The following is a 56,284-nucleotide window of genomic DNA, read 5'->3' as shown; positions in this document are numbered from 1 at the left end:
AGGAACGCGGACGCGCGGAGCTCACCGACTTCTGGCACGTGCTCACCCAGAACACCGCGCTGGCGCAGTTCTTCCACACCATCACGGCGGCCTTCCTGGTCGGTGGGGCGTTCATGGTCGGCATCGCCGCCTTCCACCTGGCCCGCAAGAAGCACATCCCGGTGATGCGGACCTCGCTCCGCCTGGGGCTGATCACCGTGGTGGTCGCCGGTCTGCTCACGGCCGTCAGCGGTGACCAGCTCGGCAAGGTGATGTTCAAGCAGCAGCCGATGAAGATGGCCGCGGCCGAGGCGCTGTGGGACGGGCAGCACTCCGCGCCCTTCTCGATCTTCGCGTACGGGGATGTCAGCAAGGGGCACAACTCCGTCGAGATCTCGATCCCCGGAATACTGTCCTTCCTCGCCGACGACAACTTCGACTCGTACGTCCCCGGCATCAACGACATCAACAAGGCCGAGCAGGAGAAGTACGGGCCCGGCGACTACCGGCCCAACATCCCGGTCGCCTTCTGGAGCTTCCGGTGGATGATCGGCTTCGGGATGGCGTCCTTCGCCCTCGGGATCCTGGGACTGTGGCTGACCCGGAAGAAGTTCATGCTCCCACCGGGGATGCGGACCGGTGAGGACGAAGTGCCGCACCTGGTCCTGTTCAAGAACAAGGCGCTGAGCCCGAAGCTCGCCAGGTGCTACTGGATCGTCGCCCTGTGGACCCTGCTCTTCCCGCTGATCGCCAACTCCTGGGGCTGGATCTTCACCGAGATGGGCCGTCAGCCCTGGGTCGTCTACGGGGTGCTCCAGACCCGCAACGCGGTCTCCCCCGGCGTCTCGCAGGGCGAGGTGCTCACCTCGCTGATCCTCTTCACGCTGCTCTACGCGGCGCTGGCCGTGGTCGAGGTCAAGCTGCTCGTGAAGTACATCAAGGCCGGGCCTCCGGAGCTCACGGACGACGACCTCAACCCGCCCACCAGGATCGGCGGCGACGATGACGACGCCGACCGGCCCATGGCCTTCTCCTACTGAGAGCGCAGGAGCCGAGAGATGGAACTCCACGACGTCTGGTTCGTGCTCATCGCCGTCCTCTGGATCGGCTACTTCTTCCTGGAGGGATTCGACTTCGGGATCGGTGTGCTCACCAAGCTGCTGGCCCGCGACCGCAAGGAACGACGGGTCCTGATCAATACGATCGGGCCCGTCTGGGACGGCAACGAGGTCTGGCTGCTCAGCGCCGGCGGAGCGACCTTCGCCGCGTTCCCCGAGTGGTACGCCACGCTGTTCTCCGGCTTCTACCTCCCGCTGCTGATCATCCTGCTCTGCCTGATCGTGCGCGGTGTCGCCTTCGAGTACCGGGCGAAGCGGCCCGAGGACAAGTGGCAGACCAACTGGGAGAACGCGATCTTCTGGACCTCGCTGATCCCGGCGCTGCTCTGGGGTGTGGCCTTCGGGAACATCGTGCGCGGCGTGAAGATCGACGCCGACATGGAGTACGTGGGCAACTTCTGGGACCTGCTCAATCCGTACTCGATCCTCGGCGGGCTGGTCACGCTCTCGCTCTTCACCTTCCACGGAACGGTGTTCGCGGGGCTCAAGACGGTCGGGGACATCCGGGCCAGGGCACGCCGACTGGCGCTGAAGCTGGGCGGGGTCACCGCGGTGCTGGCACTGGGCTTCCTGATCTGGACCCAGGCCGACAACGGTGACAGCTGGAGCCTGATCGCGATGATCATCGCTGTGGTGTCCCTGGTCGGGGCGATCGGCGCCGTCGCGGCGGGGCGCGAGGGCTGGTCCTTCGCCTTCTCCGGTGTGACCATCACGGCCGCGGTCGCGATGCTCTTCCTCACGCTCTTCCCGAACGTCATGCCGTCCTCGCTGAACGATGCCTGGAGCCTCACGGTCACCAACGCCTCGTCCACCCCGTACACGCTGAAGATCATGACCTGGTGCGCGGGGATCGCCACTCCCGTGGTGCTGCTGTACCAGGGCTGGACCTACTGGGTGTTCCGCAAGCGCATCGGTACCCACCACATCGCCGACGCGCACTGAACGCAGTGGCGACCTGGTGCGCGACAGAGCGGATCAGGTCGTACGTGCCCTGACCGAGCCGAGCCCCCTGGGGTGTTTCACGTGAAACCGATCGACCCGCGCCTGCTCCGCCACGCCCGCGCCACCCGCCTCTTCCTGGTCGCTGTGGTGGTACTCGGACTGGCCGGGGCGGCGCTGGTCATCGCCCAGGCCATGCTCGTCGCCGAAGTGGTGGTGGGCGGTTTCGAGGACGGGCTCACCGGATCGGGGCTGCGCACCCCGCTCATCCTTCTCGCCGCGGTCGCGCTCGGCCGGGCCCTGGTCTCCTGGCTCACCGAGCTGGCCGCCTACCGGGCGGGCGCGGCCGTCAAGTCGGAACTGCGCGGACGGCTGCTCGACCGGGCGGCGGCGCTGGGTCCGGAATGGCTGAGCGGGCAGCGCACCGGTTCGCTGGTGACCCTCGCCACCCGGGGGATCGACGCGCTCGACGACTACTTCGCGCGCTATCTGCCGCAGCTCGGGCTCGCGGTGGTGGTGCCGGTGGCGGTGCTCGCCAGGGTGGTTACGGAGGACTGGATCTCGGCGGCGATCATCGTCGTCACCCTGCCCCTCATCCCGCTCTTCATGATTCTGATCGGCTGGGCGACCCAGTCGCGGATGGACCGTCAGTGGCGGCTGCTCTCGCGCCTCTCCGGGCACTTCCTCGACGTGGTCGCCGGGCTGCCGACCCTGAAGGTCTTCGGCCGGGCCAAGGCCCAGGCCGAGTCCATCCGGACCATCACCTCGCAGTACCGGCTGGCGACCGTGCGCACGCTGCGGATCGCCTTCCTGTCGTCCTTCGCCCTGGAGCTGCTGGCGACGCTCTCGGTGGCCCTCGTCGCCGTCACCATCGGCATGCGGCTGGTGCACGGGGAGCTCGACCTCTACACCGGCCTGGTGGTGCTGATCCTCGCGCCGGAGGCCTATCTGCCGCTCCGGCAGGTGGGGGCGCAGTACCACGCCGCCGCCGAGGGCCTCTCGGCCGCGGAGGAGATCTTCTCGGTCCTGGAGACCGAGCCGCGGGCGGGCGGTACGCAGGACGTCCCGAAGTCGCTGCGGCTGGAGCTGGAGGGTGTGACCGTCCGGCACGCGGGGCGCACCGAACCCTCGCTCGCCGACGCCTCGCTGGTGGTGGACGAGGGGGAGACCGTCGCCCTGGTCGGCCCGAGTGGCGTCGGCAAGTCCACCCTGCTCAACGTGGTGCTGGGATTCGCCGCTCCCGACGAGGGACGGGTACGGGTCGGCGGCACCGATCTGGCGGACCTCTCCCCCGAACGCTGGCGCGAACGGATCGCCTGGGTCCCGCAGCGCCCGCATCTCTTCGCCGGCACGATCGCGGAGAACGTACGGCTGGCCCGGCCGGAGGCGGACGACAGCGCGGTGGAGGCCGCGCTGCGCGACGCCGGGGCGTACGACTTCGTGACGGACCTGCCGGACGGCGCCGCGACCCTCCTCGGCGAGGACGGGGCGGGCCTCTCCGCCGGACAGCGGCAGCGCCTCGCGCTCGCCCGCGCGTTTCTCGCCGACCGGCCGGTGCTGCTGCTCGACGAGCCGACCGCGAGCCTGGACGGCGAGACGGAAGCGGGCATCGTCGAGGCGGTACGCAGACTGGCGGCCGGCCGGACCGTGCTGCTGGTCGTGCACCGGCCGGCGCTCCTGTCGGTCGCGGACCGGGTGGTGCGGCTGGAGCCGGGCGCGACGGCCGGACCGGCCGATGCGGCGGGGACCCCCGTGCGGGCCGTGGTGCCGCGCCCGGCGGGCGCACCCGACGACCTCACCGGCAACGCGGCGGTGCGGGAACCCGAGGTGCTGCGGGACACCGCGGCCCGGACCGGGCACGTGCTGGCCCGGGTCAGGGAGGCCGCCGGGGCACAGCGCGGCCGGCTCGCGCTCGCCCTGCTGCTGGGCAGCCTCGCGCTGGGCTCCGCGGTCGGTCTCATGGCCGTCTCCGGCTGGCTGATCTCCCGCGCCTCCGAACAGCCCCCGGTGCTCTACCTGATGGTCGCGGTGACGGCGACCCGCGCCTTCGGCATCGGGCGGGCGGTCTTCCGCTACGCCGAACGCCTCGTCTCGCACGACGCGGTTCTCCGGATGCTCGCCGAGCTGCGCGTCGCCGTCTACCGGGGCCTGGAGCGCATCGCGCCCGCGGGTCTGCGCCGGACCCGGCGCGGGGATCTGCTCTCGCGGCTGGTCGCCGATGTGGACGCCCTGCAGGACTACTGGCTGCGGTGGTTGCTGCCCGCCGGGACAGCGGTCGTCGTGGGAGCGGCAGCCGCCGGATTCACCGGCTGGCTGCTGCCGGAAGCGGGTGCCGTACTCGCCGCCGGACTGCTGCTGGCCGGGGTCGGGGTCCCGCTCGTCAGCGGCGCCTGCGCCCGGCACGCCGAGCGGCGCCTCGCGCCCGCCCGCGCCGATCTGGCGACCCGCATCACCGACCTGCTCGGCGGGACCGCCGAACTGACCGTCGCCGGAGCCCTGCCGGGCCGCTCGGCCAGGACCCGGGAGGCCGACGGTGTCCTGACCCGGATCGCCTCCCGGGCCGCGACCGCCACCGCGCTCGGCGGCGGACTCACCGCCCTGATCGCCGGCCTCACCGTGGTCGCCGCCGCACTCGTCGCGCTTCCCGCGGTGGCCGACGGACGCCTGGCCGGCGTGGAACTCGCCGTCGTCGTCCTCACCCCGCTGGCCGCCTTCGAGGCCGTCACCGGCCTCCCGCTCGCCGTGCAGTACCGGCAGCGGGTCAGGCGGAGCGCGGAGCGGGTGTACGAGGTGCTGGACGCCCCGGTGCCGGTGCGCGAACCCGCCACCCCGGCCGAGGCTCCCGCGTCGCCCTTCCCGCTGGAGGTACGGGGGCTGTCGGCCCGGTACGCGGGGGCGCGGCACGACGCCCTGGACTCCGTGGACCTCACGCTGGAGGCCGGCCGGCGCATCGCGGTCGTGGGCCCGTCGGGTTCCGGGAAGACCACGCTCGCCCAGGTCCTGCTCCGCTTCCTGGACGCGCGGGCGGGGACGTACCGGATCGGCGGTGTGGAGGCGTCCGCGCTGGACGGGGACACGGTCCGGCGGTTCGTCGGGCTGTGCGCCCAGGACGCCCACATCTTCGACAGTTCCATCCGGGAGAACCTGCGTCTCGCCCGTACCGGCGCGACCGACGCGGAACTGCGCGACGCCCTCGCGCAGGCCCGGCTGCTCGACTGGGCCGAGGCACTGCCGGAGGGGCTGGACACCCTCGTCGGTGAACACGGCGCCCGCCTCTCCGGAGGCCAGCGCCAGCGGCTCGCACTGGCGCGGGCGCTGCTGGCGGACTTCCCCGTGCTCGTTCTGGACGAACCGGCCGAGCACCTCGATCTGCCGACCGCCGACGCCCTGACCGCGGACCTGCTCGCGGCCACCCGGGGACGTACGACGGTACTGATCACCCACCGGCTCGAAGGCCTGGACGCGGTCGACGAGGTGGTCGTCCTGGACGCGGGCGCGGTGGTGCAGCGGGGTCCGTACGCGGCACTCGTGGCGGTGGACGGTCCGCTGAGCCGGATGCTGGCGCGCGAGCGCGAGACCGTACGGGAGCCGGGCGAGTACCTGGACGCACGGGTCTGAGACACCACGGGCCCGAGGCGCGCCGGTCGGGGGTGCCCGGGTCCGAGGCGTCCAGGCCCGGGAGTGTCCGAACCGACTCTCGACTTTCCCCAACAAAAGGGACTAACTACTCTCTGGGTATGTCAGAGCAGGGCCCGAAGCACCCGCACCCGAAGCACTCGAAGGACTCGTCGCACCCGAAGGACTCGCTCGAAGCCGCGACGGAGGCCACCCGCAGCCTGCAGGGCCTGTCCACCGAACTCACCGCCCGCGTACCGCAGCTGCTCGAAGCCATGCGCTCCGTCGGCACCGGGCTCGAACTGCACACCACCCTCGACCGGATCTGCGAGACGGCGGCCGAACTGGCCCACGCCCGCTACGCGGCCATCGGCGTCGTGGACGAGGAGGGCAAAGGGCTCTCGGACTTCGTCACCTACGGGGTCCCTGAGTCGGTGGCGAACGAGATCGGCCACCGGCCCGACGGCCACCGGGGTCTGCTCGGCGCCCTGATTCACGACCCCCGGCCCGTACGGCTCACCGATCTGACGGCCGATCCGCGGTGCGCCGGATTCCCGCCGGGCCATCCCCCGATGCGGACCTTCCTCGGCGTACCGATCCGGGTGCAGGGCGAGATCTTCGGCAACCTCTATCTGGCCGAGAAGGACGGAGGGGGCGAGTTCACCGACTACGACCTGCACATGGTGCGGGTGCTGGCCACCGAGGCGGGCATCGCCATCGGCAATGCCCGGCTGTACGAGGCCGCCCGGCAGCGCGAGCGGTGGATCGACGGCTCGGTCGCCGTGACCACCGCCCTGCTCTCCGGCGGGGACGCCGACGACGCGCTCGCGGTCGTCGCCGAACAGGCCCGCCATCTCGCCGCCTCCGACGCCGGGATCGTGCTGCTGCCGGCCGAGGAAGGGGGCCTGGAGATCGTCGCCGTGTCCGCGGAGGAGCCGGTCGCGGCGCTCGGGGTGATCATCCCGGCGCAGAGCCCGATCGTGGCGACCCTGCTGAGCGGCGAGGCCGTCTTCGTGGACGACTCGGCCACCGACCCCCGCGTGACCACCAGGCTGGCGGACCGGTTCGGGCCGAGCATGCTGCTCCCGCTGCACAGCGGGGGCCGGGTGCTCGGCGCGCTCGCCACCCCGCGGGCCAGGGGCGGCCGGCCGTTCACCGAGACGGAGCGGACCCTCGCCGCCCAGTTCGCCTCGCAGGCCGCGCTCGCGCTGATGATGGCCGAGGCACAGCGGGACCGGGAACGGCTCGCGGTCTACGAAGACCGCGACCGGATCGCCCGGGACCTGCACGACCTGGTCATTCAGCGGCTGTTCGCCACCGGGATGATGCTGGAGAGCGCTCAGCGCCGGTCGGCCGTGCCGGAGGTGCAGACCGGCGTGGGCCGGGCGGTCGACGAGCTGGACGTGACCATCCAGGAGATCCGTACCGCGATCTTCGCGTTGCAGCAGGAGCCGGCCGAGGCGCCGTCCGGGCTGCGCACGCGGGTGCTGCGCGAGATCAACATGGCGGCGGTCCCACTGGGCTTCAAACCGTCACACCGCTTCCTCGGCCCGGTCGACTCCGGGGTCGGCGAGCTGACCGGCAAGAACCTGATCGCGGCGCTGCGTGAGGCGCTGTCGAACGCCTTCCGGCACGCCGTGGCGTCCCGGATCGACGTGGTCGTGGACGCGACCGCCACGCTTCCCGACGGGCGGGACGCGGTACGGCTCACGGTCGCCGACGACGGTGTGGGCATCCCGCCGGGCGGCAGGCGCAGCGGGCTCCGGAACCTGGCCCGCCGGGCGGAGTCGCTCGGCGGGGCCAGCTGGTTCGGACCCGGCCTCGGGGAGGACGGCGGCGGCACGACGGTGGTGTGGCAGGCACCGCTCTGACACCGCGCGGGTCACGCCGCCCGCAGCGGCTTCGCGAGGCGGCGTCGGTGTTCGGTCGGCCCGGCGCCGCTCAGCGCTGGGTGCGGGACAGGGCCTGCTCGGCGATGAGCCGCTCGATGACGACCGCGACGCCGTCCTCGTTGTTGGTGGCCGTACGGCCGGTGGCCGCCGCCACGGCGGCCGGGTGGGCGTTGCCCATCGCGTACGAGGCGCCGGCCCAGCTCAGCATCTCCACGTCGTTGGGCATGTCCCCGAACGCGACGACCTCGGCGGGGGAGATGCCGCGCTCGGCGCAGCAGAGTTCCAGTGTGCTGGCCTTGGAGACGCCCGGTCCGCTGACCTCCAGGAGGGCGGTCGGGCTGGACCGGGTGAAGGAGGCCCGGTCGCCCGCGGCGGTACGGGCCAGGGCGAGGAAGTCGTCCGGGGTCAGCTCGCCGTGGTGGGCGAGGAGCTTCAGCACGGGTGCGCCGGTGCCCGGTGTCTCCTCGTGGAGCAGCTTCTCGGCGGCGGCCACGGTGGCGCCGGGATCGAGGTGGAAGGGCGGGTAGTCCGACTCGTAGTGGATACCGGTGGCCAGTTCGACGGCGAAGGAGGTGCCGGGGGCGGCCGCGCGCAGGGTGTGCACGACGTCGAGGGCGGCCTCCCGTTCCAGGGCGCGGACCTTCAGCAGCCTGCCGCCGTCGTGCAGGTCGGCGACGGCGGCGCCGTTGGCGCAGATAGCCAGGCCGTGGCCGTGGACGTGGTCGCTGACGACATCCATCCATCGGGCGGGCCGGCCGGTGACGAAGAAGACCTCGATCCCGGCCTCCTCGGCGGCGGCGAGCGCCGCGACCGTGCGGTCCGAGACGGTCTTGTCGTCGCGCAGGAGGGTGCCGTCCAGGTCGGTGGCGATCAGCCGGGGAGCGGCAGGAAGAGGGGAATCGGTAGCTGAGGTCACCGCCCCATTCTCGCGTACCCGGGTGCACGGGCGTGCGTAGGGGCGCACATCTGAGTACGCACGCGTGCTGAGCAGGGGAACATCCCTCTGGCATATGCCAGAAGGTTGGAGTTCTGCCGAAGCCTTCCGCGTACCTGGCACTCCGCGCACCTGACGCCCCCGGATGGGCCGGTGACCCGCAGGAGCCGCCGACGCCGGAACTGATCGGCGCGGTCACCTGGTGTGGTGACCGCGCCGGCACCAGCACCCGGCGTCGGCCGTCACTGGCGGGCCACGACCTCAGCGGACTGACTGCCGGAGCCGCCCCGTGCCCTTACAGCGCGTCCGTCAGCGGTGTGTCAGCGGTGCGTCCGTCAACGGAGCTGGCCGAGCGCCTCGGTCGCGATCTTCTCGAAGGCCCCCTGGTCGGTCGCGAAGTCCGAGTCCGGGATGGGCCAGTGGAGCACGAGCTCGGTGAAGCCGAGGTCGCGGTGGCGGCCGGCGAAGTCGACGAACGCGTCGACCGACTCCAGCGGACGGTTGCGGTCCGGGGTGAAGCCCATGAGCAGGATCTTGTCCAGCGGCGTGGCGTCCCGGCCGATCGCGGCGCAGGCCGCACCGAGTCGCTCGATCTGGCCACGCAGCGCGGCCACCGACTGCTCCGGAGTCCCCTCCTCGAACAGCTTCGGGTCCCCGGTCGTCACCCAGGCCTGCCCGTACCGGGCGGCCAGCTTCAGCCCGCGCGGTCCGGTGGCTGCCACCGCGAAGGGCAGCCGAGGCCGCTGCACACAGCCCGGGATGTTCCGCGCCTCGACCGCCGAGTAGAAGGTCCCCTCCTGCGTCACCGCGTCCTCGGTGAGCAGCCGGTCGAGCAGCGGTACGAACTCGCCGAAGCGGTCCGCGCGCTCACGCGGCGTCCACGCCTCCTGCCCCAGCGCCGTCGCGTCGAAGCCGTTGCCGCCCGCCCCGATGCCCAGGGTGATCCGCCCGTCGGAGATGTCGTCGAGAGAGATCAGTTCCTTGGCGAGTGTCACGGGGTGGCGGAAGTTCGGGGAGGTGACGAGGGTGCCCAGGCGGAGGCGCTCAGTCACTGTGGCGGCGGCCGTGAGGGTGGGCAGGGCGCCGAACCAAGGGCCGTCGCGGAAGGTGCGCCAGGAGAGATGGTCGTAGGTGTACGCGGCGTGGAACCCGAGCTCCTCGGCTCGCTGCCACTTCGCGCGACCCCCCTCGTGCCATCGGTCTACGGGGAGGATCACGGTGCTCAGGCGCAGGCTCATGCCCCGAGCCTACGTGTCACCTTTCCGCCGACCGGGCAGGCCGCATGGGTGCCGTGGCCGACTGCACGGTGCGCGCCGGACAGGGGATGCGCTCCCTGGTCAGCCGGGCAGGCGCAGGAACTCCGGGGGCACCGCGGCCGTGAGCCAGACCCCGTTGGCGCTGACGCAGAAGGTGTGGCCGGCCAGGTGCATCGCGGCGGTGTCCACGGTCAGCACGACGGGCTTGCCGCGTCGGGCCCCGACACGGGTCGCCGTCTCACGGTCCGGCGAGAGGTGGACATGGGTGCGGTTCATCGGCCGCAGGCCCTCGCTCCGGATCGCGTCCAGGAACCGGCCGACCGTACCGTGATAGAGGTACGCGGGCGGCTCGGCCGGTGGCAGGTCCAGGTCCACTTCCACGGTGTGCCCCTGGCTGGCCCGGATGCGGCCGCCCTCGACGGCGAAGCGCTGCTTGTCGTTGGAGGCGACGACGTGGTCGAGCTCGGCGCGGGTGAGCGGGAAGCGGTGGTGTGCCGTGGCCCGGAGCAGCTCGTCGATGGCCACCCAGCCGTGTGCGTCGAGCTGCAGGCCGATCCGTTCGGGCTGATGCCGCAGGTGCTTCGAGAGGTACTTCGACACCTTGACGGTGCGTCTTTCATCCATCCGTCCAGAGTGCCCGCGGAGCGGTCTCCGGCGCATCCGGATTCTCTCGGGATGCACAGCAGCAATTCTTGTCCACAGGTTTGATCCACAGCCAACTAGGGTTATCCACAGGTAATTTGACGATTCTGTGGACAAGTGGCCTGCGATTTAGCCTATTTGGTCAATTTGCTGCATCTTGGCATGAGATGAGGCAAGAGTATCCAATGTTCTTGCTTGTACTTCACGTTCAGTGGCCGCAGTGACGAACGCGGCAGCGTGCTCCTGGCCAACCAGACGCTCCACGGCCGTGATTGTCGAGGGCGGCAGGGCCACCGGCACCGGCGTATGCGCCACGCGAGCCGAGGTGAAGGGCTCCTCAGCGGTGAGATGCTGCTCCAGATGACGCGTCGCGAACGTCCGCATCGCACGCGCCAGTTCGGCGTCCACCGTCTGCTGGGCGAGCGGACGGAGCCTGCGCACCATCGAGGCGGCCTCGGCCGCGTCCGCGTCCGTCGGCGGCCGATGGCCGAGATAGCGGGCGAAAACATGCTCCGTGGTGAACTCCAGGAAACGGGACGCTATCTGCTCGACCTGACCCCGAAGCTCCCTCAGATGCCCGGAGATCGCGCTGAGCGGCACACCCGCCGCATACAACTCCACCGCGACCGCCAGCTCTTGGGGACTCGGGACCAGGAACTCGTCTTCGCGTCCGGGGATTGGTTCGAGCACGCCGAGGTCCACCGCCTCGGCGACGGCCCGGTCGTCGGAGGTGCCGCCGAACCTCACCTCCAGCTCGGCCCGGGTGATCCGGTCCGCCCGCTCGTCGGTCCACGGCCCGTGCACCTCGGCGACGAGCCCGAGCACCCCGCCGAGCCCGCGGCCCGTGTCCCACGCCTCCAGCAACTCCTTGATGCTGGCCAGGGTGTAACCGCGGTCGAGCAGATCGGCGATCTGCCGCAGCCGGGTGAGATGGGTGTCCCGGTACACATTGGCCCGGCCCCGGCGCTCCGGGGTCGGCAGCAGCCCGCGGTCCTGGTAGGCGCGGATCGTGCGGACCGTGGCCCCGCTGGCATGCGCCAGGTCCTCGATCCGGTACTCCGCGCCCGTCCGCCCGGCAGGCGACGGCCCCGCCCCGCTCACAGCGGCGGCTTCAGCCGGGCGATGCCGCGCAGCGCCCCGGGGCTGACCCGGGACAGGAACCGGGCGGCATGGGACTCCGGCGTCACCGGGACGACGGCCTGGTTGCGGACCACCGCTCGCAGGATCGCCTCTGCGACCTTCTCCGGCGGGTAGTTGCGCACCCCGTACAGCTTGCTCGTCCGTTTCCGCAGCCGCCGCTCCTCCGCCGCGTCGGTCCCGGCGAAATGCGTGGTCGCGGTGATGTTCGTGTTGACGATGCCGGGACAGACCGCGCTGACCCCGATCGACTTCTCCGCGAGCTCGGCGCGCAGGCATTCGCTGAGCATCAGCACGGCGGCCTTCGACGTGCTGTACGCCGGAAGCGCCCGCGACGGCTGATACGCCGCAGCGGAGGCGGTGTTGACGATGTGGCCGCCCTGCCCCCGCTCGGCCATCTGCTTGCCGAAGAGCCGGCAGCCGTGGATGACACCCCAGAGGTTGACGTCGAGGACGTGCTTCCAGTCCTCTGTGGTCGTCTCCAGGAACGAGCCGGACAGCCCGATCCCCGCGTTGTTCACCAGCACGTCGACGATCCCGTACTCGGCGGCGACCTTCTCGGCGAGCTTCTCCATGGCCTGCTCGTCGCTGACGTCGACCGTCTCCGCCCAGGCGGCCGGGGCGCCTATCAGCCGGGCCAGCTCCGCCGTTCGGGCCGCACCGTCCGCATCCCGGTCCACGGCCACCACCCGGGCGCCCGCCTCCGCGAAGGCGAAGGCGGTGGCCCGGCCGATACCGCCGGCCGCGCCCGTCACCAGGACGAGCTGTCCGCCGAACCGGTCCGCGTACGCACCCTTCGGCGCGGTGTCCCGCACCGGGACGCCGCCCCGTAGAGCCTCCTCGTTGACGGCGGCGAACTCATTGATCCAGGAGGCCAGCTGGTCGGGCCTGGTGCGCGGTACCCAGTGCTTGGCCGGCAGCGAGCGGCGGGTCAACTGCGGCACCCATGACTCGAGGTCGTCGTAGAGCTGCTGCGACAGGAAGACGTCGCCGGTCGGCGTGATCAGCTGGACCGGCACATGCGCGTAGGCATCGGTGCGGGGCCTGCGCAGCCGGGACCGGACGTTGTCGCGGTAGAGCCAGGCCCCGTGCGCCGCGTCGTCGGGCAGGGACGCCGTCGGGTAGTCGCCCGGCGGCACCTTCTCCAGCCGCTCCAGGATGCCGGGCCACCGCTTGCCGAGCGGACCGCGCCATGCCAGCTCCGGCAGGACCGGCGTATGCAACATGTACACGTACCAGGACTTGGCGCCCTGGCCCAGCAGCTGGCCCACCCGGCGCGGAGTGGGCCGGGCCATCCGCTGCTTGATCCAGTGCCCGAAGTGGTCCAGAGAGGGGCCGGACATCGAGGTGAAGGAGGCGATCCGGCCCTCCGTGCGGCTGACCGTCGCGAACTCCCAGGCCTGGACCGAGCCCCAGTCGTGCCCGACCACATGGACCGGCCGGTCCGGGCTCACCGTGTCGACGACGGCCAGGAAGTCGTCGGTCAGCTTCTCCAGGGTGAAGCCGCCGCGCAGCGGGACGGGCGCCGTCGAACCGCCGTGACCGCGTACGTCGTACAGCACGACGTGCCACTGTTCGGCCAGCTGCCGGGCGACCTGCGTCCAGACCTCCTTGCTGTCCGGGTAGCCGTGCACGAGCACGATCGTCGGACGCGTCTCCTCGCCCAGCTCGACGACGCACAGCTCGATACCGCCCGTGGCCACCCGGCGCTCGCGCGCCCCCGGCAGATCCCGCAGACTCATGCCGCCACCCTCTCCTCGGCCCAGCGCCGCACATGCGGCAGATCCTCGTCCAGCCAGAAGGCGCTCTGCTCGGGGTCCCGTGAGTCGGTGACGACCAGGATCTCCTCGAACTTCGCGCCGGTACCCCGGAATCCGAGATGGGGTTCGACCGCCCACAGGCCCGGCTGCGGAGGATGGTCGGAGAAGCGGTACGGACTCCAGAGCGGCGACCAGCCGTCCCGGTGCCCGTGCACCGCGTCACTCAGCAGCCCCTTGAGCGACTGGGTGCCGAACCCGAACACGTGCGGCGACCAACGGCGTTCGGCCACGCGGTCGACCTTGTGGGCGATGACGCCGAAGGGATACGCGCGGTGCCGGTTGGCGTAGCCCTGCCTGATCATCAGGCGCTCCACGTCCTCGTATATCTCGCGCAGCGGGCGCCGCTCGCGCACCTCGCGCAGGATCAGCTCGCGGTGGACCTCCAGATCGGCGAGCAGCCTGTCGTGCAGGGGGTTCAGCCCCAGGCAGCCCGAGTAGCCGATGTCCGCGGTGAATCCCCTGTACACCGGGGCCATGTCGAGGATGAACGGCATCCCCGGCTCCAGCTTCCGGTCGGTCGGGAAGAACTGCAGCGGCACCTTGAAACCGGCGAACGCCGTGCGGTCCCCGAACCAGGCGAAGGGAAGGTGGAACCAGTCCCGCACCCCGCGCCGACGCAGCCACTCGCGCTGCATCCGGGCCGCGTCCCGCTCGGTCACCCCCGGCCTCAGACGGGCGGCGACCGCTTCCGCGCAGGCGTACGCGAGACGCTGCACGTCTCTGAACCCCCGCAGATCCGAGGCCCGTTCGTCGTTCACTCGCGAGGCCATGCCACCGTCCGTTCCCTGCCGTGTGCGGTACGTGCCCGTAACGTGACACTGATGAATGTGACAATGTCCGGCGGCTACGTCAAGAGGTGCGCCGGACCTGTGGACAACTCCGCGCGAGCACCCGGCACGACGACCGGAACCAGGGGCGGACCAGGGGACCGGCCTCCTCCTTGACGGGGTCCCCCTACGGGTCCGTACATCTGGAGTCTGACGAGAAACCAGCCGTCAGGTCTGACGACCGGTGTGGCCCGCGCCACTACCGTCAATGACGTGACTGTCATTGCGACCGAAAGCCTGAGCAAGCGGTTCCCCCGGGTAACCGCACTTGACCGGCTCTCCTTGGACATCGGCCCCGGTGTGACCGGGCTGGTGGGCGCCAACGGAGCCGGCAAGTCCACGTTGATCAAGATCCTGCTGGGTCTGTCTCCCGCCACCGAGGGCCGGGCCGCGGTGCTCGGGCTCGATGTCTCGACCAGCGGCGCCGCCATCCGGGAACGGGTCGGCTACATGCCCGAGCACGACTGCCTGCCGCCCGACGTCTCGGCCACCGAGTTCGTCGTCCACATGGCCCGGATGTCCGGACTGCCGCCCACCGCGGCACGCGAACGCACCGCGGACACCCTGCGCCACGTCGGCCTGTACGAGGAGCGCTACCGCCCCATCGGCGGCTATTCGACCGGCATGAAACAGCGGGTGAAGCTGGCCCAGGCCCTGGTCCACGACCCGCAGCTGGTCCTCCTGGACGAGCCGACCAACGGCCTCGACCCGGTCGGCCGCGACGAGATGCTCAGCCTGATCCGGCGGGTGCACACCGACTTCGGCATCTCGGTCCTGGTCACCTCGCACCTCCTGGGCGAACTGGAACGCACCTGCGACCACGTCGTCGTCATCGACGGCGGAGCGCTCCTGCGCTCCAGCTCCACCAGCGACTTCACCCAGACCACCACGACCCTCGCGGTCGAGGTCACCGACAGCGACACCCACCCCAACGGGACCGACGCGCTGCGCCGCGCCCTCACGGACACCGGGATCAAGCTGGTGGGTCTCGACGGCCTGGACACGGAGGGGCTGCCGGGGGCGGGCCACATCCTGCTGATCGAGGCGACCGGCGAGGAGACGTACGACGTCGTCCGCGACAGCGTCGCCGGCCTGGGCCTCGGTCTCGTCCGGATGGAACAGCGACGCCACCACATCGCCGAGGTCTTCCGTACCGAAGAGGCACCGGCGGCGCAGGTCGTGGCGCAGACCGCGCCCGTGGCCGCCGGGGCCGTACAGCAGAAGGGGAGCGGTAGCGATGAGCACTGAGACCGGCGCCGCGACCGGGAGCGAGACCTCCCGGATCCACAACATCGGCTACCGCGCCTACGACGGCCCGCGCCTCGGCCGTGCGTACGCACGCCGCTCCCTCTACTCGCAGTCCCTGCGGGGTTCCTTCGGGCTCGGCCGTTCGGTCAAGTCCAAGGTGCTGCCCATGCTGCTGTTCGGCGTGATGTGCCTGGTCGCCGCGATCATCGTGGCCGTGGCCATCAACATCCCCGACTCGACGAAGCTGCCGGTCAAGTACACCTCCTACGCGATCTTCCTCCAGGCGGTCATCGGGCTGTTCCTCGCCTCGCAGGCACCGCAGTCGGTCTCCAGGGACCTCCGCTTCAAGAGCGTGCCGCTGTACTTCTCCCGGCCGATCGAGCGCGGCGACTACGTCATCGCCAAGTTCGCCGCCATGGCCTCCGCGCTCTTCGTGCTCACCGGCGCGCCGCTCGTCATCCTCTACGCCGGCGCACTGCTGGCGAAGTTCGACTTCGGCAACCAGACCAAGTGGTTCGCCCAGGGAATGGTGTCGGTGGCGCTGCTCTCCGTGCTCTTCGCCGGTCTCGGCCTGGTGATGGCCGCGCTCACCCCGCGCCGGGGCTTCGGCGTCGCCGCGGTGATCGCCGTGCTCACCATCTCCTACGGTGCCGTCTCCACCGTCCAGGGCATCGCCTGGTCGACGGGGTCCACCGGAGCCGTCCCGTGGCTGGGGCTGTTCTCCCCGATCACGCTGATCGACGGTGTGCAGACCGCGTTCCTCGGGGCCACCTCCGCCTTCCCCGGAGGGGAAGGCCCGGGGGCCGGCGCCGGTGTGGTCTATCTGATCGTTGTTCTCGCGCTCGTCGCCGGCTCGTACGCCGTACTGATGCGCCGCTACCGGAGGGTCGGGCTGTGACCACCATCGAGATCGACCACACCTCCCGCTGGTTCGGCAATGTGGTCGCCGTCAACGACGTGAGCATGACCGTGGGACCGGGCGTCACCGGTCTGCTGGGTCCCAACGGCGCGGGCAAGTCCACGCTGATCAACATGATGGCCGGATTCCTCGCCCCGTCGACGGGCACGGTCACGCTCGACGGCAAGGCGATCTGGCGCAACGAAGCCGTGTACCGCGCGATCGGCATCGTGCCCGAGCGGGAGGGCATGTACGACTTCCTGACCGGCCGCGAATTCGTGGTCGCCAACGCGGAACTGCACGGTCTCGGCGCCGCCGAGGCGGCTGCCTCGCTGGCCACGGTCCAGATGGAGTACGCGCAGGACCGCAAGATCTCGACGTACAGCAAGGGCATGCGCCAGCGCGTGAAGATGGCCTCGGCCCTGGTCCACGACCCGTCCGTGCTGCTGCTCGACGAGCCGTTCAACGGGATGGACCCGCGCCAGCGGATGCAGCTGATGGAACTGCTGCGACGGATGGGAGAAGAGGGCCGCACGGTGCTCTTCTCCTCGCACATCCTCGAAGAGGTCGAGCAACTCGCCTCGCACATCGAGGTGATCGTGGCCGGACGGCACGCGGCGTCCGGTGACTTCCGGAAGATCCGCCGGCTGATGACCGACCGCCCGCACCGCTATCTCGTACGGTCCAGCGACGACCGCGCGCTCGCCGCCGCGCTCATCGCCGACCCCTCGACGGCCGGGATCGAAGTGGACCTGAGTGAACAGGCCCTGCGCATCCAGGCGGTCGACTTCGTACGCTTCACCACGCTGCTGCCGAAGGTGGCACGCGAACAGGGCATCCGGCTGCTGACCGTTTCGCCGTCCGACGAATCCCTCGAATCGGTCTTTTCCTATCTCGTAGCGGCCTGAGTAGTGGCCGATAAGGAGCTGTGAAGCGTCATGTACGACCCCACAGTCGCCCGGCTCACCTACCGGGCCCTGCTCGGCCGGCGCCGGGCCGCCATCCTCTTCATCCTGCCCGCGCTGCTGGTGGTCATCGCCGTCGCGGTACGCGTGTTCGCCGGGGCCGATGACCAGGTCGCCTCGGACGTGCTGGGCGGTTTCGCCATCGCCACCATGGTTCCGCTGATCGGCGTGATCGCCGGAACGGGCGCCATCGGTCCGGAGATCGACGACGGCTCGATCGTCTATCTGCTGGCCAAGCCGGTGACCCGGCCGACGATCATCTTCACCAAGCTGATCGTGGCCATCGCCGTGACGATGGTGTTCTCGGCGGTGCCGACCCTGATCGCCGGCCTGATCCTCAACGGCAACGGCCAGCAGATCGCGGTGGCCTACACGATCGCCGCCCTGGTCGCCTCGATCGCCTACAGCGCGCTGTTCCTGCTCCTGGGCACGATCAGCCGGCACGCGGTGGTCCTCGGACTCGTCTACGCGCTGGTGTGGGAGGCCCTCTTCGGCAGCCTGGTCTCCGGTGCGCGCACGCTCAGCGTCCAGCAGTGGTCGCTCGCGGTGGCCGAGAAGATCGGCGGGGGCGGCGCCATCACCTCCGACGTCGGACTGCCGCTCGCGACGGTCCTGTTGATCGTGGTCACCGTGGCGGCGACCTGGTACGCGGGCCAGAAGCTGCGCACCCTCAAGCTCGCCGGCGAGGAGTGAGCACAGAGAGCCTGCGATACGACAGCCCCCGTCCGACGGACGGGGGCTGTCGCATGTCGGACAGTATTACGCGTAACTGTACGGATATCGGTTCGTTGTTCCGGATGCGTGGAGGCAACTGGAATCCGTGACGTCGAGCTTTCGTGAATTCGGGGAATGCCGATGCCGTGGGACACGCCTACGGGCGACACCCATCGGGTCGGCCATTGAGCAAGTGGCACCTGTGAGCGTCCTCCGCCCCCTGGGCCCGGGGAGAGGGCTGTCCCCCGTCGCTTTCACGATCGGAAGGCATGCTCATGCCCACGGAAGTCGCCCTGCTCGAATCGCGCGCGCTGCGCGTCGAGCAGATGGAGCGCGTCGACGCTCTCGACAAGGTGAAGAGCCTTGTCATGCTCCCGGACGGAATCCATGTCCGCACCGAGGACGTGGCCCGGTACTTCGAAGTATCCACAGCCTCTGTCAGGAGGCTCACCGACCGCCATCAGAGCGAGCTCATCGAGAATGGGATGCGGGTGCTGCGCGGCTCTGAGCTGCGCTCTTTCCATAGCGACATGGTGTCGCTATGGGGAGACGGGCAGGCGGAAAGTTATCCACAGGCGGCCACGCAGCTCCGTATCTACACCCGCAGGACCGTCCTCAACGTCGCGATGCTGCTCCGCGACAGCGACATCGCACGCTGCGTCCGTACGTATCTTCTCGACGCCGAGCAGGACCTGCGGGCGGGATACGCCTCGCTCGAACACCGCGTCACCCGGGTCGAAAGCTGCCTGGCCGGAGTCGGTACCGCTCTCCAGGAGCTGGGGCCCGTCCTCAGCCGGATGTCGTTCCGGCTCGACAGCCTCGACCGGAGGCTCGAGGTCACCCAGCAGGTGGTCGGTGCCATGAGCGTGCGGCTGGGCGGGGTGTCCGAGGACATCGTCCGGCTCGACGGGCGGATGGACGAGCTCGCGCGCGGGCTGAAGGATCTGAGCCGCCGCAACAGGAGCCGCTGAGAACCCTGATGTCCGGTGCCACGCGGCACCCGCCGCCCGTAAATGAGTGGCACCGGACATCGGGTGCGCGGCACAGTAGGCGGTACGGCACCCGCCGGGTACGGCACCACAGACCGGGAGAGGAGCGCGGCGATGACCGAGAGTCCGAGTCCGTCGAGCTCCCAGCAGGGCGTGCCCGAGCGGGCCGCGAAGTAGTCATCAGGGACTGCTCCGCCGAGCCGCTTCGCGCAACACGCCGGGGCGGCCGTTTCCCGCGCATCGCGCGCGGCCGCCCTCCCCCGGAGGATTGGCCGAGTGGTAAGGCAGCGGCTTGCTAAGCCGTCGTCGGGGGAAACCCCGCGCGCGTTCGATCCGCGCATCCTCCGCCTCGGGCAGCCGGCCCCTAGGACTGCTGGAGCAGCTGCTCCAGCACCACGGCGATCCCGTCGTCCTCGTTCGACGCGGTGACCTCGTGGGCCACGGCCTTGAGATCCTCGTGCGCGTTGGCCATGGCCACACCGTGTCGTGACCAGGCGAACATCGGGATGTCGTTCGGCATGTCACCAAAGGCGATCGTGTCCGCCGCCTTCACGCCCAGCCGGCGCGCGGCCAGCGAGAGACCGGTGGCCTTGCTGAGCCCGAGCGGCAGGATCTCCACGACCCCGGGGCCGGCCATGACCACGTCGACCAGATTGCCGACCGCCGCTCGCGCGGCCTTCGCCAGTGCGTCGTCGTCCAGATCCGGGTGCTGGACGTACACCTTGTTGAGCGGGGCCGCCCACATCTCGGCCGGGTCCTGCACGAAGAGGGCCGGCAGCGGACCCTCCTGCACGCGGTAGCCCGGACCGACCAGCACCTCGCCGTCCAGCCCGTCGCGGCTGGCCGCCAGCGCCAGCGGGCCGACCTCCGCCTCGATCTTGGACAGCGCGAGACCGGCGAGCTGCCGGTCCAGCGTCAGCGAGGTCAGCAGCTTGTGCTCGCCCGCGTGGTAGACCTGCGCGCCCTGGCCGCAGACCGCGAGGCCCTCGTAGCCCAGGTCGTCCAGGATGTGCCGGGTCCACGGGACCGCGCGGCCGGTGACGATGATGTGCGCGGCACCGGCCGCGGTGACCGCGGCCAGTGCCTCACGCGTGCGCCCGGAGACCGTGTGGTCCTCGCGCAGCAGGGTGCCGTCGAGGTCGGTCGCGACGAGCTTGTAGGGGAAGGTCACTTGGCGACCGGCTCCAGGACCTCACGCCCGCCCAGGTACGGACGGAGCACCTCGGGCACCCGTACCGAACCGTCGGCGAGCTGGTGGTTCTCCAGGATCGCCACGATGGTGCGCGGTACGGCGCAGAGCGTGCCGTTCAGCGTGGACAGGGGCTGGAGCACCTTCTTGCCGTCGCGGGTGTCACGCATCCGGACGGAGAGCCGGCGGGCCTGGAAACCGTCGCAGTTGGACGCGGAGGTCAGCTCGCGGTACTTGCCCTGGGTCGGGATCCACGCCTCGCAGTCGAACTTCCTGGAGGCCGAGGCCCCCAGGTCGCCGGTGGCGACATCGATCACCTGGAAGGGCAGCTCGAGAGCGGTGAGCCACTGCTTCTCCCAGTCCAGCAGGCGCTGGTGCTCGGCCTGGGCGTCCGCCGGGTCGACGTACGAGAACATCTCGACCTTGTCGAACTGGTGGACCCGGAAGATGCCACGGGTGTCCTTGCCGTACGTACCGGCTTCGCGGCGGAAGCACGGCGAGAAGCCGGCGTAGCGCAGCGGCAGCTTGTCCGCGTCGATGATCTCGTCCATGTGGTACGCCGCGAGCGGTACCTCGGAGGTGCCGACCAGGTAGAAGTCGTCCTTCTCCAGGTGGTACACGTTCTCCGAGGCCTGGCCGAGGAAACCGGTGCCCTCCATGGCGCGCGGGCGGACCAGCGCCGGGGTGAGCATCGGGATGAAGCCGGCCTCGGTGGCCTGGGCGATCGCCGCGTTGACGAGGGCGAGCTCCAGCAGCGCGCCGACGCCCGTCAGGTAGTAGAAGCGCGAGCCGGACACCTTGGCGCCGCGCTCCATGTCGATGGCGCCGAGCGCCTCGCCGAGCTCCAGGTGGTCCTTGGGCTCGAAGCCCTCGGCGCCGAAGTCGCGGATGGTGCCGTGCGTCTCCAGGACGACGAAGTCCTCCTCGCCGCCGACCGGCACGTCCTCGTGGACGATGTTGCCGAGCCGCAGCAGCAGGGACTTGGTCTCCTCGTCGGCCTCGCCCTGCGTCGCGTCGGCCGCCTTGACGTCGGCCTTGAGCTGCTCGGCCTTCTTCAGGAGCTCGGCGCGCTCCTCCGGAGAGGCCTTGGGGATGAGCTTGCCGAGCGATTTCTGCTCGGAACGGAGTTCGTCGAACCGAACCCCGGACGACCTGCGCCGCTCGTCGGCGGAGAGAAGGGCGTCGACGAGTGCGACGTCCTCTCCACGGGCGCGCTGGGAGGCGCGAACACGGTCGGGGTCCTCACGAAGCAGGCGAAGGTCAATCACCCCTCCAGGCTACCGGTGTCGGCTTCCGTAGCTCGAACCGATATGGACAAGCGTGTCACTTTGCCCGAATTGCCGGTATTGGTAATGCTGGGGAGGAATCCATGGCGCGCGTTTGGATGTCGGCGTCAATAAAGAGGCCCTATTCCCCTAAATGGGGCGGAAGGGTTCATGGGTCTTGACGTATCAGCCTTGCCCGGAAGGGGAGTTGGTCGTCACTTGTCCACAGGGAGGGCTAGTTCTCAAAAGTTATCCACAGGCTGTGAGGAAGATCTGTGGACATGGAGGAGATCATTCCGAAAGTGGCGTGAAGGCTCATGGAATCCCGCTTCAAACCCGCCCTGCAGGCTCGTTCGGGTGGGAATTGCTCGCTCTAAAGAGTTGATCAATGGAATTGGGGTGACAGGGGGCGTCCTGCTGGTCTGTGGATGGATCTGAGCGGACTGGGGCGATTTGTCGACCATGTCGCGTTGCGGTGTCGACTTGTCCCCAGGTCGAGACTCGCGCCTGTGGATAACTTTTCCCATGATGACAATCCGCTGATCGCACCGGAAGGGCGGGCGCGCGGAAGAGCGCGGAAGGGCAGGGGAGTGAGGGCGTACGGGTGTGACGGGACGAGGGCCGTCAGGCACGCCCGTCCTGGTTACGGGCCAGCCAGTCAGAGGCCACCGTGAACTCCGCGTCCGACGTACCCGGACGCAACGGGCGTACCTCCGCCGGCGTCACTCCGGCCCGCGGGTACGAGCCGAGGAAGCGGACGTTCGGGCAGATCCGCTTGAGCCCCATCAGCGCCTCGCCCACCCGGCGGTCGGAGATATGACCCTCGGCGTCCACCGCGAAGCAGTAGTTCCCGATGCCCGCGCCCGTCGGCCGGGACTGGATCAGCATCAGGTTCACCCCGCGCACCGCGAACTCCTGGAGCAGTTCGAGCAGTGCGCCGGGATGGTCGTCGCCCAGCCAGATGACCACCGACGTCTTGTCCGCACCGGTCGGCGCCGCCGGCCGGGCCGGGCGTCCCACGAGCACGAAACGGGTCTGGGCGTTCTCCGCGTCGTGGATCTCGGTCACCAGCGGTTCGAGCCCGTACGTCGCCGCGGCGAACTCACCCGCGAAGGCGGCGTCGTACCGCCCCTCCTGCACGAGCCGCGCACCGTCCGCGTTGGACGCCGCCGACTCCCATACGGCCTGCGGGAGATGGGCGGCCATCCAGTTGCGCACCTGCGGCTGTGCGGCCGGGTGAGCGGTGACCGTCTTGACGTCGGACAGCTTGGTACCGGGGCGTACGAGCAGCGCGAAGGTGATGGAGAGCAGCACCTCGCGGTAGATCATCAGCGGTTCACCGCTGGTCAGCTGGTCGAGGGTGGTGGTGATGCCGCCCTCGACGGAGTTCTCGATCGGTACGAGCGCCGCGGCGGCCGTGCCGTTCCGCACCGCGTCCAGGGCCGCCGGCACGGAGACCATCGGGACGAGCTCACGGGTGGCGGCTTCCGGGAGCGTACGGAGGGCGACCTCGGTGAAGGTGCCCTCTGGGCCGAGATAGGCGTAGCGCGTGGCGGACATACCGTCACCCTAATGCGCCGGGGTGGCTTGGGACTCCAGGACCAACGCGCCGTACTGGCTCAGGACTCCAGCAACCGCTGGCCCACGTACTCCCCGGCCGCCGCACCGCCCGGCACCGCGAAGAGGCCGCTCGCCTCGTGCCGGAGGAACGGCGACAGGGCGTCTCCCCGGTCGAGTTTGCGCTGTACCGGCACGAAGCCCCGCAGCGGATCCGCCTGCCAGCAGATGAACAGCAGTCCGGCGTCCGGGGTGCCGTCCGCGGCGATGCCGTCGTGGTACGAGAACGGGCGGCGGAGCATGGCCGCCCCGCTGTTGCGCTCGGGGGAGGAGATCCGGGCGTGGGCGTTGTCGGGGATCAGGAGTTTACCGTCGGGGCCCGCCTTGTTGAGATCCATGTCGGTGGTCTCGGTGCCGCCGCTCAGGGGGGCGCCGTCGGCCTTGCGCCTGCCGATGACCCGTTCCTGACGCTCGACCGGGAGCTTCTCCCAGTCGTCCAGCAGCATCCTGATCCGCCGGACGACCGCGTACGAGCCGCCGGCCAGCCATGCGTACGTCGCGTCACCGGCGCCGGACGGGACGAAGACACGGCGGTCGAAGTCGCTGTCGGCCGGTTTCGGATTACCGGTGCCGTCGATCTGGCCCATCAGATTGCGGGCGGTCATCGGCTTGGCGGTGGCTCCGGGGGTGCGGTTGAAGCCGTTCATCTGCCAGCGCACGGTGGCCGTCGAACCGGCCTCCTTCTGTACGGCCCGCAGCGCGTGGAACGCGACGAGTGCGTCGTCGGCGCCGATCTGCACCCAGAGATCGCCGTTGGAGCGGGCGCTGTCGAGGTGGTCGGCGGAGAACGGCGGCAGCGGGTCGAGTCCCGGTGGCCGGCGGCCGACCAGGCCCGTGCGTTCGAAGAAGGTGGCCCCGAAGCCGAAGGTGACGGTCAGCGAGGACGGCCCGGCATCCAGCGCGATGCCGGTGTCGTGCCCCGTGCCGTCCGCCGCGCCACCGGCGGTCGGCTCGCCGGCCATCAGCCGCTGCGCGGCCGTGGACCAGCGGCGCATCAGGGCGGCCGCCTCCTTCCGGCCCGCGCCGGGGGCCAGGTCGAAGGCGATGAGATGGCCGCTCGCCTGGAGCGGGGTGGTGATCCCCGGCTGATGTTTCCCGTGAAACATCACCTCGGAGGAGCCGACGGAGGTCAGCGCGGTCGGCGCCTCGTCCCGCGTCGCGGCGTAGCCGGCCGCACCGCCCGCCGCCCCGAGCACCAGCCCGGTGGCCCCGGCCACACCCGCGGTGCCGAGCAGCCGCCGCCGGGAGAGGCCGCCGGCGGGTGAGCCGGTTCCGTTGAGTGCGCTGCTCGAACCCTTCGAGCTGTTGGAACCTTTCGAGCTGCTGGAAGTGTGCGAGCTGCTTGAGGCGTTCGAGGCCTTCGAGGCGTTCGAAGTGTTTGCAGTGTTTCCGTTCACGATCCTGCTCAGCCGATCTTCACGTTCTTGTCGACCGTCGTCTGGTCGATGTCCGACGTCCGCACGGTGGCCGAGACGTTCCAGTCGCCCGCTATCGGGATCTGGACGCCGGTGGATGTCCAGTGCCCCTCGGTCAGCCGGACCGGGACCACCGGAAGGGGGCCGATGTCCTTGGACTTCAGGGTGAGGGCGAGCTTCACCTCGGGGACGTCCATGGCCTTCCCGTTGGCGTCGTCGATCCAGAGGTGGAGCACGTTGGTCCCGGTACGGCCGGGGTCGATGTCCATCCGGACCGTGCCCTTGCCGTTCTTGCCGCCGGTGTCGAAGGGCAGCGTGAGGTTGACGGGACCGCTCGCCGCGGGGGCGGCGGCCGCGTTCGACGTACGGGCCGCCTCCTCCTCGGTACGGCCGGGCTCGGTCGAGGTCAGGATGGTGGTCACCGCCAGCAGAGCCACCGCGACGCCGACTTCGGCCAGCACCGAGCGGCGGAGGCCGGAGCGGTCGGGGTCGGCATCACGCACCCTCTTCTTCTCGGCGGTTGCCACGGCGGCCTTCTGGCGGGCGAGCTGGACGGCCCGCGCCGGGTCCTGCGACTTCGGCTCCGGCTCCGGCTCCGGCTCGGGCGTGGGCGTGGGCGTGGACAGGGCCTCGGCGGTGGCTTCGGTTTCGGCCTCTGCGTCTGCGTCCGCCTCCGCCTCTGTCACCGGCGCCGTAGCTGTCACAGTCGTCTCATCCGTCGCAGCCGCCCCCGTGCCGGTGGCCAGCCTTCCCGTCCACCGGCGTGAGAACGATGCGACCCCGACGAGGACCGCGACGAGCCCCACCTTCACCAGCAGCAGCTGCCCGTACCCGGTATCGGTCAGCGCGGACCAGGAGCCGAGCTGGCGCCAGGACTGGTAGATCCCGGTGGCGGCCACCACGAGGACACTGCCGAACGCGATCCGGGAGAAGCGCCGTACGGCGTCGGCGGTGACGTCGGGGGTGCGGTACAGCGCGACCAGCAGGGCCGCGAGCCCGCCCAGCCAGGTCGCCACGGCCAGCAGGTGGAGCACGTCGACCGGCATGGCGATCCCCGGCTGGATGCCGGTCGACGCGTGCTCGGCGAGGGCCCACGTCCCGGCGATCCCGGCGGCGATGACCGCGCCGCCGATGGCCAGGCCGAAGGTGAGGTCCTTCTTCTCGCGTTCGTCCTCGCGCTTGGCGTACGCCCCGAACAGCACGGCGACGAACAGCGCACTGGCGCCGAGCAGCAGCAGCCGGGAGACGAGTGCGGCGCCGGGCTTCGTGTCGAGGACCGCCTTCAGCCCGTCGAGGTCGAAGGCGTCCGCGAGCTTCCCGGAACCGGTGTACGGGTTGCGCAGCAGCAGCATGGCGAGCGTGGCCGCGGTGATCGTCATCCAGCCGCGCACCACGAGGCGCTGGAGCGGGCGCGCGCCCGCCCCGCGCTGCCAGCAGGCCAGGACGAAGGCGGCGCCGCCCGCGAGCACGATGAAGCCGGCGTACGCGGCGTAGCGCGCGATCCCGTAGAGGGTCCCGACGAGGCCGCCCCCGGCCTCGCTGTCCGGGAGGGCGACGCTGGTCTCCGAGGGGGCGCCGATGGAGAAGGTGAAGGCGCCGGAGACCGGATGGCTGTCGGCGGAGACGGCCTGCCAGGCGACGGTGTACGTGCCGTCGGGGAGGCCGGTGTGCAGGGCGACGCCGTATTTCACGGTGGAGCCGCTGTGCAGATCGAGCGGGGCCGCCTCGGTGTCGGCGCGCTTGCCGTTGGGGTCCAGGATCCGGATGGAGCCCTCGCCCACGGCGACCTGCTCGGAGAAGGTCAGCGTGACCTGCTTGGGTGCGGTGTCGACCACCGCCCCGTCCTGTGGATCGCTCCCGGTGAGCGCGGCGTGAGCCGACGCGGGACCCGCGAACGCCAGCAGCAGACCGAACACCACGCCGACGAGAGCGGCGAGGAGTCCGGCCGCGGCGAGCGGCCGGCGTATGGCGGATACGGACGGGGGCGGCCCGAAGTGCGGGGCGGTGGCTGTCATGGTCTGTCAGTCCCTCACTGCTTCTTCGGGTTGTGGGTGGTCTCCTTCACGGGAAGGTCGATCCTGATGGGATCGGCCTTCTCGAAGTGCAGCTCCATGGACACCTTCTCGCCCTGCTTGGGCTGCTGCTTGAGCTTCATGAACATGATGTGGTTTCCACCGCGTTCCAGGTCCAGCTCGCCGCCCGCGGGTACCGCGAAGGACGTCACCATGCGCATCGCCTGGTTCTTCGTCTCGTGGATCGTGACGTCGTCAGAGAGCGGGCTGGTGACAGAGGTGAGCCGGTCGGAACTGCCGCCGCTGTTCTGCACGACGAGGAAGGCGGCCGCCATGTCGTTGACGGGCTGCGGCATGAACGCGCCGACGACCTTCAGTTCCGGCTCGCTGCCCGGGGAGGAGCACCCCGCCAGCGTCAGACCCGTGGAGAGGGCCAGGACGCCGGCGAGGGTGGTGCGGCGGTTCACGGCTTCTCCCCCTTGATGATCTTGGGGAGGTCCTTGGTGTAGTCGTCGGGCGTGGTGTCCTCGCTGTACAGCACGTACCCCTTGTCGGTCTTCGGGGAGAACGCCATGACCTGCGAGCCGTGCATCGAGACGATGGTGCCGTCCTTCTCCTTCTTCGGCGCGTCGATACCGATGCCCATCTGCCGGGCGCCCGCCTGGATGGTGGGGAAGTCGCCGGTGAGACCGGTGAAGGACGGGTCCTGGGACTTGAGCCAGCTGCCCAGCGAGGACGGGGTGTCCCGCTCGGGGTCCGTCGTGACGAAGACGACCTGCAGCTTGTCCCGGTCGGCCTCGGGCAGGGACTTCTTGGCGATCGCGATGTTGCTCATGATGAGCGGGCAGACGTCGGGGCAGTTGGTGTAGCCGAAGTAGACGAGCGTCGGCTTGCCCTTGGTCTTCTCACGCAGGTCGTACTTCTTTCCGTGGGTGTCGGTCAGGACGAGGTTCGGCTTGGTGAACGGATCGTCGAGCACCGTCGCGGCCTTGGTCTTCGTCTGCATCGAGACGTCGGTGATCGGCTTCTTGCTGTCGTTGTCACTGCCGCCGCAGGCGGACAGGGTGAGCGCGGCCGCGGCGACGAGCGCCGCGGCCAGCACAGACTTCTTAACCATGGAGCACTGATTCCTGATGGGTCGGTGGGGCGGGTGGGGCTTTAGGGCTCGTTGAGCTTTTGGTTCTTGTGGGGCTTGTGGAGGGTCAGACGGTGCGCCGACGCCCGGCCAGGACGCCGAAGGCGACACCGGCGACGCCGATGACGATGCCGACGATGCCGAGGACGCGGGCCGTGGTGTCGCTGGAGGACGCCGAAGCCGTCGTCGTCTCGTCCTTCGCCTGGTCCGCGGCAGCGTTCTTGTCGTCGGACCCGGCAGCCGCGGCGCCGTGCGCGTCGTCGGTGGCAGCCGTCAGCTTGAGGACCGGAGCGGGGCTCTCGGGCTCTTCCGCCCCGTCCTTCTGCTCCTCGATCCAGCGGACGACTTCCTTGTCGTCGTACGTCTGGATGGCCTTGAACACCAGCTGGTCGGCGTTCTCGGGGAGCTGGCCGACCGAGAGCGGGAACTGCTGGAAGCGGCCGGGCTCGATCTTGCCGCCGTCGGCGGTCCAGGTGACCTTGGAGACGGCCTCGTTGATCTTCTTGCCGTGCATGTCGAGCGGCTTGGCCAGCTTGCTCGTGGTGACGTCGATCTTCCAGCCGGGGATCGCCTGCGGCTGGACGGAGGCCAGCGGGTGGTCGGTCGGGAAATTGACCTCGAGCTTGGTCGTCGCGGCATCGTCGCGCTCGTTGGGGACCTTGAAGTTGATGACGGCGTAACCGCCCTTGGCGGCCTCGCCCTGCGGCTGGACGCTGACGTGGGCGGAGGCCGTACCGGCGAGGATCAGCACGGTGGACGCGGCGACGCCGCCGGCGAGGGCGATGCGGGAAACGTTCATGTCAGGGATCACTCCACAAAGCACGAAGGAAAGGTGCTCCGCCGCGCGGGTGCGCGACGGCATCGCGACACCTCTTCCCTCACGAGCGGCATGTCTGCGCCGCCCGCACCGGCACCGGAGAGGTGCCCGCGAGGGGGCGCGTGCATCGAGGAGGAGGGCGTCGCGTCAGGCTGCGAGAGCGAATACGGGCGGAGGCCCGCGCCTGATCACCATGTGCTGCAAGGGGTCCCCGGTGGCCGGGGCCGGTGCGTCCACGGCCGTACGCGGGATGCGCGGCCCGTTCGTCGGCCCGCCCGGAAGACCGGCGCGCAGGGCGGACACGAGGACGAGTGCCGCGCGCAGCGCCCGCAGCCGGGCTCCGGCCGCGATCTGCTGGGCGCCGTGCGCCGACAGCCGGGCGAGCCGGAACAGGGCGACCTCGCCGCGCCGCAGCAACCACCCGGTGGCCAGCGCCGCCAGCAGGTGACCGAGCAGCATGGGCAGGCTGGGGAACATTCCGGCGAGGCCGGCCGCTCCGGTGCCGAGCATGGCGTCGGACGGGGCGGCGGCCATGTGCTGATGGGCCTGCTCGGTCACCGACGCCGGGTCGATGCCCGCCGTGGTGACGATGCGATGGGCGTCGGCGGCGTTCAACTGCGCCGGGCCCGCGCCGCAGACGAGGCCGGCCGCGAACCGGATCAGCGAGTCGTCGCCGGCCGCGGGCTGTGGCGTCGCGGTGTGCGTACCGACACCGAAGAGCGTGTGCAGTGCGATCTGTCCGCCGGCCAGAGCCGCGGCGATCGACGGCAGCGAGCGTTCGCGTCCGGCCAGTGCCACCGCCACCGCGAGAATCCCGAGGAAGCCGGCGAGCAGGGTCCACCCGGGCACCGCCGCGCAGGCGGCCAGTGCGTGTCCGGCCGCGGACAACGCGACGCAGACCGCGGCGAACACCGCGGCCCTCAACAGCCGCAGACCGGCTCCGGCGCGTCCCACAGACCTAGACATGGCCGGGTCATCATCGCACTGCGCCCCCGGCAGCCGTACGGCAGGTCCGGAAGGTCACCTTCCGCCCGATTGGCTGCGGGCCGGGCTGTTGGGGATGGTTGCGGACGGGGTAGGAGCTGCTTTGTGGGCCGGGCATGCACAGGTGTGACGAGCCCGGGTATCCGCCGAATGAGCGGTCTCACATCCCGTCCGTGCTTACGAACGGCATCGGGCGGCAATACGTATCGGTATGTCGAGCCGCAGCCAGGAGGCTGGAGCATGAGCATTTGGTGGTCACTCCATCTGCGGCGCGAAGCTGCGAGCGTTCCGCTCGCCCGTCGTTTCCTGCTCGGCACCATGGAATCCGCGGGCGTGGACCCGGACGTCTCCTTCGACCTTTCGGTCGCGCTCAGCGAGGCCTGCGCGAACGCCGTCGAGCACGGCGGGGCCCGGGGCGGCCCGGACGATGCCGGGGAGAACTGGGACGCGTGGGACGCCTGGGAAGAGCCGTCCGGTACGGCCCGCGGGCAGTACCGGGTCACCGCATACCTGGACGGCGAGAAATGCCGTATCGAAGTCGCCGATTCAGGTCCCGGCTTCCCCGCCCGCCGCACACTTCGCGATGCCGCACAGCAACAGCAACCGCAGCACCAACAGCATGAACCGCAGCAGTACGAGCCACAGCCGTGCGAACTTCGGCAGTTCCAGCCGAAGCAGACCGGGCAGCAGGCCGGTCATCCGCCGCTCGCCGCCGAGAGCGGGCGTGGTCTCTGCCTGATCGAGCAGCTCGCCGACCACGTCCACTTCGGCAACCGGCCGGGGCGCGGCGGTGCGGTGGTCAGCTTCGACAAGATCCTGAAATGGCGGGAGGGCGCCCTGCTCATGGTGTCCTGAGCAGGGCGCCCTCCCGCGCGCGTCGACGGCCCTCGACGGGCCGGCGGCAGGTCAGCCCTTGAGCCGGGCCATCCAGGCCTCGACCTCGTCGGCCTGACGCGGCAGCTTGTCCGAGAGGTTCCGGTTGCCGTCCTCGGTGACGAGGATGTCGTCCTCGATCCGGACGCCGATGCCGCGGTACTCCTCGGGGACGGTCAGGTCGTCGGCCTGGAAGTAGAGACCGGGCTCGACGGTGAGGCACACCCCGGGCTCCAGCGTTCCGTTGACGTACGACTCCGTCCGCGCGGCGGCGCAGTCGTGGACGTCCATGCCGAGCATGTGACCGGTGCCGTGCAGGGTCCAGCGGCGCTGCAGACCCAGCTCCAGGACCTCGTCCACGGACCGGTCGCCGAGCAGACCCCACTCGACGAGCTTCTCGGTCAGGACGCGCTGCGCGGCGTCGTGGAAGTCACGGAAACCGGCGCCCGGCTTCACCGCCGCGATGCCGGCCTCCTGCGCCTCGTACACCGCGTCGTAGATCTTCCGCTGCAGCGGCGTGAACGTGCCGTTGATCGGAAGGGTGCGGGTCACATCGGCGGTGTAGAGGTCGTTGGTCTCCACGCCCGCGTCGAGCAGCAGCAGCTCGCCGGAGCGCACCGCGCCGTCGTTGCGCACCCAGTGCAGGGTGGTGGCGTGCGGGCCCGCGGCGCAGATCGAGCCGTAGCCGATGTCGTTGCCCTCGATGCGGGCGCGAAGGAAGAACGTTCCCTCGATGTAGCGCTCGCTCGTCGCCTCGGCCTTGTCGAGGACCTTCACGACGTCCTCGAAACCGCGCGCCGTGATGTCGCAGGCCTTCGCCAGCTCGGCGATCTCGAAGGCGTCCTTGACCACGCGCGCCTCGGAGAGGAAGACCCGCAGCTCCTCGTCGCGCTCCGCCGTGACCTTGTCGGTCAGCGCGGCCTCGATGCCGGCGTCGTGACCGCGGACGTTGCGGACCGGGCCGGTGGCCTCCGTCAGTGCGGCGGGCAGCTCCCGTACGTCCTTGGCCGGGATGCCGAGCAGCTGCTCGGCCTCGGTGAGGGAGTGACGGCGGCCGACCCACAGCTCGCCCTGGCCGTCGAGCCAGAACTCGCCGTTCTCACGGTTCGAGCGCGGCAGCAGATAGACGGTCGCCTCGTGGCCGCCGTCCTTCGGCTCCAGGACGAGGACGCCGTCCTGGGTCTGGTCGCCGGTGAGGTACGCGTACTCGGTGGAGGCGCGGAAGGCGTACTCGGTGTCATTGGAACGGGTCTTCAGCCGGCCCGCGGGAACGACCAGCCGCTCGCCGGGGAAGCGCGCGGAGAGCGCGGCGCGGCGGTCGGCGGTGTGCCCGGCCTGAGCGATCGGCTCGATTCCGTGCAGCTCGGTGTCGGCCCAACCGGACTTCATGCTCGCGGCGAGCTCGTCGGAGACGCCCGGGTACAGGCCGTTCTTCCGCTGCTTGACCGGCTCTGCCTCTTCGGTCTCCGGGTTCTCCGGGGTGAGCTCCTCAGACACGTTCTGTCTCTCCTTGATACGACACTGGGCCCCCTCCATCGTACGGGCGTACGGAAGGGGGCCCAGGGCCGGAAGACCTCTTACCCGGAGTGCCCGGGCCCGGCCGGGACGGCGCGGCGGCAGCGGGGCGGTGCGGCGGTGGGTGCGGCGGGGCGGCTCAGTCGAACCGCGCGGCCAGCAGGACCACGTCCTCCGTGTCGTCACCCTGCTCGGGGCCGTCGGGGAGCACGGTGCGCAGCACGTGGTCGGCGACCGACGCGGCGTCGTGGCGCAGCGCCCTGGGGACGCTCGCCGCCGCCGAGTGCAGCCGGGTGAACGCCCGGTCCATCGAGTCCCCGGCCCGGCGCAGCAGGCCGTCGGTGTACAGCAGTACGGTCTCGCCGGGCGCCGGGGCGATCTCCACGCTCGGCGCCTCCCAGCAGGCGAGCATGCCCAGCGGCGCGGACAGGGTCGTCTCGACGTACTCGGTGCGCCGGTCGCCGATGATCAGCGGCGGGGCGTGCCCGGCCCCGGCCAGCAGGATCTTGCGGCGGGCCGGTTCGCAGTAGGCGAACAGCGCGGTCGCGGAACGGGCGGGTTCGGTCAGCCGCAGCAGCAGTTCGAGATCGGAGAGTACGGCGACGGGGTCCTCGCCCTCCATCACCGCGTACGCCCGCAGACCGGCCCGCAGCCTGCCCATCGCGGCCAGGGCGCTCGGCCCGGAGCCGCTCACCGAGCCGACGGCGAGCCCGAGCGCACCCTCCGGGAGGGCCAGCGCGTCGAACCAGTCGTTGCCGCCCTGCGGTGCGGCGTGATGGCGTACGGCCAGCTCCACGCCGGGGATCCGGGGCATCCGGCTCGGCAGGAGCTCCTCGGTGACGGTGGCGACATCGGTTCTGGCCCGTTCCAGTTCCAGCAGCCGGGCCAGGTGTTCGGCGGCGTACCCGGTGTACAGGCCCACCAGGTGGCGCTGACGTTCCAGCGGCTCGGCGGGTTCGTCGTAGAGCCAGACGGCGGCGGCGAGCCGGCCGGTCCGGTCGGTGGCGATCGGCAGGGCGTAGCTGGCGGCGTAGCCGAGCCGGGCGGCGACCTCACGCCTGCGGGGGTCCAGGCCGGTGTCGCCGAGCAGATCGGGGGTGGTCAGCGGGCCTTCGGGGGTGGGCAGACCTTCCAGGATGCGTCCGTAGGACGTGGCGCTGCGCGGCACCGTCTCGATCTGGCCGAGTTCCGCGTGGGCCAGTCCGAGGCCGATGGTGCTGACGGGGCCGCGGCGGTCGGACGGTTCGAACGCGATCAGCCCGCGGCGGGCTCCCACCAGAGCGGCTCCGGCGTCGAGCAGCTCGTGAAGTGCGTCGTCCAGGCTGTTGGTTCTGGCCAGCCGCTCGGTGAGCTCGTGCAGCGTGGTGAGGTCGGAGACCCAGCCCGCCAGACGGTCCTGGATGAAGGCACTGGGGGCGGCGGGCACCTCGGAGAGAGGCCCGTCAGTGTGCGTCGAAACCGGAACTGTGGGGTCGATTCCAGCCACTTTCGGCAGGTGCGGGGCGCTCATGGTCGCCAGCTTTCCGACTGGTGTGTTTCGTCGAATAGCATCGCAAACCCCCATGTCATTCTGCGCCGCTATCAATGCATCCACATGTACACGCACAAGTAAGGCGATGTCCAGCATTGTCCCCACGGGATTTGTGGTGTCCAAGTGATAACCAACTTGGCCAAAAAACGCACCCTGTGGCAGCTATTTGCGGTCGACTGGGTCTGCTTGGCAGGGGGTCTCCTCGGGGTGAAGCCTCGAGGGGGAGCGTCATTCCGGGCATGCTGGGTACGTAATCGGTAGATGACCAGGGGCGGTTCCGACCGCCTCCGGAACCTGGCAGCGAGCCCGGACGTCCTCATCTGTGACGGCCACGCCCCACCCCCGAGTGGCGAGGCTGTACGCACGGACGGCAGGCGCGACACACGCCCTGCACCTCGCCACGATTTCGACTGGAACCGGCTCGATTCGGCTCAGCACAGCTCACGCTCGGTAGCGACGACCAACCCGTACCGCAGGCTCGACGAGCATATACACACAGTGAAGTTCCGCACACGCGATGTGACGCACGCGTGGTGTGATGTGGACCCTCGGCGTTCAACGGAAAGGAACGAGCGCTCATGCGCGAGATCCTCGGAAGGCGACGCAGGCTCCGGCTCCGGGACAGGCCCGCCCAGCTCGACGCGGCACTGACCTGTGCCACCGAGTGGCAGTGGCCGGTACTCCCGGGAGTGGGACTGCAGGCGGCCGACGGCCGCGGCGAGCGCGGCTGCGCCTGCCCCGACCCCGAGTGCGCCGTACCAGGCGCGCACCCCTTCGATCCCGGACTGCTCGCGGCAACCACCGACCCGCGGATGGTGCGCTGGTGGTGGACGAACCGGCCCACCGCGCCGGTCGTGCTGGCCACCGGCGGGCCGGCGCCGTGCGCACTGAGCCTGCCGGCGGCCGTCGGCGCGGGCGCACTGGCCGAACTCGACCGGATGGGGGTGCGGCTGGGCCCCGTGGTGGCGACGCCGACCCGGTGGTCGCTGCTGGTCGCCCCGTACACCCTCGAACGGCTCGGTGAGCTGCTGCACGCCCAGGACTGGGTGCCCAGTTCGCTGCGGTTCCACGGCGAGGGCGGCTATCTCCTCCTTCCGCCGTCCGAGACGGGCACGGGGCAGGTGCGCTGGGAGCGGGCGCCGGCCCGCGTCTCCCGGCTGCGGCTGACCGGTGGAGCGCCCGTCGCGGCGGCCGCCTCGCCGTGGTTGCCGGATGTGGGAGCGGTTCTGGACGCGCTGGTCGAAGCGAGCAACAGTGCGCCGGACGGTGGAAGCCGGCTCGCCTACTGACGGCCGGGCGGCCGCAGTGCAAAGTGCGATGGTGCAATAGCGTTCGGCGGTCGGCTTTCTGATGCCCCTTCCGAAATGTGTGCGAAGAATGTTCGGGCTTCTCTTTCGGGAATCGCTCGGGGCGTTGTCCCGGGCGCAGTCCGGGCTTGATTCGGGCTTGATTCGAGCTTGATTCGGGCGCCGTTCGAGGGCAGTTCGGGCGCCGCCGCGGTTGCTTTGCGGCCGTATTCCGGCAGGAGTCGCATTCCTGCGGGTGTTCGGAGGTTCGGATGACGACTCCGGCCACCGTTCGCCGACGCCACCGTTCTCCGTCCGACGCCGGGGGTCCTGCGGCTGCCCCCGGGCCCCGGGGCCGTGCGGCGTCGCTGCGGGGCCGGGATCCTGTGGGGCCGGAGCCAATCCGGTTCCGTCCGGGTCGGGTTGGCGCAGGCCCGTGGCCGATGCTGCCCGCTCGGCCGGGCGTCGTCCGGAGATGTGGGGAGCCGTCTGGAGCCGTCGGCGGGCCGGGTGGGCCGATGGCGAGGCTTGCTTCACTGGGGGGCTCGTCCGGGGACCTGCGTCAGGTCTGTGCGCGGTTCATGCGCCGTGCGGTGCGCCATGGGCGCCGTACCCGGAAATGAGGATGCCCGATCGCTGGCGACGGGGGATGCACCAGCGACCGGGCTTCTAGAACGGTAACAAGAGATCTGCCGTTCGCAAATTCGATCTCACGTATTCGGACAGCGATTTACCTGTCAGTACGGCGAGTTGTGACGCGAGTCACCGTACGGTCCGGGTAGTGGTCACTGTCAGCTGAGCGTCACCTGGCGGTTGGTGAGCCCGCCGCGTGCCCGGCGCTCCTCGGGAGTGAGAGGCGCGTCCGAAGCGAGCGCCGTGGCCAGCCGCTCCGCGAACACCGCGGCGGGCTTCTCGCACTCCTCGGCGCCCATCTCGCTCGGCAGGTCCCAGACCGGGACCATCAGGCCGTGCGCGCGGAAGGAACCGACCAGCCGGGTCCCCTCGCCGAGGGACGAGACTCCGGCGGCGTGCAGCCGGGCGAGAGCGTCGAGGAGCTGCTCCTCGGGGTGCGGCATGACCCACCGGAGGTGGTTCTTCTCCGGTGTCTCGCACCAGTACGCGGCGTCCACCCCGGTGAGCAGGACGGTCGGGATCGCGGCGTCGTTCGCACGCTCCAGGGAGGCGGACACCTCGGCCGTGGCGTTCTCCGCGTCCGGCACCCAGAACTCGAAGCCTGAGTGCACGACGGGCGCGAACGGCGCGTCCGGGTCCAGGACATCCTGCAGCCGGGGCCCGTCGGCCGGAACGCGCCGGGCGGCCACGGGCGAACCGGGCTCGGTCTCCAGCGCTCGCTGCAGGGTGTCCGCGAGGTCCCGGCTGAGGTCACCGGAAGAGGTGTCGTTCTGCAGGGCGAGCAGAACCGATCCGTCGTCGCGGCGCAGCGCGGGCCAGGCCATCGGGAGCACGGTCGCGAGCGTCACGGACGGCACGCCCTCGGGCAGCCCGCCCTTCAGCGTCAGCTCGACCGTGGCGGCGGGGACCAGCTCGCGCAGCGCGACCCAGTCGCATTCGCCGGTCAGTCCCTCGAAGGGACGCTGGACCAGCTCGGTGACGGCCTGGGCGGCGGCGCGGCCGTGGCAGGCCTTGTAACGGCGGCCCGAACCGCACGGGCAGGGCTCGCGAGCCCCGACCACCGGGATCTCGCCGTCCTTGAGTTGCTGCTTCCCGGCCTTGGTCTGAGGGCGCTTCTTGGCCATGGTGGGCTTTCTCCCGGTTGCGACGGTTGAGACAGTGCGGTCTGGGCCGCGAGCCTAGCCGCCCGTGCGGTGTCCGGGGTGCAGCTGCCCCAGCTGCCTGCGGGTACGGGCGCGGGAACGCCGCTCTCCCGGTGCGACTTCCCGGCTGCGGGACCGCTGCGCTGCCTCGGCCGCAGCGACACGTCGGCCCGTATGGCTTCGCCCGGGTCAGCCCACGTCGTCGAAGGCGCCGGCGAGATCCAGCCCGTCGAGCTCCGGTACGCCGGATACCACGGTCGAGCTCGGCAGTGCGGTCGCGCTCGGTACCGCGGTCGCGCCGGGTGCCTGTCCGTTGACCCGTCCGTTGCCTCGTGCGCCAGGTCGGCCGTCGGGGCGGCCTGGTCCCTCGTTGACCAGCACCCAGACCGTGACCTCGCCGGACGAGTCGTCGCGTACGCCCCACTTCTCGGCGAGCGCGCTGATGATGTTGAGCCCTCGGCCGCCGCGAGCGGTGACCGAGGGAGTGGCCGGAACCGGCCGGGTCGGACCGCCTCCGTCCGTCACCTCGACGGTCAGCCCGCCCGTTCTGTCGACGCACCACGCGGCGCGTACGTCGCCCTCTCCCACATCGCTCTGCCGGCCCAGCGGCCTGCCGTGCCGACAGGCATTGCTGAGCAGTTCGGAAAGGATCAACACAGCATCGTCGACGACCGAATCCGACACCCCGTGACTGCGCAACTGCTCACGCATCCGGTGTCGTGCCTGACCCACGCCCGCAGGGCCATGGGGAACGGCCATGCTCGACGACGTGGGCACTTCCTGTGCCACCACCAACGCCACCCCCGAGACCTCCTTTGCCCCACGCCACGGAGTGGATGCCCCCCTGGGCTGGGCCGGAAACCGGCCAATGGTCTGCCAGTGACGCACTCGTAACGATCGAGTACACCCCGAGTGCGCCGGTGCACTCCCTGTCACAGATATGAAGACCGACCAGCATATGTACCGGTCGGTCTAGGAGCGTCCCAGTTGCGCCAGGACCTGTTTCGGGCGGTTTGTGATGATCGCCTCCACTCCGAGCCGGATGCAGAGGTCGACGTCCTCCGGTTCGTTGACCGTCCAGACGTGGGCCCGGTGTCCCGCGCGGTGCAGGCGGTCGATGTAGCCCGGGTGGCTGCGCACGATCCGCATCCCGGGGCCGGCGATCCGGGCGCCCGCCGGCAGGCGCCCGTCGCGCAGTCGCGGCGAGACGAACTGCATCAGGTAGACGGTGGGCAGATCCGGCGCGGCGTCCTGGATGCGGTGCAGGGAGCGGGCCGAGAAGCTCATGATGCGGACCGGTGAGGGGCCGTCGGCCGGCGGTGCGTCGAGCTCGAACCGCTTCAGCAGATGCAGCAGCCGCTCCTCGACCTGGCCCGCCCAGCGGGTCGGGTGCTTGGTCTCGATGGCCAGCTGGAGCGGACGCCCGGCGGCTCTCGTCTCGACGAGCAGTTCGAGCAGCCGTTCCAGGGTCAGTACGGAGGTGAGCTCGCCCGGCACCGGGTCCCAGTCCGGGGACTCCGACCCCTCGCGGTCCTTCCACGAGCCGAAGTCGAGCGCGGCGAGCTCGGAGAGCTCCAGGGCGGAGACCGCGCCGCGACCGTTGGACGTACGGTTCACCCGGCGGTCGTGCACGCATACGAGATGGCCGTCGGCGGTGAGCCGTACGTCGCACTCCAGGGCGTCGGCGCCGTCCTCGATCGCCTTTCGGTACGCGGCCAGGGTGTGCTCGGGGGCGTCGTCGGACGCGCCTCGGTGCGCGATGACCTGGATGGGATGCTGCGTGGTGTGCTGCTGCCGTGCTTGGGTCACCGCGTCATGGTGTCACCGGCGGGACCGCGGGCGCGAACCCTGCGAGGTGGGACCGTTTTGTCCGATGTAAAGACCCGTGCGCGGATGCACAGGTCCTGCTTACAGTGGTCTGACGTGCTGTGGGAAAAGCTGACTCCAGACACGTACACAGCGGATCTCTTGCCGAATCATGATGTGGAACCGAGGAGTATAGAGCTGTGAGCACAGAGAACGAGGACAACAAGGGCACCGCGGCCGAGGCCGCCCCGTCCGTTCCGTCCGCACCTCCAGTGCCGGCCGATGCTCCCCAGGGGTCTCCTGGAAGCACGTACCCGGCCCCTCCGCAGACGGATGTGACGGCCGAGCAGCCGCAGGCCCTCCCGGCCCATGACCCGGCGACCACGCCCATGGCCCAGGTCCCGCCGGCGCCGCAGCCCCACACGCCCCCTCCCGTACCGCAGTCGGCAGCGGACGCCGGCTGGCCCCCGCCCCCGCCCGCGGTCCCCGCCTACGCCCACGGCGCACAGGGCGGCGGCCCCGTGTGGGGTCCGCCCGGCCAGGTGCAGGCACCCGACGCCCCCCGCAAGCGGGGCGCCGGCGGCCTGGTGGCCGCGGTGGTCGTGGCGGCGCTCGTGGCGGGCGGGGTCGGCGGGTCCCTCGGCTACTGGGCCGCGGACAGCAATGACGGCTCCGGCGGCTCCGGTTCGACCACCGTCGCGGCGTCGGCCAACCCGCAGGACCTCAAGCGCGACCCGGGCACGGTCGCGGGCGTGGCGGCCAAGGCGCTGCCCAGCGTGGTCACCATCGACGCGCAGGGCGGCGACGGCGAGGGCGGCACCGGCACCGGCTTCGTGTACGACAAGGAGGGCCACATCCTCACGAACAACCACGTGGTGGCCTCCGCGGCGGACAACGGCCAGCTCACGGCGACGTTCTCGAACGGCAAGAAGTACGGCGCCGAGGTCGTCGGCCGGGCCCAGGGCTACGACGTCGCGGTCCTGAAACTGAAGAACCCGCCGCAGGGGCTCTCCCCGCTGGACCTGGGCAACTCGGACAAGGTGGCGGTGGGCGATTCGACGATCGCGATCGGCGCCCCGTTCGGCCTGTCCAACACGGTCACCACGGGCATCATCAGCGCGAAGAACCGCCCGGTCGCCTCCGGTGACGGCGCCGGCGGCAGCAACTCGTACATGAGCGCCCTGCAGACCGACGCCTCGATCAACCCGGGCAACTCCGGCGGCCCGCTGCTGAGCGCCGGCGGCGCGGTCATCGGGATCAACTCGGCGATCCAGTCGACCGGCAGCAGCACCGGCCAGAGCCAGGCGGGCTCCATCGGCCTCGGCTTCGCGATCCCGATCAACCAGGCGACGAACGTCGCCCAGCAGCTGATCAAGACGGGTCAGCCGGTCTACCCGGTCATCGGCGCCACGGTGACGATGGACGAGAAGACGGGCGGCGCGGTCATCTCCGACCAGGGCTCGGGCGGCACGGAGGCGGTCCCGAAGGACAGCCCGGCGGGCCGCGCCGGTCTCAAGCCGGGGGACGTCATCACGAAGTTCAACGACACCGTGGTCGACAGCGGCCCGACCCTGATCGGCGAGATCTGGACCCACAAGCCGGGCGACAAGGTCACGCTGACCTACAAGCGCGGCGGCAAGACGTCGACCGCCGAAGTCACCCTGGGGGAGCGCAAGGGCGACAGCTGACCGGCTAGGCTGTCCTGGTGTCGAAAGCGGTCTGTTGACCGCTGGCGCGGGGTGGGTTGCCCGAGCGGCCTAAGGGAACGGTCTTGAAAACCGTCGTGGCAGCGATGTCACCGTGGGTTCAAATCCCACACCCACCGCAGATGAACGGCCTCTGACCAGTACGTATGGTCGGGGGCCGTTGTCATGCCCGTTCCCTGCCGGGCACCGCTGTTCCCCCTGGTTTCCCGGTCTATCGGGCACGGAAGGGGCACGCGGGGGGCACGGTTGGGCCACGGCTTTGGAGCTGCCGGGGTCGGCTCGTCAGCGGTTGATCGGGATCTCGTAGACGATCTCGCAGTGCGCTGCGGGCACCACGATGTCGGCTGTCTCCACGGGTCGGCCGTCGTCGCTGTAGTACGTCCGCCGGATGTGCGTCACGAGCGCGGCTTTCTGGATGCCGAGTAGCGATGCCTCCTCGGCGGTCGCGTGCCGCGGCTCGGGCTGTTCCACCGCGTGGCTGATGGTGACTCCGATCGTGGCCATGCGGTTCACGACCCCGGCCCCCGCGTGGGGTCCACCCTCGGGGAGGACGACGAGAGTGCCGCCAGTGACGGCGTACGGCTCCCAACTCGTCGACAGCTGGACCGGCTTCCCGTCCGCGAGGAACTCGTACGCAGTCCGCACGCACGGCTCGCCCTCGTCGATCCCGAGCCGCGTCGCGATCTCCGCCGGGGCCGGCACCTTCGCGTCGGTCCGGCTCTCCCAGTCGCTCTGTAGGCGAAGGGCCTTCATGTCCTGGCGGAACGGGGATCCATCGGACTGCTCACGCGCCGACGACCGGACGACTCTCACCCGCTGCCGGGGCTCGGCGACGTAGGTGCCCGAACCGGCCCGGCCTTCCAGCACTCCTTGGGAGATCAGCAACTCCTGCGCCCTACGCACCACGTTCTCGCCCACGCCGCACTCCTGGCCGATCTGGGCGCGGGATGGGAGGCGGTCACCCGGTTCCCATACGCGCTCCGCGATACGCCGCCGGAGTTCATCGGCGATGCGGAGGTACGGCGGTTGCTCAGACATATGGAAAATCTAGTCCACTAGCTCTAATCTAGTTAACTAGCTTCACTGAAAGTGATCGCTAGCAACGGAGGGTGCGCTGTGTCCGCTTCGGGAGTGACCGCGGCGGCTATCGCCGCCCGCTTGTCTGCCGCTGGCCTCCGCCCGCGCGTGGAGGAGGACACCCGGTTCACGACGGTCGAGGCAGAGGTGCCGGACACGCTCTCCTCCGATTCATGGCAGGAGGTCCTGGACGCGGTGGCCGATGCCGATCGATTCGGGCTCGTGGCCACCAGCTTGAACGGCCGCACTTTATGGGCGGTCGTACGTAAAACGGTCCCCACGACAGGCGACGTCGGGGGACCGGGCTATCAGCGATAGGAGCTGAACAGCATGCTCAACCGTATCCGCCGAGCCATCGCGCGCACCAGAGCGCGGTGCTTCCCCAACGGTCGGCACCGCCGCGTGTTAACGCCCTCCCGGCCGCCGGCCTCTCTTACCTGCCCCGTGCCCGCTGACGCTTCGACCGTCCCCCTGGAGCGGGCTCCGGCCGAGACGGTCCACCGTTACCCGCTGAGGGGAGAGGACGTCGCGCTTGTCCGTCCGTACCTGCTGGCCTGGGAAGAGCAGCGTGCACGGACGCGCACAGTGCTCGTCGCCCCGCATCTGCCAACCGACGCATGGTCGGCCCTCGCAGGGGCCCACTGATGCCTCCTCGCCGACAACCGCACCCGACGGGCACGACTTCCGTCCCCTACCGCTCGATCGCCTGCTGGATCGGGACGCACCACTCCTGCACCGACCCGGCCCCGCCTGCGGCAACGGACGACGTACCGGTGATCTACGAGGAGTGCATCTGCCCGTGCCACTCGACCCCCGACCCGTCCGTGCCCGTGGGGGCGGTGGCATGAGGACCCCAGCCCCCGGCGGCGCGCTGGTCTCCACCGTCGAGGTCACTGCGGCCACCGTGCAGCGCGGCGACATCATCGAACTCGGCGGTCAGGCCTGCCGGGTGAGTGACCTCTTCCAGCTCCCTCAAGGAGCCAAGCAACTGGTCTTCGAGTCGGGCGAACTGCTGGCCATACACGCTCGCACCCGGCTCATCGCCTTGCGACTGCTGAGAAGGCGGTGACCCGCTCCGTGCCCCGACGCCATCACGACATCGCAGACGATCTGCGCCACCAGATCACGACGGGCAGCATCAAGCCTGGCGAACGCCTCCCGTCCGAAGCCGGCCTAGCCGCCCGGTACAGGGTCAGCACGGTGACCCTGCGACGCGCTCTCGCCGTGCTCCAGGGCGAAGGACTCGTCGAGAAGATCCACGGCAAGGGCAACTACGTCCGTCACCCACGCCGCAAGATCATGTACGTCGGCGGCTGGGGCACGCTGGACCCCTGGACCGCGGCTGAGCCAACGTTGCGCATCACGGTTCGCAGCACCACGGTTCCGGCCTCCGTGCAACTGACGACGTTGCTGAAGGTGCCGACGGGCAGCCCCCTCGCGGAGTACACCTGCCTCAGCCTCGAACAAGGGTCGCCGCACGGGCTGGCCCGCATCTACATACCGCGCGACCTGGCCCCGGCCGGGGTCCTCGACGACGACTCAGTATGCCGGGAGGCAGCCACCCGATTCGCCGTCCTCGGCCCGTCGCCGGCCACCATCCGAGAGACGGTCTCCGCCCGCTCCCCCACCCCAGACGAAGCGTCGGCCCTCCGCATCGGAAACAACATGGCCGTGCTCGCGATCACGCGCATCGCCACCGACACCAACGGCCGCGTCGTAGAAGCCGCGCTCCTGGCCTTTCCGGGAGACCGAGTCGACGCCGTCTTCACCGCCCACCACGTGCTCAACGAGAGGCCAACCCAAGGATGACAACACCGAGCGAACTTCGGCTTCTCCCGTGGTCAGGCCCAGGGGACAAGCCCTGCTACCTGAGCACCGACGACCCGGCCGGCTACATGTCCCGCCTCGCGGACGGCATCGAAGCAGTCCAACTCAGCACGGCAAGCGAACTGGTGGAGGAGGCCTCAGAAGCTCTCGACAACCAGGACACGTCAATCGACGAGATGCGGTGCCTGATCACAGAGCTGACCGGGGCTCTGCGAGACGTCTTCCGCATCGCAACGAGTCGCGGTCGCCTCCTGGCAACGAGCGATCCGCGTGAGTCCGCCTATTGATCTACGATCTCGCCGACCTGCACGGCAAGAGAGGCCCATGGCTCTTACCAGATCAGAGCCATGGGCCTCTGGTTTTGTCGGCCAGCTTCATAGCTCTGGCGCCCGTCGCGGTAGCCAACGATATTACGAGTGAATCTCAGTAACCGATGACTGAAGAGCGAATGGCTGATATTACCTAAAGTCGAAAGAAGTCGGGCAAAGAAATTTTGCAGCGCCAGACCTGAGAGCCCCGTCGATCTCGCCTGTCAGATACAACACGGAGTTGACAAGCGGTTCCATCTCATGAGATATACTGGAGTGGTCGATACTATGCAGTCACGAAAGAAGGATTGTGGAAGGCCAGGCTGATCTCATCCAGCAAAATCACGTCCAGGACTCATTTATGCTCTCCCCTGGGCTAACCCCTCCTGGCCAAATTGTGAGAGGCTCCCTATCCCCCAAGAGGCCGGCTACAGAATCAGTTGGAATGGCGGATGCCTTTCCATACTATGCAGGATTTTCGTTCGACTGGGCATGCAGCAAGATCCAAGAAGCTGGCCCACAAGGCGAACTCATTGTTCTTGACCCGTGGAATGGTAGTGGGACGACAACCCTAGCGGCGAATATTAACGGCCATAAGTCAATTGGAACAGACCGAAATCCCATTGCGAGCCTTGTAGCACAACTTCGTTGCCTGACGCCGCTGAGCACCAGGCTACTTGAGGAGCCGGCAGTTTCAAGGAGGGGAACTGCTCAGGGTAAGGACCCGCTGAGTAATTGGCTTGATGCCGATACGGTTGCGAGGATTCGTGACTGGTCAGACAGTTTCACGTTGAGCTCTACTGGCAGCCATGCTCTGGGTATGGTGGCCCTCTTTAGGGTCGTAAGAGAGATCACGAAAAAATTCGGTGGAAGCAACCCTACCTGGGTCAAGCGAGCCAAAGAACACGCAGAACTAGTTTGCACCCATCCAAACGAAATCGATCGGCTTGTAGTTGAAGAGCAGAGATTCCTAAAGAAGAGGCTTATTAGCTCAAGTCGAACAACTTCACAGGTGGCGCTCCTTACGGCAAATGCCAATCGGCTACCGATTGCGGCTGAATCCGTAGATCTCGTATTGACATCACCTCCTTACCTAACCCGAATCGATTACGCGGTCGCGTACTCGCGAGAACTGGCGATTCTAGGATTTGATGTTTTTTCGGATCGTTCCATTCGCTCATCTTTGATGGGGACGACTCTAATTCGAAAGGCAGAGACCGATCCTCCGCGCTTCGGCATTGCCGGGAATAAGCTCTTGGTCGACGTCAAAGCACATCAAAGCAAGGCTTCCGCTGGCTACTACCTAAAGCAAACGCAGCAGTATCTAAGTGACTTGAGTCAAGGGCTGAACGAAATCACTAGGGTTGCTAAAGTCGGTGCTGTTATGCACCTTGTAGTTCAAGATTCTTACTACAAGGATATTCCGGTCCCACTGGCAGATATCTGCATCGATGAGACGGAACTTCGGGGATGGGTTCTCGAAGACAGGGAGGCATTTCCGGTGCGAAGGCTCCTGACTTCACTCAATAAGTCGGCGCGTGCTTACACCAAGGGCGAGGTGGCGGAGAGCGTCGTCACGCTGAGGAGGAAAAAGTAGTGACGAATGAAGACAGTACTGCCACAGCCGATGAAATGATCCAAGCTGTCGACAAAAAGATCTCGGCAGTTCGCACACAGAGCTTGGATTTTTCATTCAATGAGCTGGCCGATATGCACGCCGATGGCGAGCTTATCATTGATCCAGAATTTCAACGGATGTTTCGTTGGTCTGAGGGCGGACAGGCAAGGTTTATCGAATCACTGCTTCTTGAGCTTCCGATCCCCCCGATTTTTCTAATTGAGAGAGAGGATAGAGTTTATGAGCTGATCGATGGACTACAGCGAATTTCCTCCTTTCTGCACTTTAGGGGGCAGTTGCAGATCGACGGAGAGCTTCTAGAGCCCCTGGTACTTTCAGATTGCGATATTGTCGAAGAACTCAATGGGAAAACATACGCAGATCTGCCACGCGCGCTAGAGATTAAGCTTAAAAGGAGTTACATCAGAGCGGAAATTTTGCGGAAAGAGAGCGACCCTCGACTCCGCTATTACATGTTCAAGAGGTTGAACACCGGTGGAGAACGGCTCGCCGAACAAGAGGTTAGGAACGCGACGATCCGACTCTTGAATAATGACTTCAATCATTTTATTGTGAATCTCAGCAACAATGCCGACTTTTCATATTCGGTTGATGCAATTACCGAGAATGCGAAAAAGCGGAAGTTCGACCAAGAGCTTGTACTCAGGTTCTTCGCATTCAAGAACGTTCGGCACCTGTACAAGCATGACATTGCCGACTTCCTCACCGACTACCTGGAAGCCGTATCAGATCCAACCGTTAATGTGAATTTTGACTATGAAGTCGAAAGGAGTGTTTTCGAAAAGACTTTCCTAGTGATTAGGAAAATTGCTGAGCGCCTGGGCTACGGGTCGAAAATTTTTGGCACGATGACGGTGGGAGGTCAACCGAAGGCGCAATTCTCGGTTTACCATTACGAAGGAATCGTCCTAGGGCTTCAAGCAGTAATTAGCGATTTGGATCCAGAGGACGCTGACGCCGTCGGCCTGCTAGCCGAGGTGGTTCGTACCGGTAAGGCTGACAAGGAGTTTCTGAAAGCGACCGGTGGTGGCAAGAATGAGCGGAACGCTTTGCGTGCTCGAATCGAATACTTCTCAGAACGCTTTGAGAGGGCCCTCGATTGAACATCGCAGAACTTCGGGCCGAGTTGGAGGAAGATCTTGCTTGGCGGCTAGACGAGCTTCGCCATCTCAAGAACAAGCTTCTGGGGGATGAGCCTCGCGATCAATGGTCTGCGGCATCGATGCGTACGATTCTGGTAATGCAGTACGCGCATCTTGAGGGTTTCACTAGAAACGCCTTTGCGGTGTACGTTGGCGCAATTAATAGCGAGTCGCTTATGATCAAAGATCTACAGCCTCAACTTATGGCTGCAGCTTTGACCGATGAGTTCGAAGCGGTTCGCAAGAATGTGAATTCTGATGAAGGTAAAGATGAGGACGGCAGGCTGACTCGGCGGGCAATAAATCAAGTGGCCTTCGTTGAGAAAATGCATTCCATGGCAGATTCTCCTGTTTCACTTGTTTCGGAAGTAGTGGCATCGATGGAGATGAACCTCGGTCGGGATGTTCTGAGGCGCTGCCTTTACATGCTCGCAATTCCGACTAGTCAGGTTTCAAAGCCGCAGTATAGTTCTATCGAGTTTGTAAAGAATGCACGCAATGATATTGCGCATGGTAGTCGGCGAGAGCGTATATCGGCTGGAATGTTTAATGCCCATCGCGAAAAGTGTGAAGAGTTCATGAAGGATCTCATCCGCTTGATTACCCTGGCTGCCTCCAATGGATGGTTCAGAAAGGGTGCAATCGAGGTTGATTGATGGACCAAGGGGGAGAACGGGTCCCGTTCCTCCAGGTCGGCGGAGCGGGTTTGGCCGGTGTCCTGCCCGGTTTGGGGTCGAGCATGATCAGGGGGCCGTACGCTGGCCGGCAACTCGGGCAGGCTGTGATCCTGCCCGGAATTTGAACGAGTGGCCCCCTGGTCTTGCTCGACGCGGGACCCGAACCGGGGAGGTGGCTAAAGCCGTGGAGCCGACCGCCCCAGCCACAGCGGGTTTCTTCCCCACTTCATGCCCGCAGCACGTAGCGCGCCGCCGGGCGCGGCCAGCCGGGGCGCAGACAGGAGGCAGGCCGCGCCGCAGAGGCGGCGCCCGCGCCGTGCGCGGGCCTTGATGAAGTAGAGAAAGTCTTATCCCGCTGTGATGAGCTGCTTGCCGTCGTGGCTCCGCACGTGAGGGCCGTTGCCGTCCAGGGCGTCCAGGAGACGGACCGCGTAGACCTCGGCCATGCGCTCGCTGACCTCGTCGGGTGTGAGCCAGGAGACGGCTGTCGACTCGCTTGATGTGCGCTCGGTGCCGCCGGAGGGCTTGCAGCGGAAGACTAGGGCGACGATGCCTCGGGTCGTGTTCTTGTAGACGCCGGTGAGCTGGTCCACCTCGACGTGGATGCCTGTCTCTTCCAAGACCTCGCGGGCGACGCCGGCTTCCGGTGTCTCGTTGAGTTCGAGGATGCCGCCGGGGAGCTCCCAGGTGCCGTTGTCGGCTCGGCGGATCGCCAGGAGGCGGCCGTCCTCGCGCACTACTACTCCGGCGACGGACACGGAGTGCAGGGGAGTGGGTGCCGCTTCCTGTGGTTGACTCATGTAGAGGAGCATAGGAGGCAGGGAAGGACTATGGGAACTGCGGCGGGTGGGGCCGGTTCCGGGCCTCGGTATGTGCAGATCGCTGATGACCTCGTGCAGCAGATCCGGGCGGGGGTTCTCAAGGCCGGCGACATGGTGCCGAGTGAATCCGAGCTGGTGGACCGCTACGGCGTCTCCGGTGGGACGATCCGTAAGGCCATGGTCGAGGTGCGGGCGAGTGGGCTCGTCGAGACCCGGCACGGCAAGGGCTCGATCGTGAAGAACCGGCCTCCCGTGCGGCACCGCTCTTCCGATCGCTTCCGGCGCTCGCTCCGGCAGGGTGGCCAGGCTGCCTACCTCGCGGAGTCCGCGCAGTCCGGTGCCACCGCGAAGGTCAGCGTCCTCTACATCGGGCCCATGGACGCGCCCGAGGATGCCGCCGAGCGCCTGGGAGTCCCCGCCGGTACGCAGGTGCTGGCCCGTCGGCGCCTCTACTTCCGTAACGGCACCCCGGTCGAGACCGCCTCGTCCTACCTGCCCTGGGACGTGGTGAAGGAGATCCCGGAGCTGTTCGCCGAGAACCCCGGGGGCGGTGGCATCTACGCCCGACTTGAAGACCACGGTCATGAGTTCGCGGAGTTCGTCGAGACACTGCAAGCGCGCCCGGCCTCGAAGTCGGAGGCGTCAGAGCTGGCGCTCAGCCCGGGTGCACCGCTGGTTCACCTGATCCGGGAGGCCCGTACGACCGCGGGTCGCGTGGTCGAGGTGTGCGACACGCTCATGGCCGCTGACCAGTTCGTTTTTGAGTATCGGATCCCTGCCGGCGACTGACGCCCGCTCAACTCCCCTCAACCCGTCGTGAGTTCTTCTTCGCGGCGGGTTGACTCATGTACAGGAGTGATGCACTCTTCTTCATGTCACTCATGTATATGAGTGGCGAAGTTCAGCAGCTATAGAGGAGTGATCTGCTGTGCGTCAGATTCCCGTCGACACCTCCAGCGCTGTCGTGATGGTCGCCAAGCCTCCGCAGGTCAAGGTCCGTGACCGCCGCACCGGTGAGATCGCCACCGACATGGAGACCGGTGCTCAGCTCATGACCGTGGACGTGATGTTCGCGGCGAACGAGGAGGTGGAAATCCTGTCCGTCACCGTTCCGGAGCCCGGGATCACCGGTGAGCTGGCCATGGGCACGCCGGTCGCGCTCACCGGCCTGGTCGCCCGTCCGTGGGAGAACGACTTCAACGGTCAGCGGCGGCACGGCATCGCGTTCCGCGCGGTCGCGGTCACCTCGCTCGCCGACGTCGCCGCCGCCACAGGGTCGAAGGCGGCCTGATCATGACCGCCTTCACGGTCGCTCTGGTGCTGGTCGTCGCCGCTGCGGGTCTCCTGCGGTGGCGGCGGCCCGCCTGGTACTGGCTGGCCTTCGGGGTCACTCTGGCCGCGCTGCGGGTCTTGGTCCGGTACCGCTCGGTCATGGACGCGTGCGGGTTGACCGTTCCGCCGGCGCGGTGGCGGTTAGCCCTGGCTCGGGCCACCAACCGGCCGATACCTGAGCCCCGCCCACCGCGTATCCGGCGACTGTGGCCGACTCGCACCGGCCTGGTCCTCCGACTCAAGCTCCGTCCCGGGCAGGACGTCTTCGACATCGCCGCGGCCTCGGACCGGCTTCGGCACTCGTTCTCGATGTTCGGCGTGACCTCGCGTGAGGTGCGGTCCGGTGTCGTAGAGGTGCGGATGACCGGATACGACGTGCTCAAGCGGGTGCAGATGCCTGCTGAGACGGAGACCCGGGTGATGCGGGTACCGGTCGCCCTTCGGGAGGACGGGTCGGTGCACTACCGCGACTACCGCGCGATACCTCACGCCCTCACCCTCGGCGCCACGGAGTCCGGCAAGTCCGTCTACCAACGCAACCTGGTCGCCGGCCTTGCTCCTCTGGACGTCGCCCTCGTCGGCATCGACTGCAAGCAGGGGGTCGAACTCTTCCCGCTGGCGCGCCGGTTCTCAGCGCTGGCCGACAGCCCGGACACCGCTGCCGAACTCCTGGATGCACTCGTGGCGCGGATGGCGGACGTCTACCGCCTCATCCGTACCCAGCAGCGCATCACCGTCGATGTGCCGGACGCGGAGATCGCCGCCGACATCTGGGACCTGCCTGATGAGCTCCGTCCGACCCCGGTTGTCGTCCTGGTCGACGAGGTGGCCGAACTCGCCCTGTACGCAACGAAGCAGGAGGAGAAGCGGCGGGACCGCATCATCACCGCCCTGGTCCGTCTCGCGCAGCTCGGCCGCGCCGCCGGTATCTACCTCGAAATCTGCGGACAGCGCTTCGGCTCCGAACTCGGCAAGGGCATCACCATGCTCCGCGCTCAACTCACCGGCCGCACCGCCCACCGTCTCAACGACGAGACCTCCGCCAACATGGCCTTCGGCGACATCGCCCCGGACGCGGTCCTCGCCGCCATCCAGATTCCCGCCGAACTGCGAGGCCTCGCCATCGCGGGAGACGCGTCCGGCGGTTGGCACCGCATCCGCGCTCCGCACACTTCGCTCCGCCAGGCCGTGAACCTCTGCAACCGGTACGCCGACAGGACCCCGGACCTGCCAGAGCTGGCCCCTTTCCGGCCCACCACCGGCACCGCCACCGAGCTTGTGCCATCGGCGAAGGCATCTCCGGCCACCGCCTGATCTCTCCCCCGACCGGTAGGCGTGATCGTCTTCGCGCCGAGTCCCTACCACTGCCATGCCCAGAGAAGGGAGAACGGCCATGTGCCCCGACTGCGAGGACTTCGCCCGGACCGTGCTTCTGCTCGGCCAACTCGCCCTGTACGCAGACATGGACGGCGCTGATCTCGACTTCGTGGACGTCGTCAGCCCGTCCCTCGCCGTGTCGCTGCCGGAGCCGCCGGGCACGTTCCCGGACGACTCCGACCCCGCTGAGGACTCCTGATGGGCGCCCGGCACGGTCTCCGGATCGACGCGGTGTTGATCCAGGCGGTCATCGCCGGAGCTCTGTCCTTCGCCCACCTGCACGACCTCGCCGCCGCGGCCGGACAGGACGGCTGGAAGGCATGGGCCTACCCGGTCAGCGTCGACCTGCTCCTTGTCGCCGCCTGGCGTCGGCTGCGCAGCGAGGGACCGTCCCGGTTGGCCTGGTGCTGGTTCCTGATCGCCCTGTTCGCCTCGCTCGGCGCCAACGTCGCCACCGCCGGGTTCCTCGACCTGGCCGACCCGCCGGCCCCACTCCGGCTCGGCATCGCCGGATGGCCCGCCCTCGCCTTCCTCGGCGGCACTCTCCTCGCCCACTCGTCGGGGAGGCCGGAGCCAGTTCCGTCGGCCACCGCCACGGAGACGAAGGACGTCGAGCCAGCGCGTGTGCCTGACGCCGCCCCGATCCCATCCCAGGCCGATGAGCCCCCTGCCACAAAGGCCCTCTCCTCGCCCCCGGCCCCGTCCCCGGCTCCGCCCGTTCCCGCCGCACTGGTCGACCACGCCCGCAAGGTCGCCGACGAGTACCGCACGCGCACCGGCTCTCCGATGGACACCGACACCCTCCGCTCACGCCTCGGCGTCCCGCCCCACCTCGCCGACGCCATCGCCGCCCACCTCAACTGATCGCAAGGGAGATCAGAGATGACCAACAATTCCGCCGACCTGACCGTGGCCGACTACCTCAACAGCGCGCGGGACATGGCCGCGGCCGGACGCCCCTTCCTCGCCTACCTGCTTGCCGAGGAGGCCGCTCGACGCGTTGACGACCCGGCCACCGCCCGCAGCATCCGCGCCCAGTACCCCGACCCCGCGACCGACAGGGGCTGACCGGCATGCCCGCTCGCGACAGCTTCCATTCCGTGATGCGTATCGGCCCCGTGCAGATCGGCACCCAGCGCGACCGCACCGGCCGCACCGCCCACGCCGCAGTCTGCACCGCCGACCGCTGCGGCTGGTCCGCCGACTACTCCAGCCGGACCGCCGCCCAACTCGCCGCCCGCACCCACCGCTGCACCGTCCGTTAGGAGACAGCGTCCATGGACGTCCCCCTCTGGTTCGCCCTGTTGGCTGTCGGCTACCTCGGCGTGAAGCTCTTCCGCCCGCCGGTGTGGCTGATCTGCGTGCTCCTCCTCGGCGGCTACCTCCTCGCCGACAGCCTCTTCGCCTCCGTCATCGACACCGCCGTCAAGTAACCCGCGCCCGGGAGAGGAGAACCACCCATGTTCCAGCCCAAGATCCCGACCATGCCGCAGCCCTCGGGCCTGGTCACCCCGCCCGCCGTCGTCCAGCCGACCACCATCACGCCGGGCACGCCCGCCCCGGCACCCGACGCCCCTGCGCCGGCCCGTCCGGTCGTACAGCTGACCCCCGGCACCGCGGTCGCCCTCGTCGGTGCCGGTACTGCCGTCGTCCTGGTCGTCGGCACCGTCCTGGTCTCGCTGCTCCTGGCGGTCGCCGTCACCAGCGCCTCGGTCGCCGTCTGCACGGTCGTCCTGCGCTCCCTGATCGCGTCCAACGCCAAACGCCGCTGACCGGCCCCCGGGCGGCTTCGATACCGCCAAGCATCCGCCGCCCGGGAGCCGTGCCCACCGATCGATCTCGCAACCGGAAGGAACCCCCAGCATGGCCCACCGGCCCTCACCCTCGAAACAGAAGCGGTCCATGCCCGCCCCACAGCTCGACCCGACCACCCTCGGGGACGTCCTGCGGGTGGCCTCGGCCTCCGACTACTCCCGCTGGGAGGACCAGATCCGCCGCACCGGCGGCTGTGCCGACCCCGTCCATCTGAGCGGCTGGGTAACCCACAAAGACAAGACCACCGGCGAGACCCTGCACCGCTACTCGACCGCGTACGAGCCGGGCGGACGCCTCCGCATCGCCTGCGGCAACCGCCGCGCGTCCCGCTGTCCCTCCTGCGCCTGGACCTACTCAGGCGATACCTACCACCTGATCCGCGCCGGCCTCGCCGGAGACGACCGCCGCGATATCCCCGCCGCAGTTCGCGAACACCCGCGCGTCTTCGCCACCCTCACCGCACCCTCGTTCGGCCCTGTTCACAACCGCCCTGACCGGGGCACCTGCCGTTGCGGCACGGCGCACGCCTCCGACTCCCCGGACCTGGGCTCCGCCCTTGATCCGGAGACCTACGACTACGCGGGCGCTGTGCTCTTCAATAACCACGCGGGGGAGCTCTGGCAGCGTTTCACCACCCGACTCCGCCGCGAACTCGCCGTCCACGCGGGCATCCCACGCGGTGAGCTGGGCGACCATCTCCGCGTCTCCTTCGGCAAGGTCGCCGAATTTCAGAAGCGCGGAGCCCTCCACTTCCACGCCGTCGTACGTCTCGACGGCCCGGAGGGACCTTGTACTCCGCCGCCCTCTTGGGCGACGGTCGATCTCCTCACCGACGCGATACGAGCCGCAGCCGCGCACTCGTACACGTCGGTCTCCGTACCGGCTGCCGGTGGCCAGCCGTCCCGAACCTTCCGGTGGGGCCGACAGCTCGACGTCCGCCCGGTCAAGGCCTTCGGCGACGGTTCAGACGTCACCGAACAGGCAGTCGCCTCGTACGTGGCCAAGTACGCCACCAAAGCCGCCGAGAACACGGGCACCCTGGACCGCCGTATCAGTGAACTCGCCGAACTCGACCGCCACCGCGTTCCCGATCACACCCGTCGGCTCATCACCGCGTGCCGTGAGCTCGACAGCCTCTATCCGGACCGGCGCCTCTGGGCCTGGGCGCACATGCTCGGCTTTCGCGGCCACTTTTCGTCCAAGTCCCGCACCTACTCGACCACCCTCGGTGCCCTCCGCCAGGAACGCGCCGACTACCGCGCTTCACAGGAAGCGACCGTCCTCGGCCTGGCCGACCGTGAACCGGACACCGTCCTCGTCCTGACGGACTGGCAGTACGTCGGCCACGGGCACACCCCCGGCGAAGGAGCTCTCGCCGCCACCATCGCCCGTGACCTCCAGACCAACCGTGAGACCGCCCGCGACGTACTGAAGGGACGCACTGCCGACGAGGGGGAGTGGTGACCGTGGCGGACCGACTGCTGTCCGTGAATCAGGTCGCCGAACGCCTCGGCACAGGTCTTCGCTTCCCTCGCCGACTCATTGAGGAACGCCGCATCACGTTCGTCAAGGTCGGCCGACACGTCCGCATCCCCGAGAGTGCCGTGGAGGAGTACGTCAGTGCCCACACGGTGGCGCCGCTCGTCCTGCGGCCTGCGTCGGCGTACCCGTACCGGAGGGCTGCCTGATGGCCGCCAAGCGCAAGTCCCGACGCGCCTTCGGCCGGATCCGGAAGCTGCCGTCCGGCCGGTTCCAGGCTCGGTATCCGGGGCCTGACGGCGTACTGCGTGCCGCTGATCAGACGTTCGCGACAACGACGGACGCCGATCGCTGGCTGGCACGGAAGCGAATCGAGATGGAGGAGGGCCGCTGGCTCGATCCCACCGAGGGACGGACCACCGTCCGCGACTGGTCGGCACGATGGCTCACCGCGGTCTCCCCGCAGCTCAAGCACAAGACACAGGCGTCGTACCGATCCCTGATCAACTCGCTGATCGTTCCGGCGCTCGGTGACCGTGAGCTGTCCAGCCTCCGGCCTATCACCATCGTCGAATGGGTCGGTGCGATGAAGACCCGTGGTCTCAGCGCATCGCGGATCAGGCAGGCCTACCGGGTGCTCTCGCAGATCATGCGAGCGGCCGTCGACAACGAGATGATCGGACAGACCCCGTGCAGGGGCGTGAAGCTGCCTCGCATGCCGCAGACCGAGCCGCACATCCTCACCCCGCTGGAAGCCTCACGGATCGTGCGGAGCGCGACGAAACCGCATGACCTGCTGATCTCCTTGCTGGCCTACGCGGGCTTGCGGGTCGGGGAGGCATTCGCGCTGCGGCGAGCGGACATCGATGTGTCGGGCGGCCTGGTCCTCGTCGATGAGAATCTGGCCGAAGCGAACGGCACCCTCGTCTTCGACACCCCCAAGTCCCATCAGAAGCGGGTCCTGCGAATCGGGCCGTCACTCGCGGCGCGGATCGGCCGGCACCTGGAGACGCTGCCCGGCGGGGAGGACGCCCTCCTCTTCGTCACGCCCGGCGGCAAGCCTCTGCGCTACAACCAGTGGCGCAAGGCGTATTTCGACCCCGCCGTGGCGGCGGCCGAGCTCACTGACGTCACTCCGCATGATCTCCGCGCCTCGCACGGCACATGGGTCGCCGACCGATACGGCGTGATGACCGCCGCGCACCGACTCGGACACTCGAACGCGAGCGTCACGACCCGTCACTATGCCCGTCCCGTCGCGGGCCGCGATGACCAAGTGGCGGAAGCTGCTGATGCATGGATGAAAGAGCACGAAAACAGCAACTCGCCTGAGGCATGGAAATAGCCCTGTGATGTGAACACAAGGTGGTGCCCTTGGCCGGGAAGAGCGCCAAGGGCGCCTTTTCGTTGCTCTAGGCCTCGGTGAACCAGGAGTGGCCCTGGGTCCAGTGGGTTGCCCACCCTGCGAAACCGGGCGTGCCCGGCATCAGGGAACTGTCCGGCCGGGTACCGAAAGGCGCCGCGCCGTTCTCATCGATCAGCCAGACGTGACCGCGCTGCGGGCCGGTGACGATCAGGAGCCAGTACATGCCGCAGCCGTCGGTGCCCAGCAGCAGTGAGCCGTGGTCGAAAACGGAGTCGATCCGATCTTCCAACTCCTGCCCCGAAACTGTCTTCTCGTCCTCCTCCGACTCCTCTTCCTCCCACAACCATGACGCGGTGAGCGGAAAAGGCTCGGCAAGCAGGCGCTCCGGTCGGTCCGAGCCCCAGTCCGACGGTGTTTGTACGAGGGGCAGCAGACCGTAGTAGGGAGGCCCTGCGCGCAACCCGTCGCAGACCTCCGCCACGAAGGTGCGGTACGGCTCGGGGAGTAGGATGCCGTGCTCCGCCTCGAAGGACCGCACCACCGCCCAACCGGCCGGCGGTATCGCCTCGGGACGTGAAGCGAAGACATCGCGTAGGGCGGCCAACTCGGTTGGGCCGCAGATTTCCGTGTTCATGCCGGTCATCATGCAAGATCTGCGGGAGACGACCTGGGGCACGTAGCGGGCACGAAGACGATGACGACGGTTCCACCGGGGCAGTCGTACCCGTCTGACCTGCTGCGGAGCGCCTCATCCGCGGATCGTTCGAAAGGTCTTGAAAACCGTCGTGGCAGCGATGTCACCGTGGGTTCAAATCCCACACCCACCGCAGCAGGTCAGAGTATGTGCAGGTCAGAAGGGGCGTCCCGGATCAGGGGCGCCCCTTCTGCGTGCGCCCTGTCTCAGCTTGAACCGCCCCTGTACGCCCGCTCGCGGACCTTCCCGCGCAGCCGGTTGTGGAGCTCGGCGATCAGGCCGGCCTCGCGCCGTCGCCGGAAGAAGGCGTAGACCCGGTCCCAGGCGGGGAAGTCCACCGGCATCGCCCGCCACGTGATCCCGTTGTCCAGGACGTAGAAGCAGCATCGAGCATCTGGCGGTGGCAGTAGCCCTCCGGACGCCCGCCCCGGCCCTCCAGCCACCCCGGCACCGGCAGCAACGGACGGATCTCCCGCCACTCGACGTCCGTCAGATCCATGCTGCACACCGGCGCCCGGCCAGGGCGATCGGCCGCGTTCCCGAACCGATGAGCGAGACAATCGCAAGACACGACCGACGAGTTGAGATCCTCACCCTCGACCACGTACAACATGGACAACAGGGCCTTCTGGCGTACTCGGCGTCTCGACAACTCCGAACTGCACCAGAGGCCCTGTCCTCATGCACGGACACAGCCAGATTCACCCGCCCCGACAGCCACTTTCGATCAACCGCAGGGTCTATCAGGAATCAGGTGTGGTTCGTCTGTTTGGCCTACAGGTTTTTCGGTGGGCTGGTCGGCCTACACTCGTCCGGCGGTAAGGCGGCCGT

At 68.8% G+C, this 56,284-nt stretch carries 55 protein-coding genes and 2 tRNA genes (1 of these 57 cut by a window edge); 33 read left to right on the top strand and 24 right to left on the bottom strand.

The genetic code is table 11. The features are described from left to right. The 4 genes from ACIQM0_RS29685 to ACIQM0_RS29670 form a co-directional block, all read left to right on the top strand. On the top strand, positions 1–1,019 hold the 3' portion of the coding sequence (locus ACIQM0_RS29685) for a cytochrome ubiquinol oxidase subunit I (RefSeq protein WP_401292430.1). Its footprint begins 490 nt before the window's first position; the window shows 1,019 of its 1,509 coding nt (coding positions 491–1,509); its start codon lies off the left edge, out of view; its stop codon occupies positions 1,017–1,019. An 18-nt stretch (positions 1,020–1,037) separates the two neighbouring features. Then, positions 1,038–2,039, top strand: coding sequence for a cytochrome d ubiquinol oxidase subunit II (gene cydB, locus ACIQM0_RS29680; protein ID WP_401292428.1), 1,002 nt, complete (start codon positions 1,038–1,040; stop codon positions 2,037–2,039). A gap of 81 nt (positions 2,040–2,120) precedes the next feature. Further along, positions 2,121–5,654, top strand: coding sequence for a thiol reductant ABC exporter subunit CydD (gene cydD / locus ACIQM0_RS29675; RefSeq protein WP_401292426.1), 3,534 nt, complete (start codon positions 2,121–2,123; stop codon positions 5,652–5,654). Positions 5,655–5,773: 119 nt separating this feature from the next. Continuing rightward, a complete protein-coding gene (locus ACIQM0_RS29670) occupies positions 5,774–7,522 on the top strand; it encodes a GAF domain-containing sensor histidine kinase (protein ID WP_401292423.1) in 1,749 nt (582 codons plus the stop codon). Between the two features lie 70 nt (positions 7,523–7,592). Here ACIQM0_RS29670 and ACIQM0_RS29665 read toward each other — a convergent pair whose 3' ends face one another. The 6 genes from ACIQM0_RS29665 to ACIQM0_RS29640 form a co-directional block, all read right to left on the bottom strand. Then, on the bottom strand, positions 7,593–8,459 hold the full coding sequence (locus ACIQM0_RS29665) for a Cof-type HAD-IIB family hydrolase (RefSeq protein WP_401292420.1): 867 nt from the start codon (positions 8,457–8,459) through the stop codon (positions 7,593–7,595). 353 nt (positions 8,460–8,812) lie between these two features. Beyond that, complete coding sequence (locus tag ACIQM0_RS29660; protein ID WP_401292418.1) at positions 8,813–9,715, bottom strand: LLM class flavin-dependent oxidoreductase; 903 nt, start codon at positions 9,713–9,715, stop codon at positions 8,813–8,815. Between the two features lie 99 nt (positions 9,716–9,814). Then, entirely contained in the window at positions 9,815–10,357 is a 543-nt protein-coding gene (locus ACIQM0_RS29655; RefSeq protein ID WP_401292415.1) for an RNA 2'-phosphotransferase, read from the bottom strand. Between the two features lie 147 nt (positions 10,358–10,504). Further along, entirely contained in the window at positions 10,505–11,476 is a 972-nt protein-coding gene (locus tag ACIQM0_RS29650) for a MerR family transcriptional regulator (RefSeq protein WP_401292412.1), read from the bottom strand. Next, positions 11,473–13,254: an SDR family oxidoreductase gene (locus ACIQM0_RS29645; protein ID WP_401292409.1), complete on the bottom strand. Its 1,782-nt coding sequence runs from the start codon at positions 13,252–13,254 to the stop codon at positions 11,473–11,475. The genes ACIQM0_RS29650 and ACIQM0_RS29645 overlap by 4 nt, the downstream gene beginning before the upstream one ends. Then, entirely contained in the window at positions 13,251–14,102 is an 852-nt protein-coding gene (locus ACIQM0_RS29640; protein ID WP_401292406.1) for a M24 family metallopeptidase, read from the bottom strand. The genes ACIQM0_RS29645 and ACIQM0_RS29640 overlap by 4 nt, the downstream gene beginning before the upstream one ends. Before the next feature lie 270 nt (positions 14,103–14,372). Between ACIQM0_RS29640 and ACIQM0_RS29635 the strand changes: the two genes are divergently transcribed. The 6 genes from ACIQM0_RS29635 (at position 14,373) to ACIQM0_RS29610 (ending at position 19,320) form a co-directional block, all read left to right on the top strand. Next, a complete protein-coding gene (locus ACIQM0_RS29635; RefSeq protein ID WP_401292404.1) occupies positions 14,373–15,407 on the top strand; it encodes an ABC transporter ATP-binding protein in 1,035 nt (344 codons plus the stop codon). Continuing rightward, on the top strand, positions 15,397–16,305 hold the full coding sequence (locus ACIQM0_RS29630; protein WP_401292402.1) for an ABC transporter permease: 909 nt from the start codon (positions 15,397–15,399) through the stop codon (positions 16,303–16,305). The genes ACIQM0_RS29635 and ACIQM0_RS29630 overlap by 11 nt, the downstream gene beginning before the upstream one ends. Then, the gene (locus ACIQM0_RS29625; RefSeq protein WP_363022949.1) at positions 16,302–17,213 is read left to right on the top strand and encodes an ABC transporter ATP-binding protein; all 912 of its coding nucleotides are present in this window, start codon (positions 16,302–16,304) and stop codon (positions 17,211–17,213) included. The genes ACIQM0_RS29630 and ACIQM0_RS29625 overlap by 4 nt, the downstream gene beginning before the upstream one ends. Before the next feature lie 30 nt (positions 17,214–17,243). Beyond that, positions 17,244–17,963 carry an ABC transporter permease gene (locus ACIQM0_RS29620; RefSeq protein WP_401292399.1) on the top strand — a complete coding sequence of 240 codons (720 nt, stop codon included), beginning with the start codon at positions 17,244–17,246 and terminating at the stop codon, positions 17,961–17,963. Between the two features lie 296 nt (positions 17,964–18,259). After that, positions 18,260–18,955, top strand: coding sequence for a hypothetical protein (locus tag ACIQM0_RS29615; RefSeq protein WP_401292695.1), 696 nt, complete (start codon positions 18,260–18,262; stop codon positions 18,953–18,955). 280 nt (positions 18,956–19,235) lie between these two features. Beyond that, positions 19,236–19,320, top strand: a tRNA-Ser gene (locus tag ACIQM0_RS29610). 17 nt (positions 19,321–19,337) lie between these two features. Here the strand turns inward: ACIQM0_RS29610 and ACIQM0_RS29605 are convergent. The 9 genes from ACIQM0_RS29605 to ACIQM0_RS29565 all read right to left on the bottom strand — a co-directional run bounded on the left by ACIQM0_RS29605 (position 19,338) and on the right by ACIQM0_RS29565 (position 29,389). After that, on the bottom strand, positions 19,338–20,144 hold the full coding sequence (locus ACIQM0_RS29605; RefSeq protein WP_401292398.1) for an HAD family hydrolase: 807 nt from the start codon (positions 20,142–20,144) through the stop codon (positions 19,338–19,340). Next, positions 20,141–21,430 carry a serine--tRNA ligase gene (serS, locus tag ACIQM0_RS29600; RefSeq protein ID WP_401292396.1) on the bottom strand — a complete coding sequence of 430 codons (1,290 nt, stop codon included), beginning with the start codon at positions 21,428–21,430 and terminating at the stop codon, positions 20,141–20,143. The genes ACIQM0_RS29605 and serS overlap by 4 nt, the downstream gene beginning before the upstream one ends. 621 nt (positions 21,431–22,051) lie before the next feature. Continuing rightward, complete coding sequence (gene pheA, locus ACIQM0_RS29595) at positions 22,052–22,987, bottom strand: prephenate dehydratase (RefSeq protein WP_401292394.1); 936 nt, start codon at positions 22,985–22,987, stop codon at positions 22,052–22,054. A 59-nt stretch (positions 22,988–23,046) separates the two neighbouring features. Further along, positions 23,047–24,441: an iron uptake transporter deferrochelatase/peroxidase subunit gene (efeB, locus tag ACIQM0_RS29590; protein ID WP_401292392.1), complete on the bottom strand. Its 1,395-nt coding sequence runs from the start codon at positions 24,439–24,441 to the stop codon at positions 23,047–23,049. 8 nt (positions 24,442–24,449) lie between these two features. Continuing rightward, positions 24,450–26,474 carry a copper resistance CopC/CopD family protein gene (locus ACIQM0_RS29585; protein ID WP_401292390.1) on the bottom strand — a complete coding sequence of 675 codons (2,025 nt, stop codon included), beginning with the start codon at positions 26,472–26,474 and terminating at the stop codon, positions 24,450–24,452. A 14-nt stretch (positions 26,475–26,488) separates the two neighbouring features. After that, entirely contained in the window at positions 26,489–26,938 is a 450-nt protein-coding gene (locus ACIQM0_RS29580; RefSeq protein WP_401292388.1) for a copper chaperone PCu(A)C, read from the bottom strand. Beyond that, positions 26,935–27,588, bottom strand: a complete 654-nt coding sequence (locus tag ACIQM0_RS29575; RefSeq protein WP_401292385.1) for an SCO family protein — start codon at positions 27,586–27,588, stop codon at positions 26,935–26,937. The genes ACIQM0_RS29580 and ACIQM0_RS29575 overlap by 4 nt, the downstream gene beginning before the upstream one ends. An 85-nt stretch (positions 27,589–27,673) precedes the next feature. Next, positions 27,674–28,405, bottom strand: coding sequence for a YcnI family protein (locus ACIQM0_RS29570; protein ID WP_401292382.1), 732 nt, complete (start codon positions 28,403–28,405; stop codon positions 27,674–27,676). 165 nt (positions 28,406–28,570) lie between these two features. Beyond that, positions 28,571–29,389, bottom strand: coding sequence for a hypothetical protein (locus ACIQM0_RS29565; RefSeq protein ID WP_401292380.1), 819 nt, complete (start codon positions 29,387–29,389; stop codon positions 28,571–28,573). 258 nt (positions 29,390–29,647) lie between these two features. Here ACIQM0_RS29565 and ACIQM0_RS29560 point away from each other — a divergent pair, with 258 nt between their 5' ends. Continuing rightward, the gene (locus ACIQM0_RS29560; RefSeq protein ID WP_401292377.1) at positions 29,648–30,262 is read left to right on the top strand and encodes an ATP-binding protein; all 615 of its coding nucleotides are present in this window, start codon (positions 29,648–29,650) and stop codon (positions 30,260–30,262) included. Between the two features lie 51 nt (positions 30,263–30,313). Here ACIQM0_RS29560 and ACIQM0_RS29555 read toward each other — a convergent pair whose 3' ends face one another. Together ACIQM0_RS29555 and ACIQM0_RS29550 are read right to left on the bottom strand one after the other, a co-directional pair. After that, positions 30,314–31,777, bottom strand: a complete 1,464-nt coding sequence (locus tag ACIQM0_RS29555) for an aminopeptidase P family protein (RefSeq protein WP_401292374.1) — start codon at positions 31,775–31,777, stop codon at positions 30,314–30,316. 157 nt (positions 31,778–31,934) lie between these two features. Then, complete coding sequence (locus ACIQM0_RS29550; protein ID WP_401292371.1) at positions 31,935–33,422, bottom strand: PP2C family protein-serine/threonine phosphatase; 1,488 nt, start codon at positions 33,420–33,422, stop codon at positions 31,935–31,937. Between the two features lie 482 nt (positions 33,423–33,904). Here ACIQM0_RS29550 and ACIQM0_RS29545 point away from each other — a divergent pair, with 482 nt between their 5' ends. Then, positions 33,905–34,615, top strand: a complete 711-nt coding sequence (locus tag ACIQM0_RS29545) for a bifunctional DNA primase/polymerase (RefSeq protein WP_363022972.1) — start codon at positions 33,905–33,907, stop codon at positions 34,613–34,615. A gap of 788 nt (positions 34,616–35,403) precedes the next feature. On the opposite strand, the gene ACIQM0_RS29540 is transcribed toward ACIQM0_RS29545, so the two are convergent. The 3 genes from ACIQM0_RS29540 to ACIQM0_RS29530 all read right to left on the bottom strand — a co-directional run bounded on the left by ACIQM0_RS29540 (position 35,404) and on the right by ACIQM0_RS29530 (position 38,196). Beyond that, complete coding sequence (locus ACIQM0_RS29540) at positions 35,404–36,369, bottom strand: DUF5926 family protein (protein ID WP_401292367.1); 966 nt, start codon at positions 36,367–36,369, stop codon at positions 35,404–35,406. 207 nt (positions 36,370–36,576) lie between these two features. Beyond that, on the bottom strand, positions 36,577–37,275 hold the full coding sequence (locus ACIQM0_RS29535) for an ATP-binding protein (protein ID WP_401292364.1): 699 nt from the start codon (positions 37,273–37,275) through the stop codon (positions 36,577–36,579). 84 nt (positions 37,276–37,359) lie between these two features. Further along, entirely contained in the window at positions 37,360–38,196 is an 837-nt protein-coding gene (locus ACIQM0_RS29530) for a glycerophosphodiester phosphodiesterase (RefSeq protein ID WP_401292362.1), read from the bottom strand. A 197-nt stretch (positions 38,197–38,393) separates the two neighbouring features. Between ACIQM0_RS29530 and ACIQM0_RS29525 the strand changes: the two genes are divergently transcribed. Both ACIQM0_RS29525 and ACIQM0_RS29520 read left to right on the top strand, forming a co-directional pair. Continuing rightward, positions 38,394–39,881 carry a S1C family serine protease gene (locus tag ACIQM0_RS29525; protein ID WP_401292359.1) on the top strand — a complete coding sequence of 496 codons (1,488 nt, stop codon included), beginning with the start codon at positions 38,394–38,396 and terminating at the stop codon, positions 39,879–39,881. 50 nt (positions 39,882–39,931) lie between these two features. Then, positions 39,932–40,018: transfer RNA gene (locus ACIQM0_RS29520), tRNA-Ser, on the top strand. Between the two features lie 163 nt (positions 40,019–40,181). Here the strand turns inward: ACIQM0_RS29520 and ACIQM0_RS29515 are convergent. Further along, entirely contained in the window at positions 40,182–40,937 is a 756-nt protein-coding gene (locus ACIQM0_RS29515; RefSeq protein ID WP_401292356.1) for a GntR family transcriptional regulator, read from the bottom strand. Between the two features lie 78 nt (positions 40,938–41,015). Between ACIQM0_RS29515 and ACIQM0_RS29510 the strand changes: the two genes are divergently transcribed. The 7 genes from ACIQM0_RS29510 to ACIQM0_RS29480 all read left to right on the top strand — a co-directional run bounded on the left by ACIQM0_RS29510 (position 41,016) and on the right by ACIQM0_RS29480 (position 46,548). Further along, on the top strand, positions 41,016–41,294 hold the full coding sequence (locus tag ACIQM0_RS29510) for a hypothetical protein (RefSeq protein WP_401292354.1): 279 nt from the start codon (positions 41,016–41,018) through the stop codon (positions 41,292–41,294). Positions 41,295–41,820: 526 nt separating this feature from the next. Beyond that, positions 41,821–42,045 carry a hypothetical protein gene (locus ACIQM0_RS29505; RefSeq protein WP_319701601.1) on the top strand — a complete coding sequence of 75 codons (225 nt, stop codon included), beginning with the start codon at positions 41,821–41,823 and terminating at the stop codon, positions 42,043–42,045. Next, positions 42,042–42,785, top strand: coding sequence for a GntR family transcriptional regulator (locus tag ACIQM0_RS29500; protein ID WP_401292351.1), 744 nt, complete (start codon positions 42,042–42,044; stop codon positions 42,783–42,785). Before ACIQM0_RS29505 ends, ACIQM0_RS29500 begins: the two co-directional genes overlap by 4 nt. After that, the gene (locus ACIQM0_RS29495; RefSeq protein ID WP_401292349.1) at positions 42,782–43,090 is read left to right on the top strand and encodes a hypothetical protein; all 309 of its coding nucleotides are present in this window, start codon (positions 42,782–42,784) and stop codon (positions 43,088–43,090) included. The genes ACIQM0_RS29500 and ACIQM0_RS29495 overlap by 4 nt, the downstream gene beginning before the upstream one ends. A gap of 466 nt (positions 43,091–43,556) precedes the next feature. Next, positions 43,557–44,708 carry a hypothetical protein gene (locus ACIQM0_RS29490; protein ID WP_401292346.1) on the top strand — a complete coding sequence of 384 codons (1,152 nt, stop codon included), beginning with the start codon at positions 43,557–43,559 and terminating at the stop codon, positions 44,706–44,708. Then, a complete protein-coding gene (locus ACIQM0_RS29485; RefSeq protein WP_401292344.1) occupies positions 44,708–45,853 on the top strand; it encodes a DUF262 domain-containing protein in 1,146 nt (381 codons plus the stop codon). Before ACIQM0_RS29490 ends, ACIQM0_RS29485 begins: the two co-directional genes overlap by 1 nt. Then, complete coding sequence (locus ACIQM0_RS29480) at positions 45,850–46,548, top strand: MAE_28990/MAE_18760 family HEPN-like nuclease (RefSeq protein WP_401292341.1); 699 nt, start codon at positions 45,850–45,852, stop codon at positions 46,546–46,548. Before ACIQM0_RS29485 ends, ACIQM0_RS29480 begins: the two co-directional genes overlap by 4 nt. A gap of 368 nt (positions 46,549–46,916) precedes the next feature. Here ACIQM0_RS29480 and ACIQM0_RS29475 read toward each other — a convergent pair whose 3' ends face one another. Continuing rightward, entirely contained in the window at positions 46,917–47,381 is a 465-nt protein-coding gene (locus tag ACIQM0_RS29475; protein ID WP_401292339.1) for an NUDIX hydrolase, read from the bottom strand. 18 nt (positions 47,382–47,399) lie between these two features. On the opposite strand from ACIQM0_RS29475, the gene ACIQM0_RS29470 reads away from it, so the two are divergent. From ACIQM0_RS29470 to ACIQM0_RS29415, 12 genes are all read left to right on the top strand, one after another. Further along, entirely contained in the window at positions 47,400–48,179 is a 780-nt protein-coding gene (locus tag ACIQM0_RS29470; RefSeq protein WP_401292337.1) for a GntR family transcriptional regulator, read from the top strand. A gap of 139 nt (positions 48,180–48,318) precedes the next feature. Then, positions 48,319–48,681: a hypothetical protein gene (locus tag ACIQM0_RS29465; protein WP_360429240.1), complete on the top strand. Its 363-nt coding sequence runs from the start codon at positions 48,319–48,321 to the stop codon at positions 48,679–48,681. Between the two features lie 2 nt (positions 48,682–48,683). After that, the gene (locus tag ACIQM0_RS29460; protein ID WP_401292334.1) at positions 48,684–50,036 is read left to right on the top strand and encodes an FtsK/SpoIIIE domain-containing protein; all 1,353 of its coding nucleotides are present in this window, start codon (positions 48,684–48,686) and stop codon (positions 50,034–50,036) included. A gap of 79 nt (positions 50,037–50,115) precedes the next feature. Then, a complete protein-coding gene (locus ACIQM0_RS29455; RefSeq protein ID WP_397930787.1) occupies positions 50,116–50,298 on the top strand; it encodes a hypothetical protein in 183 nt (60 codons plus the stop codon). After that, the gene (locus ACIQM0_RS29450) at positions 50,298–50,963 is read left to right on the top strand and encodes a DUF2637 domain-containing protein (RefSeq protein ID WP_401292331.1); all 666 of its coding nucleotides are present in this window, start codon (positions 50,298–50,300) and stop codon (positions 50,961–50,963) included. Before ACIQM0_RS29455 ends, ACIQM0_RS29450 begins: the two co-directional genes overlap by 1 nt. An 18-nt stretch (positions 50,964–50,981) precedes the next feature. After that, complete coding sequence (locus ACIQM0_RS29445) at positions 50,982–51,167, top strand: hypothetical protein (RefSeq protein ID WP_401292328.1); 186 nt, start codon at positions 50,982–50,984, stop codon at positions 51,165–51,167. Positions 51,168–51,172: 5 nt separating this feature from the next. Then, positions 51,173–51,364 carry a mobile element transfer protein gene (locus ACIQM0_RS29440; protein WP_401292326.1) on the top strand — a complete coding sequence of 64 codons (192 nt, stop codon included), beginning with the start codon at positions 51,173–51,175 and terminating at the stop codon, positions 51,362–51,364. 12 nt (positions 51,365–51,376) lie between these two features. After that, positions 51,377–51,532, top strand: a complete 156-nt coding sequence (locus tag ACIQM0_RS29435) for a hypothetical protein (RefSeq protein ID WP_367444574.1) — start codon at positions 51,377–51,379, stop codon at positions 51,530–51,532. A 27-nt stretch (positions 51,533–51,559) separates the two neighbouring features. Then, complete coding sequence (locus ACIQM0_RS29430; protein ID WP_401292323.1) at positions 51,560–51,871, top strand: SpdD-like protein; 312 nt, start codon at positions 51,560–51,562, stop codon at positions 51,869–51,871. Between the two features lie 91 nt (positions 51,872–51,962). Continuing rightward, complete coding sequence (gene repSA / locus ACIQM0_RS29425) at positions 51,963–53,378, top strand: replication initiator protein RepSA (protein ID WP_401292320.1); 1,416 nt, start codon at positions 51,963–51,965, stop codon at positions 53,376–53,378. Beyond that, positions 53,375–53,602, top strand: coding sequence for a helix-turn-helix domain-containing protein (locus tag ACIQM0_RS29420; protein WP_401292317.1), 228 nt, complete (start codon positions 53,375–53,377; stop codon positions 53,600–53,602). The genes repSA and ACIQM0_RS29420 overlap by 4 nt, the downstream gene beginning before the upstream one ends. Beyond that, on the top strand, positions 53,602–54,738 hold the full coding sequence (locus tag ACIQM0_RS29415; protein WP_401292315.1) for a tyrosine-type recombinase/integrase: 1,137 nt from the start codon (positions 53,602–53,604) through the stop codon (positions 54,736–54,738). Before ACIQM0_RS29420 ends, ACIQM0_RS29415 begins: the two co-directional genes overlap by 1 nt. A 67-nt stretch (positions 54,739–54,805) precedes the next feature. Here the strand turns inward: ACIQM0_RS29415 and ACIQM0_RS29410 are convergent, their stop codons facing one another. After that, the gene (locus ACIQM0_RS29410; RefSeq protein WP_401292312.1) at positions 54,806–55,405 is read right to left on the bottom strand and encodes an SMI1/KNR4 family protein; all 600 of its coding nucleotides are present in this window, start codon (positions 55,403–55,405) and stop codon (positions 54,806–54,808) included. Between the two features lie 254 nt (positions 55,406–55,659). Next, a complete protein-coding gene (locus ACIQM0_RS29405) occupies positions 55,660–55,797 on the bottom strand; it encodes a hypothetical protein (protein ID WP_401292310.1) in 138 nt (45 codons plus the stop codon). Between the last annotated feature and the right edge of the window lie 487 nt (positions 55,798–56,284).

Source organism: Streptomyces sp. NPDC091387, assembly GCF_044756945.1.
Taxonomy (GTDB): domain Bacteria; phylum Actinomycetota; class Actinomycetes; order Streptomycetales; family Streptomycetaceae; genus Streptomyces.
The sequence above is the reverse complement of the archived record's forward strand: the minus strand, read 5'-3'. Positions and strand labels throughout refer to the sequence as shown.

What these genes read in the sequence shown, in the direction of transcription:
- cydB (WP_401292428.1), top strand. Translation starts at nt 1,038, where the DNA reads ATGGAACTCCACGACGTCTGGTTCGTGCTCATCGCCGTCCTCTGGATC.
- ACIQM0_RS29670 (WP_401292423.1), top strand. Translation starts at nt 5,774, where the DNA reads ATGTCAGAGCAGGGCCCGAAGCACCCGCACCCGAAGCACTCGAAGGAC.
- ACIQM0_RS29660 (WP_401292418.1), bottom strand. Translation starts at nt 9,715, where the DNA reads ATGAGCCTGCGCCTGAGCACCGTGATCCTCCCCGTAGACCGATGGCAC.
- ACIQM0_RS29655 (WP_401292415.1), bottom strand. Translation starts at nt 10,357, where the DNA reads ATGGATGAAAGACGCACCGTCAAGGTGTCGAAGTACCTCTCGAAGCAC.
- ACIQM0_RS29645 (WP_401292409.1), bottom strand. Translation starts at nt 13,254, where the DNA reads ATGAGTCTGCGGGATCTGCCGGGGGCGCGCGAGCGCCGGGTGGCCACG.
- ACIQM0_RS29640 (WP_401292406.1), bottom strand. Translation starts at nt 14,102, where the DNA reads ATGGCCTCGCGAGTGAACGACGAACGGGCCTCGGATCTGCGGGGGTTC.
- ACIQM0_RS29630 (WP_401292402.1), top strand. Translation starts at nt 15,397, where the DNA reads ATGAGCACTGAGACCGGCGCCGCGACCGGGAGCGAGACCTCCCGGATC.
- ACIQM0_RS29620 (WP_401292399.1), top strand. Translation starts at nt 17,244, where the DNA reads ATGTACGACCCCACAGTCGCCCGGCTCACCTACCGGGCCCTGCTCGGC.
- ACIQM0_RS29615 (WP_401292695.1), top strand. Translation starts at nt 18,260, where the DNA reads ATGCCCACGGAAGTCGCCCTGCTCGAATCGCGCGCGCTGCGCGTCGAG.
- pheA (WP_401292394.1), bottom strand. Translation starts at nt 22,987, where the DNA reads ATGTCCGCCACGCGCTACGCCTATCTCGGCCCAGAGGGCACCTTCACC.
- ACIQM0_RS29585 (WP_401292390.1), bottom strand. Translation starts at nt 26,474, where the DNA reads ATGACAGCCACCGCCCCGCACTTCGGGCCGCCCCCGTCCGTATCCGCC.
- ACIQM0_RS29575 (WP_401292385.1), bottom strand. Translation starts at nt 27,588, where the DNA reads ATGGTTAAGAAGTCTGTGCTGGCCGCGGCGCTCGTCGCCGCGGCCGCG.
- ACIQM0_RS29570 (WP_401292382.1), bottom strand. Translation starts at nt 28,405, where the DNA reads ATGAACGTTTCCCGCATCGCCCTCGCCGGCGGCGTCGCCGCGTCCACC.
- ACIQM0_RS29565 (WP_401292380.1), bottom strand. Translation starts at nt 29,389, where the DNA reads ATGTCTAGGTCTGTGGGACGCGCCGGAGCCGGTCTGCGGCTGTTGAGG.
- ACIQM0_RS29560 (WP_401292377.1), top strand. Translation starts at nt 29,648, where the DNA reads ATGAGCATTTGGTGGTCACTCCATCTGCGGCGCGAAGCTGCGAGCGTT.
- ACIQM0_RS29550 (WP_401292371.1), bottom strand. Translation starts at nt 33,422, where the DNA reads ATGCTGGACATCGCCTTACTTGTGCGTGTACATGTGGATGCATTGATA.
- ACIQM0_RS29545 (WP_363022972.1), top strand. Translation starts at nt 33,905, where the DNA reads ATGCGCGAGATCCTCGGAAGGCGACGCAGGCTCCGGCTCCGGGACAGG.
- ACIQM0_RS29540 (WP_401292367.1), bottom strand. Translation starts at nt 36,369, where the DNA reads ATGGCCAAGAAGCGCCCTCAGACCAAGGCCGGGAAGCAGCAACTCAAG.
- ACIQM0_RS29515 (WP_401292356.1), bottom strand. Translation starts at nt 40,937, where the DNA reads ATGTCTGAGCAACCGCCGTACCTCCGCATCGCCGATGAACTCCGGCGG.
- ACIQM0_RS29505 (WP_319701601.1), top strand. Translation starts at nt 41,821, where the DNA reads ATGAGGACCCCAGCCCCCGGCGGCGCGCTGGTCTCCACCGTCGAGGTC.
- ACIQM0_RS29495 (WP_401292349.1), top strand. Translation starts at nt 42,782, where the DNA reads ATGACAACACCGAGCGAACTTCGGCTTCTCCCGTGGTCAGGCCCAGGG.
- ACIQM0_RS29490 (WP_401292346.1), top strand. Translation starts at nt 43,557, where the DNA reads ATGGCGGATGCCTTTCCATACTATGCAGGATTTTCGTTCGACTGGGCA.
- ACIQM0_RS29475 (WP_401292339.1), bottom strand. Translation starts at nt 47,381, where the DNA reads ATGCTCCTCTACATGAGTCAACCACAGGAAGCGGCACCCACTCCCCTG.
- ACIQM0_RS29470 (WP_401292337.1), top strand. Translation starts at nt 47,400, where the DNA reads ATGGGAACTGCGGCGGGTGGGGCCGGTTCCGGGCCTCGGTATGTGCAG.
- ACIQM0_RS29460 (WP_401292334.1), top strand. Translation starts at nt 48,684, where the DNA reads ATGACCGCCTTCACGGTCGCTCTGGTGCTGGTCGTCGCCGCTGCGGGT.
- ACIQM0_RS29455 (WP_397930787.1), top strand. Translation starts at nt 50,116, where the DNA reads ATGTGCCCCGACTGCGAGGACTTCGCCCGGACCGTGCTTCTGCTCGGC.
- ACIQM0_RS29450 (WP_401292331.1), top strand. Translation starts at nt 50,298, where the DNA reads ATGGGCGCCCGGCACGGTCTCCGGATCGACGCGGTGTTGATCCAGGCG.
- ACIQM0_RS29445 (WP_401292328.1), top strand. Translation starts at nt 50,982, where the DNA reads ATGACCAACAATTCCGCCGACCTGACCGTGGCCGACTACCTCAACAGC.
- ACIQM0_RS29440 (WP_401292326.1), top strand. Translation starts at nt 51,173, where the DNA reads ATGCCCGCTCGCGACAGCTTCCATTCCGTGATGCGTATCGGCCCCGTG.
- ACIQM0_RS29435 (WP_367444574.1), top strand. Translation starts at nt 51,377, where the DNA reads ATGGACGTCCCCCTCTGGTTCGCCCTGTTGGCTGTCGGCTACCTCGGC.
- ACIQM0_RS29430 (WP_401292323.1), top strand. Translation starts at nt 51,560, where the DNA reads ATGTTCCAGCCCAAGATCCCGACCATGCCGCAGCCCTCGGGCCTGGTC.
- repSA (WP_401292320.1), top strand. Translation starts at nt 51,963, where the DNA reads ATGGCCCACCGGCCCTCACCCTCGAAACAGAAGCGGTCCATGCCCGCC.
- ACIQM0_RS29415 (WP_401292315.1), top strand. Translation starts at nt 53,602, where the DNA reads ATGGCCGCCAAGCGCAAGTCCCGACGCGCCTTCGGCCGGATCCGGAAG.
- ACIQM0_RS29410 (WP_401292312.1), bottom strand. Translation starts at nt 55,405, where the DNA reads ATGATGACCGGCATGAACACGGAAATCTGCGGCCCAACCGAGTTGGCC.
- ACIQM0_RS29405 (WP_401292310.1), bottom strand. Translation starts at nt 55,797, where the DNA reads ATGCCGGTGGACTTCCCCGCCTGGGACCGGGTCTACGCCTTCTTCCGG.